This window comes from Burkholderia sp. E168m22 (assembly GCF_001319805.1).
GTDB classification, from domain to species: Bacteria; Pseudomonadota; Gammaproteobacteria; order Burkholderiales; family Burkholderiaceae; genus Burkholderia; species Burkholderia orbicola.
In genome coordinates this window covers 1-56488 of sequence record NZ_BBSK01000032.1, presented here as the reverse complement: position 1 = coordinate 56488, position 56488 = coordinate 1, and the positions used below count along the sequence as shown (strand labels likewise).

Here is a 56488-nt window from a genome sequence, read left to right as displayed (position 1 = left end):
CACGCGAAGCACGTGACGTTCTCGGTGGGCTGGAGCTGCGGGTTCAGCGCGGTGCGGTAGTCGAACACGAAGCAGTCGCCGTGATAGTGCGCGCCGCCGACTTCCTCGAAGTACTTCAGAATGCCGCCTTCGAGCTGGTACACGTTGTCGATGCCGATTTCCTTCATGTGGATCGCGGCCTTTTCGCAGCGGATACCGCCGGTGCAGAACGACACGACCGTCTTGCCTTCGAGATCGGCGCGGTTTGCGTCGATCACTTCCGGGAATTCGCTGAACTTGTCGATCCGGTAGTCGAGCGCGTTGTCGAACGTGCCGACGTCGACTTCGAACGCGTTGCGCGTGTCGAGCATCACGACCGGGCGGCCCGCATCGTCGTGGCCGCGGTCGAGCCACGCCTTCAGCGTGCGCGCATCGACGAACGGCGCGCGGCCGAGCTCCGGCTTGATCGCGGGCTTCTTCATCGTGATGATCTCGCGCTTCAGGCGCACGAGCATGCGGCGGAACGGCTGCGAGTCGGACAGGCTTTCCTTGAACTGCAGCGTCGCGAACTTGCCCTCGAACAGCGGATCGTGGCGGATGTACGCGATGAACGCGTCGGTGGCTTCGCGCGTGCCGGCGATGAACAGGTTGATGCCTTCCGGCGCGAGCAGGATCGTGCCGCGCAGGCCGAGTTCGTTGCAGCGGGCGGTGACGAGCGGGCGCCATTGCTCGTTCGCGTCGAGCGATACGAAGTGGTAGGCGGCGAGGTTGACGATGGTCATGATGGTCCGACGGGAAAACGGCCGCACGGCGGCCCGCAAAAAAGGGTGCGAAGCCGGGGCGTTGATTCGAAAAACCGTATTATCCCGCAAACGGCGCGGGCATCGGTACCTGGCCGATCGGCCAACCGCGCGACGCGTCGCCGCGTGCATCGGCCGAACGGCCAAAGCGGGCATTTTTTGGGCAGCTTGCGCGGCGGGGCGGCTACAATAGCGCCCATGTCAGATCCTCGCTTCGTCCATCTTCGCGTCCACTCCGAATTCTCGATTGCCGACGGCATCGTGCGCATTGACGACATCGTCAAGGCGGCGGCCGCGGACGGTCAGGGCGCGCTCGCGCTCACCGATCTCGGCAACGCGTTCGGCCTCGTTCGTTTCTACCAGGAAGCCCGCGGCAAGGGCATCAAGCCGATCGCCGGCTGCGACGTCTGGATTGCCAATCCGGACGACCGCGACAAGCCGTCGCGGTTGCTGCTGCTGGTCAAGGACAAGGTCGGTTACCTGAATCTCTGCGAGCTGCTGTCGAAGGCGTGGCTCACGAACCAGTACCGCGGCCGCGCGGAACTCGACGCGAGCTGGCTCGACGGCGAGCTCGCGCAGGGGCTGCTCGCGCTGTCGGGCGCGCAACAAGGCGATATCGGCCTTGCGCTGGCTGCGGGCAACGAAGAAGCCGCGCGCCGTCACGCCGAGCGCTGGGCGCGGGTGTTTCCGGGCGGCTTCTACATCGAGCTGCAGCGTTACGGCCAGCCGGGCGCCGAGGCGTACATCCAGCAGGCGGCGGCGCTCGCCGCGTCGCTGAAGCTGCCGGTCGTCGCGACGCACCCGACGCAGTTCATGACCGACGACGATTTCACCGCGCACGAGGCGCGTGTGTGCATCTCGGAAGGCGACATCCTCGCGAACCCGCGGCGCCAGAAGCGTTTCACGACCGACCAGTATTTCCGCACGCAGGACGAGATGGCCGCGCTGTTCGCCGACCTGCCGTCGGCGATCGCGAACACGGTCGAGATCGCGAAGCGCTGCAACCTGAAGCTCGAGCTCGGCAAGCCGAAACTGCCGCTGTTCCCGACGCCGGACGGCATGTCGCTCGACGACTACCTGGTCCAGTTGTCGAAGGAAGGGCTCGAGGCCCGTCTCGCGCAGTTGTATCCGGTCGAGGCCGAGCGCGACGCGCAGCGCGACACGTACTACAAGCGCCTCGAGTTCGAGTGCGGGACCATCACGAAGATGGGCTTCCCCGGCTACTTCCTGATCGTCGCGGACTTCATCAACTGGGCGAAGAACAACGGCGTGCCGGTCGGCCCGGGCCGCGGCTCGGGCGCCGGCTCGCTGGTCGCGTACGCGCTCGGCATTACCGATCTCGATCCGCTGCGCTACAACCTGCTGTTCGAGCGCTTCCTGAACCCGGAACGCGTATCGATGCCCGACTTCGACATCGATTTCTGCCAGCACGGCCGCGATCGCGTGATCCAGTACGTGAAGGAGAAGTACGGCGCGGACGCCGTCTCGCAGATCGCCACGTTCGGCACGATGGCCGCGAAGGCGGCCGTGCGCGACATCGGCCGCGTGCTCGACCTCGGCTACATGTTCACCGACGGCATCGCGAAGCTGATTCCGTTCAAGCCCGGCAAGCATGTGACGATTGCCGACGCGATGAAGGAAGAGCCGCAGTTGCAGGAGCGCTACGACCACGAGGACGAGGTTCACCAGCTGCTCGACCTCGCGCAGCGCGTCGAGGGTCTCACGCGTAACGTCGGGATGCACGCCGGCGGCGTGCTGATCGCGCCCGGCAAGCTGACCGATTTCTGCCCGCTGTACACGCAGGGCGACGAGGGCGGCGTGGTCAGCCAGTACGACAAGGACGACGTCGAAGCCGTCGGCCTCGTGAAGTTCGACTTTCTGGGCCTCACGACGCTGACGATCCTCGACTGGGCCGAGCGCTACATCCGCCGCCTCGACCCGTCGAAGGCCGACTGGTCGCTCGCGCAGGTGCCGCTCGACGATCCGGCCTCGTTCCAGATCCTGAAGAAGGCGAACACGGTCGCGGTGTTCCAGCTGGAAAGCCGCGGGATGCAGGGCATGCTGAAGGATGCGCAGCCCGACCGCTTCGAGGACATCATCGCGCTCGTGTCGTTGTACCGTCCGGGCCCGATGGACCTGATTCCGAGCTTCTGCGCGCGCAAGCACGGGCGCGAGAAGGTCGACTATCCGGACCCGCGCGTCGAACCCGTCCTGAAAGAGACCTACGGCATCATGGTCTATCAGGAGCAGGTGATGCAGATGGCGCAGATCATCGGCGGCTACTCGCTCGGCGGCGCCGATTTGCTGCGTCGCGCGATGGGCAAGAAGAAGCCCGAGGAGATGGCCAAGCACCGCGAGATCTTCGCCGAGGGTGCGGCGAAGAACGGCCTCACGCGCGAGAAGTCCGACGAGATCTTCGACTTGATGGAGAAGTTCGCGGGCTACGGCTTCAACAAGTCGCACGCGGCCGCGTATGCGCTGCTCGCGTATTACACCGCGTGGCTGAAGGCGCACCATCCGGCCGAATTCATGGCGGCCAACATGACGCTCGCGATGGACGACACCGACAAGGTGAAGATCCTGTTCGACGACTGCGTCGTGAACAACCTTGCCGTGCTGCCGCCGGACATCAACCAGTCGCATTACCGGTTCGAGCCGGTCGCGGAAGCCGACGGCAAGCGCTCGCGCACGATCCGCTACGGCCTCGGTGCGGTGAAGGGCAGCGGCCAGAACGCGATCGAGGAAATCCTGCGTGCGCGCGAGGAAAAGGCGTTCACCGACCTGTTCGACTTCTGCGAACGGATCGACCGGCGCGTCGTCAACCGCCGCACGGTCGAGGCGCTGATCCGCGCCGGCGCGTTCGATTCGCTGAACCCGAACCGTGCGCAGCTGATCGCGTCGGTGCCGCTCGCGATGGAGGCGGCCGACCAGGCCGAAGCGAACGCAATGCAGGCCGGCCTGTTCGACATGGGCGCCGAGTCGCCGCATGCGCATGCGCTCGTCGACGAGCCCGCGTGGGACGACAAGCGCCGCCTTCAGGAAGAAAAGGCCGCGCTCGGCTTCTACCTGTCCGGCCACCTGTTCGATGCGTATCGCGACGAAGTGCGCCGCTTCGTGCGGCAGAAGGTCGGTGATCTGAAGGAAGGGCGCGACAAGCTCGTCGCCGGCATCATCGCGTCGCTGCGCACGCAGATGACCCAGCGCGGCAAGATGCTGATCGCGCTGCTCGACGACGGCACGGGCCAGTGCGAGATCACGATCTTCAACGAACAGTTCGAGGCAAACAAGGCGCTGTTCAAGGAAGACGAGCTGCTGATCGTGCAGGGGCAGGCGCGCAACGACGCATTCACCGGCGGCATTCGCTTCACGGCCGATACCGTGATGGATCTCGAACGCGCGCGCAGCCGCTACGCGCAGGCCGTGCGGTTGACGATGAACGGCAACGCCGACGCGCTCGCGCTGCGCCGCGTGCTCGAGCCGCACGTGTCGAAGGACGATCCGGCCGCCGCGAACGTAGTCGACGCGCCCGCGCCGCGCGGCGGCGGCCGCGATGGCGGTCGGCGCCCGCCGCCGCCGCTGCCGAACGGGCTTGCGGTCCAGATCCACTACAGCAACGCGCGCGCGCAAGGCGAAATGCGTCTGGGCGACGCGTGGCGCGTGAAACCGAGCGACGTGCTGCTGGCGGAGCTGCGTGCGGCGTTCGACGGCAGCGTCGTCGAAATCACGTACTGACCGCGCGCTGTTTCGACGGCTGTCGCGCATAGGCGGCCCGTCGCATCGCCATCGTGCGGTGCGGCGGGCCGTTTTGACGTCGTCCAAGGGTAATCGGGCGCTTGGGCTTGCCCTCCGGACGCTATACAATCCCGCGCTAACCGTCCGAACGCGGCGCCTGCCGCGGGTTCGCACGGCGAGCGGCGCCGGCAGTGCGCGCGTAAACAGGGGCGGATCGATGCGGCGTGCGGCGACCTGCGGCAGGGCAGGCCCGCGGATCAGGATGCCGTGGAACGGCCCGCCGCGACGATAAAAACGGATTGTCACCACATGACCATGGCCAATGGGAACCCGACGCAGCGGATCCTCGTGATCCGGATTGATTTTCTGGGCGACATGCTGTGCACGACGGCGTTTCTCCGCGCGCTGAAGGCGCGCTGGCCGGGCGCGGAGCTACATGTGGTCGCGAACCGCTACAACGCGGCCGCGCTGGCCGGAAACCCGGACGTGCACACGATCCACACCTACGTGTACAGCCGCCAGTGCGAGCGCAACGACCGTCCCGGGCGGATGCGCGCATTCTTCGACCGGCTGCGACTCGTGCGCCGCCTGCGCCGCTTGCGGTTCGACCTCGTGATCGTGCCGAACGGCGGCATGCATCGCAGCAGCATGCAGTTCGCGCGCCAGCTTCGCGCGAAGGATTGCCGCTGGCACGATGCCGAGACCGAATTCGACGATCGCAAGCCCGAGCATGTCGCGCAGCGGCCGATGTGCCACGAGGCGTTGTCGGGTTTCCGCTTGGTGCCCGAACTCGGCTGCGCCGATCTCGATGGTCTCGAACTGTCGGTCCATCCCGATCGTGCGCGGCAGGAAGCGTGGCATCGCCTGCTCGGCGCGCGCACGAAGCCGCGCGTCGGGCTGTTCGTGTCGAACAAGGCGGTCGAGCGCCGCTGGCCCGCCGACCGCTGGCGCGACCTCGGCGAGCGGCTTGCCCCCGTCGCGGATGTGATCGTGTTTCGCGATCCGGCCATCGGTCAGGCCATCGAGGGCGAGGGATGGCGCGACGTGAATGCGCGGCATGTCGCGCCGTCGTCGGTCGCCGATCTCGTGGCGGCCGCGAGCCTGCTCGATGCAATCGTCTCGGCCGACAGCGCGCCCGTCCATCTTGCGTCGGCGCTCGGCGTACCGGTGGCTGCCCTGTTCGAGGACCGTCCCGAGAAATACCTGCGCTGGCATCCGATAGGCGTGCCGCACGTGATCCTGCGCGCGGGTCGGACCGTCGATGCGATCGGTGTCGATGCGGTCGAGCGTGCGGTGCGCCACCTGCTGTCGCAGGCCGGCCAACGCGACGAAGCGCCGGCCGCCGCGGCGCGCGTGCAGCCGGCCGCCGCCACGGCGCCCACGATCGCGACGATCGCTTCGTAGCGCGGCACGAACGGCCCGCTCGCGTACCGCGCGACACGTCACGATCGGGCCGCATCGTGGCCGCTTCCATCGCCGGCGCGCGACGCCGCGCCGGCTGCTGCAAAATCCTGTACATTGCCAGCCTTGTTCAGCCAGCCAGACGATCGCCGTGGCCCTGTTTTCTTCCGCCCGTCCGCCCAGAACCATTCTCGTTGCCGCGCCGCGCCGTATCGGCGACGTACTGTTGACGACCCCGCTCGTACGGTCGCTGAAGGCCCGCTGGCCGGACGCGCAGATCGACATGCTGGTGTTTCGCGGCACCGAGGGCGTGCTCGAGCACAATCCGGACGTGCGGCGCGTGATCGTGGTCGCGCAGCGCGCGGGATTTGGCGAGCGGCTACGCGATGCGCTGTCGATGTGGCGCCGCTACGATCTCGCATGCGCGGCGCTGAGTTCCGACCGGCCGCGTTTCTATAGCTGGTTCGCCGGCCGCAAACGGGTCGGCCTCGTCGACCCGAATCGCGTCACGTGGCTGACGCGGATGATGCTGAACGGGATCGCGATCAATCACCACGAATCTGCCCATACGGTCGTCAGTACGCTGGCACTCGCGCCGGTGCTCGGCATCGAGCCGGTGTCCGAGGTCGTCGCGCCCGGCATCGGCGATGATCCGGCGCGGCGCGCGCGTTTCGACGCGTGGCTCGCCGAGTCGCCGGCGATCCGCGCCGGCAAGCCGCTGGTCGTGCTGCATCCGTATCCGATGTTCCGTTACAAGCAATGGCGGCTCGACGGCTGGGTCGAAATGATCGGCTGGCTGCGCGAGCAGGGCTTCGCGATCGCGCTGTCGGGCGGCCCGGCCGACCGCGAGCGCGAGTATGCGGAGCAGGTCGCGACCGAGGCGGGTGGCGACGTGTTGAACCTGGTCGGCCGCCTGACGTTCGGCGAGAGCGCGGAGCTCGTGCGGCGCGCGCGGCTGTTCATCGGGCCCGACACCGGCGCGACGCACGTCGCGGCCGCGACGGGCACCGACACGATTGCACTGTTCGGGCCGTCCGACCCCGTGCGCTGGGGGCCGTGGCCGCAGCACTGGCCTGCGACCGAGAATCCGTGGGCGCTGCGCGGCTCGGGGCGGCACGCAAACGTGTGGCTGCTGCAGGGGGACGGAGATTGCGTGCCGTGCCGCCACGAAGGCTGCGAGCGTCACGTCGACAGTCGCAGCGACTGCCTCGTCCATCTGGATGCGCAGCGCGTGAAGGCCGCGGCAGCCGAGATGTTGGGGCTGAATCCGCCGGGTCCGGCCGACGTCATCGTCGACACGTCGCGGCTGCGCCGTGCCGGGGCCGACTGACCCGCGCCTTTCTTCGTCAGCAGGAGTTTGTTTCGCGGAGCGCCGCGCGGCTCTCAGGCATCGACGGGGCGGATGTCCGCCGCCGCCGAACCGGGTGGGCGGGCCGCGGAACGTAGGCAGGCGTGCGTTACACGCTGCGCCGGATCGCCGACGTTTCGCGCGGCAGTGCTTCGCTGCGTTCGCCGCAACCGAGCAGGATGCCGGCCAGCAGCACGATCAGGTGCCCTTCGGCGAAATCCAGCAGCAGCGAATTCGCGAGACTGCCGATCGCGAAGATCGCGAGCCACGCGAGCAGCAGGTGTCGCGAGCGCGGATCGAGTGCGCGGCTGCCGCGCGCGATCTGCACGATCAGGTTGACGAACAGCAGCAGGCCGACCGTGCCGAGCTGCACGGCCATCAGCAGATATTCGTTGTGCGGGTTCGACGTGAGCTGGCCTTCGGCGGCCGTCTTGCCGGCCGTGAGCTTCTCGAATTCGGATTCGAGGCCGCCCGCGCCGTAACCGATCACGGGGCGCTGGCGATATAGTTCGCCCCCCTTCTTGTACCACTCGAGGCGCAGGCCGGTTGACGTGGCCGCATCGCTCTGCCGGTATTGCTGCACTTCCGTCACGACCTTCGTCAGCCGGCCGTTGTGAACCGTGCATGCAGCCACCACGAGCGCGACGCCCGCCAGTACGAGCGTGCCGGCGGCGAGCCCTGCACGCAGTGCGGACTGCCGGCGCAGCAACAGCACGAAACGTATCGCGACGACGAGGATCAGCAACAGCGCGATGACCTGTCCCGTGCGTCCCTGCAGCATCACGAACACGTTGACGAGCGACCACACGGCGATGCCCGCATAGGCGACACGGGACAGCCGCGTGCGGGTCGCCAGCGCGAGATCAGCCGCCTGGTAGAAGAGCAGCGCGCCGAACATGCCGGCCGCAATGTGGTTCTTGAACACCCAGGCGCGCGACAGCGGCAACTGGGTCGCATGCGCCGGCCCGATCGCGGTGAGCCCGAGGTAGTTGGTGGTCGACAGCAGCAGAATCACGCACAGCGTACCGAACCAGCAGCGCCGCACGATCGGCGCCCAGTTCGAATGACGGAACGCGAGCACGGCGAACGGCAGCAGCAACAGCTTGTCGTACTTCGCGACCCAGTTCCACGCCTTGTCATGCGGCGCGACCGTATAGGTGACGCTCACGGCCAGCGCGGCCAGAATCAGCAGTGCCGCGAGCGAAGCCGGGTCGGTGACGAACGAGCGCAGGTCGCGCCAGAATTCGGGAGAGATCACGAGCGCCACGGCGAACAGCCCGCAGAACACGTTGGTCAGCGCCGTCGAGACGGGCACCATGCAGAGCGCGGCGACGGCGAAGGCGCGGGCGGCGGTCAGGCGCCGCGTGGCGGGAGCGGAAAACGAAAGCATCGGAACCTGTCGTATGGACGAATGCGGCTCGCGGACATCGTGCACCGTGCCGCGTCGCGCATCCCGGCGAGAGAGCCGGGACGAACGGCGCAGTATACGCGAAGCAGGACGGCTTTCCGTGCGGTTTTCGGGGCCGGATCAGCTGAATGCGCGCTTGATCCGCGAGCGCAACAGCGCGCGTTTGAGGCGGCCTTCCACAGCCGGCGTATCGAGCGCGATCTGCGTGCCGACCGGCTCGCCGCGATGCAGGTAGTAGCGGTCGAACGTCGCCTGGGTCATGCCCCATTTGTTCAGGAACTGGCGGCGGCCGTCGTTCTTGACGATCTTGCCGGTGCTCTTCTGCTGGAAGTGGTACACGAGGCTGTCGCCGACGCCGACGAAGATCCGGCACCCGGCGTCCCAGAATTTCATCGAGAAGTCGTTGTCGCTGCTCATGCCCGGCGACAGCTCGCTGCTGTAGCCGCCGATGCGGTTCCACCAGTCGCGGTGCACGAGCGTCGGCGGCCAGGTCGAGCCGAGCCAGTCCGGGCGTGCCAGCTTCGGGGTCGCGGCGACCAGGCCGGCCGCGTCGAATTGCTCGGCGTCGCGGCCGAAATTGCTGACAACCACGCACGGATTGCGCGTGTCGACCGGCTCGATCATCGTGCCCGACAGCATGAACAGGTCGGTCGGCATCTGTTCGATGTGGCGCACGAGCGCCGTGTCCCAGCCCGGGCAGCAGAACATGTCGTCGTTCATGTAGACGACGTAGTCGCGCGTGGCCCGCGCGGCGGCCAGGTTGACCGCATGGCAGATGCCGATGTTGGCCGGCGACGCGGTGTGCTCGATCCCTTCGTGGCGCACCCAGTCGAGCGTGCCGTCCGAGCCGTCGTTCACGTGCACGATGATCTGGTGGTCGTACGCGGAGTGCCGGCGCAGGCTGTCGACGACGAGCTTGAGGTACGGCAGGTTGTTCCAGGTCGGAATGATGATGGAGAACATGGTGGTCGGAATCGGTGGTCGTCGTGGCGCGCGGCGCAGCCGCTCGGGCGGGTACGCGCGGTGCGCGCAACCCGGCATTGTAACGCCGGGCGGCCGTGCGCCGGGCGCTCGCCCAGGGCACGTTCGCAAGCCCGTTATTGGCGTGAACAGGCCCTAGCGTACCGGTTCGTGACCGAGCTTCAGGAAGCGGTAGTACACGGTTTCCGCGTTGAACACCGCGATCATGAAGCCCGCGCGACCGTCGAGGAACCCGCGCCGCAGCACGTAAGTGCGCACGAACGCCCACGCGCCGCGGCCGAGCGCCTTGCCGAAGCCGCCGCGCTGACCGGCCGCGCGGCGCTGGCGCGCGCCGGCCGTCGAATACGCGTCGAGCTTGCGCACGACCGTTTCGAAATCCTCGTACGAGTAGTGCATCAGCTTGCCGGCCAGGCGCTGCGCGGCCGTATCGAACACGAGGCGCTCGTGCACGAGGTCGTCCGAGAACCGCGCGGTGCCGCGCCGGAACAGCCGCGGCACCCAGTCCGGATACCAGCCGCTGTGATGGATCCACTGGCCGCAGAAGCTCGACAGCCGGTCGAGCGCATAGACCTGCGCGGCCGGCGCGCGGATCGCGTCGCGGATCGAGCGCGCGAGTTCCGGCGTGACGATTTCGTCGGTATCGAGCGACAGGATCCAGTCGGTGCCGAGCGCGTCGAGCGCGCGGTTCTTCTGCGGGCCGAAGCCCGGCCAGTCGCGCTCGACGATCACGCGTGCGCCGTGCGCCTGCGCGATCGCGACGGTATCGTCGGTGCTGCCGCCGTCGACGACGACGACATCGTCGGCGAACGACAGCGCATCGAGACACTGCGCGAGTCGCGCGGATGCGTTGAGGGCGATGAGGGCGACGCCGAGGGTGGGTTCAGCCATGAAATCGTCGGAAAGGCGGAGAAAACGGTGAGCGGCAGTATACCTGCGGCCCGGCCGGCGGCCGTCTCGACAACGGCCGTGCCGGCGAGGGCGGTACAGCTATAATGTTGAGCCCTTTTCGGCACCCGCCCGACAGGGGCGCACACCCGGGCGGCCACGTGCCGGGCGCCGCATCGCGGCTCAAGAAGGATTGCCTTGGAAACCCAGAACACTCTTCGCAAACCGATGGACGGCACCGGCACCTCGCCGATGACGGTCCTCAAGCGCCTGTGGCCGTACATCCGGCCGCTCATCGGCATCGTGGTGCTCGCCGTGGTGACGATGGGCGTCGTCGCGGCCACCGAGGCCGGTATCCCGGCCCTGCTCAAGCCGCTGCTCGACCACGGCTTCGGCTCGCACGGCAGCGACAGCGCGAAATGGTACGTGCCGATCGCGGTGATCGGGCTCGCGCTGGTGCGCGGCGTGTCGCAGTACACATCGAATTACCTGCTCAACTACGTATCGAACCGCATCCTGCTGCAGCTGCGGCTCGAGATGTTCCAGCGGATGATCCATACCGGCGCGTCGTTCTTCCAGCGCGAAACCGCGAGCACGGTGATCAACGCGATCGTGTTCGAGGTCAACCAGATCCTGTCGGTGCTGACGGGCGTGATGGTCACGCTCGTGCGCGATTCGCTGACGGTGATTTTCCTGCTCGGCTACCTGTTCTATCTGAACTGGCGGCTCACGCTGATCGTCGCGGTGATCCTGCCGGGCATCGGCTGGCTCGTCAGCAAGATCAACCGCCGGCTGCGCCGCCTGAACCGCGAGCACCAGACGCTGACCAACGAGCTGTCGTACATCGTCGAGGAGACGGTCGGCGGCTACAAGGTCGTCAAGGTGCACAACGGCGAAGCGTACGAGATGGACCGCTTCACGACGATGAGCAAGCGCCTGCGCGGCTACGCGATGCGCATGACGATCTCGGGCGGCCTCGCGCAGCCGCTCACGCAGTTCCTCGCGTCGATCGCGCTCGCGGTCGTGATCACGATCGCGGTCGTGCAGTCGTCGAACGACCAGACGACGGTCGGCGGTTTCGTCGCGTTCGTCACGTCGATGCTGCTGGTGATCTCGCCGCTCAAGCACCTGATCGACGTCAACCAGCCGCTGCAGCGCGGGATGACGGCCGCCGAGCTGATCTTCGGGCTGATCGACGAGCCGGCCGAGCCGCAGGGCGGCGGGCGGCCGCTGTCGCAGGCGCGCGGCGAGATCGAGTTCCGCGCCGTGTCGTTCGACTACGGCGCGGCCGAACGGCCGACGCTCGACCGTATCTCGTTCAAGGTCGCGCCCGGCGAAATGATCGCGCTGGCCGGCCCGTCCGGGAGCGGCAAGACGACGCTCGTGAACCTGCTGCCGCGCTTCTTCGACCCGACGGACGGCACGATCCTGGTCGACGGCGTGCCGGTGTCCGACTACGATCTCCACGCGCTGCGCAGCCAGATGGCGATGGTCAGCCAGGACGTCGTGCTGTTCAACGACACGATCGCCGCGAACGTCGCCTACGGGCAGACACCCGACCGCGCACGCGTGCAGGCCGCGCTCGAGGCCGCGAACCTCGCCGATGCGGTCGCCGCGATGCCCGACGGGCTCGATACGCTGGTCGGCGGCAACGGGATGCGGTTGTCCGGCGGCCAGCGCCAGCGACTCGCGATTGCGCGCGCGATCTACAAGGACGCGCCGATCCTGATCCTCGACGAAGCGACGTCGGCGCTCGATTCGGAGTCGGAGCGCCACGTGCAGGCTGCGCTCGAGCGGTTGATGGAAGGCCGCACGACGCTGGTGATCGCCCACCGGCTGTCGACGATCGAGCGCGCGGACCGCATCCTCGTGCTCGAGGCCGGCAAGATCGTCGAGGAGGGCAGCCACGACGAACTGCTGCGCCACGGCGGCCTCTACGCGCACCTGCACCGGATCCAGTACCAGCAGCAGGCGGCGTGACGCGCGCTCATGCGGCCGCGATGCCGTGTGCTAGTCTTCATCGGGCAGTCCCGGTCGTTTCTTGTTCGACGTGATACCACGGAGGGAAGGACAATGAAGAGGATGCACGGCATGATGCTGGCCGCATGGATCGCGGCCGGCTGCGCCGCCACCGCGGCGATGGCGCAGGATCACGGCAACCACGACAATCGCGATGACCGCGGCGGCCACGGCATGCAGCGCGGCCATGGCCCGAAACACGTGCCGCCCGGGCAGGCGAAGCATCGCGACGACGACGTACCGCCGCGCTGGGCCGACGGGCCGCGCCGCGACTGGCATAAGGGCGACCGGCTGCCGGACGAATTCCGCGATCGTCAGTACGTGGTCGACGACTGGCGCGGCTACCGCCTGAGTCCGCCGCCGCGCGGCTATCACTGGGTCGGTGTCGGCGGCGACTACCTGCTCGTGCAGATCGGCTCGGGCATCGTGCTGCGGGTCGGTCCGTAACCGGGGCCGTCGCGCGGTCCGTCACCCGGTCCATCACCGTGACGCCGCTTTCCGAACGTTCATCCGGCTGCCGGGCGCGTCGCCCGGCGCCGCGTCACTTTGCCGCCGCGCGGCGGAACCAGCGCCGCTCGATTCTCGACATCACCCAGCACACACCCAGCGCGCACACCGTGCCGAGCGTCACTTCGCCGAACCGGATCAGCGGAACGTCCCACAGCGGGCCGTTGCCCGGAAACAGCAGCACGATCGTCGCGGTCACGCCGCCGAGCCGCGCGGCGCTGCCGATGTTCAGGCACCAGCAGCAGACGATCACGACCGCGACCGTGATCGCATACGCGACGAGGCGATCGCCGCCCAGCGCCGCGCCGGCGAAGCCGAGGAGGCCGCCGACCATCGCGCCGATGAACTGGTCGCGCGACAGCGACATCGTGTCCGAGTAGTTGTGCTGCGTGACGGCGATCGCGGTGATCGCCGCCCACACGGCCTGCTCGCTATGCATCGCGCGGCCGATCGCATACGCGAGGCACGCGCCGCAGACGGCCTGCAGCGCCATCAGGCCGCCTTGCGCGAGCCGTTCGCTGAATGACAACCCCTTGAACAGATCGAAGATCGACTGCTGGATCTGCTGGCGGGCTTCGTTGAGAGTCCTGATCGTATCCATCGTGCATCGGCCAAGAAGCGGGTAGCGGGCGGCGCGCCGCCGTCAATGCGCCTGTTCGGGCGACGCGGCCGCCGGTTCGTCGGCCGTCGCATCGCCGTTCTCGACGCGCGTTTCGGGCATCACGAGCCAGACCAGCAGCACCGCGAGCGCGCCGGCGGCCGCGAGCCCGAAGAAACTGACCGCGTTGCCGAAGTGGTCGGCGACGTAGCCGGCCACGGCCGTGCTGAGCGTCGCGCCGATCCCGGCCGCGAGCCCGAACAGCCCGATACACAGGTTGTAGCGGCCCTTGCCGCCCGCGACGTCGGCCGCGATCAGCGGCAGCATCACGCCGAACACGGCCGCGCTGATGCCGTCGAGCATCTGCACCGGCACGAGCAGGTACGGGCTGCTGACGCCGGCGAACAGCAGCGCGCGCACCGGCAGCGCGGAGAAGCCGAGCAGCAGGATCGGCCGGCGCCCCCAGCGCTGCGCGGAGCGGCCGACCCACGGCGACAGCATCGCGACGATCGCCTGCGGCACGATGATGCACGCGGCGATCACGAGCTGCACGTTCTCGCCCATCCCGGCCGTGACTTCGCCGGCCGCGAGGTTCAGCATCGCGGCGTTCGACAGGTGGAACAGCACGACGCAGGCCGCGAAGATCAGCATCCGGCGGTCGCGCAGCAGTTCGAGCAGCGTTTCGCGCTCGCCGGCTTCGTCGAGCTCGTCAGGCTTCGACGACTGCGGAATCACCTGGTGCGTCGGCTGGATCATCGCGAGCGCGAACAGCGCGGGCAGCGCCAGCACGGCGGTCAGCCAGAACACCGCGCGCGCGGAGAAGTATTCGCCGGTGAGCCCCATCAGGCCCGCCGCGACCGCACTGCCGATCGACGCCCAGCGCGCGTTGCGGCCGAGCCGGTCGCCGAGGTCGGCGCGACCGACGAGCGAGAACGAGATCGCGGCCATCGCCGGCACCAGCATGCAGCTTGCAAAGCCGTGGAACACCTCGGCGGCGATCACCGGCACGATCGTCGGGCTGGACGCGAGCAGAACCGCGGACAGGATGATGGCCGCGATCGCCCACGCGGCCGCGCCTTTCTTGTTCTTCAGCGCATCGACGGCCGCGCCGCCCGGCACCTGGCTGACCATCGCGCTGATCGTGCCGATCGACAGCACCATGCCGATCTCGCCCTGCGTCCACTTGTGCGACGCGAGGTAGGACGCGATGAACGGACCGAACCCGGTTTGAACGTTTGCAACGAAAAAGTTGAGCCAGTCGAGGGCCCGGAGACTGCGCACGCTGACGGAATGCTTGATCGTCATCGGGTAGCACTCGCAGACGAGGCCGGTGCGGCCGGGGCAACGGGCGGGAAGACCGCGACGATCGGCTTGTCGGCCGCGTACGGCGGCGAGGCCTTGATCTGGGCGTCGTTCAGGTCGAGCTGCGGGTGCAGCGCCTTGTCGCGCGTGACGAAGCGCAGCGCGCCCCAGCTCGCGGCGATCGAGCGGCGGTCGGTATTGACGAGCCCGCCGAGGTCGAGCACGACGGCCTGCGGCTGGGCGCCGCGGTCGATCAGCACGTCGACGATGCGGCCGATCTTCGTGCCGTTCGGGCGCTCGACGTCGCTGTCGAGCATCGGCAGTCGCGTCGCCGGCGACGCCGCGGCCGAGCCCGACAGCGGCACGGCCTTCGGCCGCGCGGACGGCGGCAGGTCGCCCGACGGCACGTCGAGCACGATCGGCTCCTGTTTGCCGCCCGGCGTGAAGCGGAACACGTTCCACGGGAAGATGACCTTGCGGTCGCCGATGCCCATGAAGCCTTGCAGGTTGACGATCATCTCGCGCGGCTTGCCGCTCGCGTCGACCACCATGTCGACCGCGCGGCCGACGACCTTGCCGTTGCGGCGCGCGACCTCGCTGTCGAGCAGCGCGTGGATCTGGGTGCGGTCGAGCGAGCGCGTCGCGACGATCGGCGGGGGCGGAGGCGGCGGCGGGGTCGGCGATTCGGGACGCTGCACGGGCTTCGGCCGCGTCACCTCGCGGTGCGGCTTCTTCGGCGCTTCCGGTTCCTCCGGTTGCGTCGGCGCGGGCACCGGCGGCATCGTCAGCGGCTCGCCGGCGGTCTCCTCGACAGGCTCGACGAGCGCCTCGCTGATCGGCGCGGGCGGGTTCTGGACAGGCAGTAGCCCGCAGCCGGACAGCAGCGCGGCGACGGCGAGAATCAGGAAGACCGTCGACGACGGCAACGACTTGCGGGATGCGGGAAACGGGAGTCCGCCGCTCATTGACACTCACTCCATGGGTCGGGGGCGGCCCGAGGGCACGCGGCTGGCGATGGATGGCGGGTGCGGGCGGCGCACCACGCGAGGTGAGAGTTTAACGTGTCTTGCTTTCAGGACCGACTTCGATGGCCTGTTGCAGGCCGACCGTCGGGAAAAGGAAGGGATCGGACGCGGGTTGGAGGCCCGGCTGCGGTGCCTGATCGACGACGATGCGGGCGCCGGCGCCGCTGCCGCGGGGCCCCTGGCTCAACGAGCCGAGGCCCGCGGACCGCGGCAACCGCGCCGCAACGCCTGCCGCAATCATGGCCATTCGGCGGACGCGGCGCAGGCGCGGCTGCTGTCTGAAACAGCGTGAAACCGGAAAATTAGGCGTCCGGATACCACGCGTCGGCGAATTCGCTGACCTGGACGTCCTTCAGTTCCGGACGGGCGGCCAGCCACCCGCGCACGAGTTCGCGGTCGGCGTCGGTCGTCGTGCCGCGCGGCGCGCCGGAGATCACGTACGCGCCGATGCCTTCGTCCGCGGACGCGACGGTCAGCAGCCCGTTCGCTTCGACGAAGTCGATGAACGCATCGATCAACTGGCCGCGCTCGAGGTCGGTCATTTCATTGCGGTAATGCGCGGTGGCGTTGAACGAGAGTTCCTGGAATTCGCCGATGTGGAGTTTCTTGCGCTGGCGGCGGTTGTGGCCTTGGCTCATGGTGTGTGGTGAATGCGAAAAGGGTCAATGAAAGGGCGGCGGCCGGCGCCGGCGCGGCATGCGCGAACGGCCCGGACGCCGCATCGGGGCGCCGCGCGGCGATGCCGGCGGCGGATGGGCGGAAGGTTACATCAGCACGATATCGTACTGCTCCTGGCTCAGATTCGACTCCACCTGCAGCGACACCGGCTTGCCGATGAAGTCGATCAGCATCGCCAGATGCTGCGACTCCTCGTCGAGGAAAAGGTCGATCACCTGCTGCGCGGCGATCACGCGAAACTCACGTGGATTGAACTGCCGCGACTCGCGCAGGATTTCGCGCAGGATGTCGTAGCACACGGTGCGCGACGTCTTCACCTGGCCCTTGCCCTGGCAGGTCGGGCACGGTTCGCACAGCACGTGCGCGAGCGATTCGCGCGTGCGTTTGCGGGTCATCTCGACGAGCCCGAGCTGCGAGAAACCGTTGACCGTCACGCGCGTGCGGTCGCGCGACAGCGCCTTCTTCAGCTCGGACAGCACCGCGTCGCGATGCTCGGCGTTCTCCATGTCGATGAAGTCGATGATGATGATCCCGCCGAGGTTGCGCAGCCGCAGTTGCCGCGCGATCGTATGCGCGGCCTCGAGGTTGGTCTTGAAGATCGTGTCGTCGAAGTTGCGCGCGCCGACATAGCCGCCCGTGTTCACGTCGATCGTCGTCATCGCCTCGGTCTGGTCGATCATCAGGTAACCGCCCGACTTCAGGTCGACGCGGCGCGACAGCGCGCGCTGGATCTCCGTCTCGATGTTGTACAGGTCGAACAGCGGCCGCTCGCCCGTGTAGTGATGCAGCTTCGGGCTCACGGCCGGCGTGAATTCGCCCGCGAATTCCGACAGGCGCTGGTACGTCTCGCGCGAGTCGACCTGGATGCGCGTCGTGTCGTCGTTCGCGAAATCGCGCAGCACGCGCTGCGCGAGATCGAGATCCTGATACAGCAGACTCGTCGCCGGTAGACGCTGCGCTTGTGCGACGATCGTCGCCCAGGTCTTGCGCAGGTACGTGACGTCGCCGGCCAGTTCGTCGGAGGTCGCATCCTCGGCGATCGTGCGCACGATGTAGCCGCCTTTCTCGTCCGGCGGGATCACGGCCGTCAGGCGCGCGCGCACGGCCTCGCGCTCGGCCTCGCTCTCGATTTTCTGCGAGATGCCGATATGCGGCTCCTGCGGCAGGTAGACGAGCGTGCGCCCCGCGATACTGACCTGCGTCGACAGCCGCGCGCCCTTCGTGCCGATCGGGTCCTTGATCACCTGGACCATCAGCGTCTGGCCCTCGAACACGATCTTCTCGATCGGCTGGTGCGGCGCGCCCGACTGCGGCTCGCCCGCGAGGCGCGGATGCCAGATGTCGGCGACGTGCAGGAACGCCGCGCGTTCGAGGCCGATGTCGATGAACGCCGACTGCATGCCGGGCAGCACGCGCACGACCTTGCCGAGATAGATGTTGCCGACCCGCCCGCGCGACAGCGTGCGCTCGACGTGAAGCTCCTGCACCGCACCTTGCTGGACGAGTGCGACGCGCGTTTCCTGCGGCGTGAGGTTGATCAGGATTTCTTCGTTCATGGTGCGGTTCAGAAGGCGACGCGTGCGGTACGCAGCAGCGCGGCAGTCTCAAAAAGGGGCAGACCCATGATACCTGAATGGGACCCGTCGATTCGCTCGATGAATTCGGCCGCGCGGCCCTGGATCGCGTACGCGCCGGCCTTGCCGAACGGCTCGCCGGTTTCGACGTAGCGCACGTATGCGTCGCGCGGTGCGTTCGAAAAGCGTACCGACGAGCGCGACAGCGCGGGCGGCAGCAGTTCGCCGTCGGCACCGATCACGGCGACGGCGGTCAGGACTTCGTGTTCGCGGCCCGCGAGGCGGGTGAGCATCGCGAGCGCATCGTCGGCGTCGGCCGGCTTGCCGAGGATCGCGCCGTCGATCGTCACCGTGGTGTCCGCAACGAGCACCGGCGCGGCCGGTTTGCCGCTCGCGACGAGACGCGCACGCGCGGCCTCGGCCTTCGCGACGGTCACGCGCCGCACGTACGCGTCGGCGGCTTCGCCGGGCAGTTCGGCTTCGAGCGCCTCGGCGTCCTCGTCGGGGCGCGGCAGCAGCAGCTCGAAGCGTACGCCGATCTGCAGCAGCAGCTCCTGGCGGCGGGGGCTTTGCGAAGCGAGGTAAAGGATCGGGAAAAGCGCGGGGGACGTGCTGGACGGCATGGTGTCGTTATCTCGTTGAGCGCGCCCGGCGCGCGTCTCGAGGACGACACGTCATGCGCGGTGGTAGGGGTGATTCTGCGTGATGCTCCACGCCCGGTAAAGCTGTTCGGCGAGCAGCACGCGCACCATGCCGTGCGGCAGCGTCATGCTCGAGATGCGCAGCAGCACGTCGGCGCGTGCTTTCAGGTCCGGATCGAGCCCGTCGGCGCCGCCGATCACGAACGCGACGTCGCGGCCGTCCTGCTGCCAGCCGGGCAGCGCCTGCGCGAGCTGCATCGTGGTCCAGTCGCGGCCGCGCTCGTCGAGCGCGACGAGGCGCGCGCCCTTCGGCAGCGCGGCCTCGATCTTCTGCCGCTCGGCGGCCATCACGCTTTCGGCGCTGCGGCCGCCCGAACGCAGTTCAGGCTTGATTTCGCGCAACTCGATGCGCAGTTCGGGCGGCATCCGCTTCGTGTATTCGTCGAAGCCGGATGCGATCCAGCCGGGCATCTTGTGACCGACCGCGAGGATGAAAAGCTTCATCGACAGACGCGTGACGGCTCAACGGCGGCGGGCGGCCGTCTTGCGCGCCGGGCGTGCGGGCGCTTCTTCCTCTTCCTCGTCGTCTTCGCTCGCCGTGGCGAAGCCATTGCCCTTGCCGCCGCCCAGCTTCATCCGCACGGGCTTGTCGCCCCAGATTTCCTCGAGGTTGTAGTACTGGCGCAGCGCCGGTTGCAGGATGTGCACGACCGCGTCGCCGCAGTCGACCAGCACCCATTCGCCGGTGTCCTCGCCTTCGGAGCTGACGACGTCGCCGCCGGCTTCCTTGACCTTGTCGCGCACGTTCGACGCGAGCGCCTTGGTCTGGCGGTTGGAGGTGCCCGAGGCGACGACCACGCGGTCGAACAGTTCGGTCAGGTGGCTGGTGTTGAACACCTTGATGTCTTGCGCCTTGACGTCTTCGAGGGCGTCGACGATCACGCGCTGCAGTTTGCGAATATCCATGGATTCAGGAATGGTAGAGGCGATGTTGAAGAATATAGGCCCATACGGCGGCCGGCACATGTTCGGCCGATGCGTGGGGCATTTGCGCATGGCGTGCGATGCATTCGCGCAGGTGCGCGCGGATGTCGGTCGCGGCGATGTCGAACGAAAGGGTCGTATCGATCAGCAGGCGGCCTGCCGGCGTGGCCTTGAGCACGTCGGCGCCGGCCTGCCGCGCGGCGATTTCCCGCGCGACGTCCGGCGGCGCCGCGCCGAGCTCGAAGCCCGGGCGCGTCGACACGCCGATGTGCGCGTAGTCGAACAGCGTGCGCCAGTCGCGCCACGTATCGAGGCGCACGAGCTGGTCGGCGCCGATCAGCAGCGACAGCGATGCATCCGGGCCGATCCGCTCGCGCCAGCGCGCGAGCGTCTCGACCGTGTAGGTCGGGCCGGTGTGCTCGATCTCGTCGGTGGCGACGGTCACGGTCACGCCCGGCAGCACAAGCGAATCCGCCGCCGCGCGCGTCATCGCGAGCCGGTGCTCGGCGGCCGACACGTCGCGCTTCTGGTACGGCTGCCCGGCGGGCAGCAGCACGAGTTCGGTCAGGTCGAGCAGTTCGGCGAACCGGCGCGCGAGCGCGAGATGGCCGTCGTGGATCGGGTCGAAGGTACCGCCCAGCAAGCCGATACGACGCGGCAGCGGGGCGGGGCGGGCGGTGGTGTCCAGAAACGCGTCCTTTCGTTGGGGCAGCGGCACGCGCGGGCTCAGACCCAGTCGCGCGGCACGAGGAAGTCGCTATAGAGGCGCGCTTCCGGCGAACCCGGCTCGGGTTGCCAGTTGTAGCGCCAGTTCGCGACCGGCGGCATCGACATCAGGATCGACTCGGTCCGGCCGCCGCTTTGCAGGCCGAACAGCGTGCCGCGGTCGAACACGAGGTTGAATTCGACGTAGCGGCCGCGGCGGTAGGCCTGGAAGTCGCGCTCGCGCTCGCCGTACGGCAGCTCGGTGCGGCGCTCGACGATCGGCAGGTAAGCGTTCAGGAACGCATCGCCGACGCTTTGCATCAGGTCAAACGAGCGTTCGAAACCGGGCTCCGAGAAGTCGTCGAAGAAGATCCCGCCGATGCCGCGCGTCTCGTTGCGGTGCTTCAGGAAGAAATATTCGTCGCACCATTGCTTGAAGCGCGGGTAGAGCTCGGCGCCGAACGGGTCGAGCGCGTCCTTGCAGGTCTGGTGGAAATGCCGCGCGTCGTCCTCGAAGCCGTAAACCGGTGTCAGATCCATGCCGCCGCCGAACCAGAACACGGGCGCCTCGCCCGGTTTCGTCGCGATCAGCATCCGCACGTTCATGTGGACGGTCGGGCAGTACGGATTGCGCGGGTGCAGCACCAGCGACACGCCGAGCGCCTCGAAGCCGCGGCCCGCGAGCTGCGGGCGCGCCGCGCTCGCCGACGGCGGCAGCGCGTCGCCCGCGACGTCGGAAAAGCCGATTCCCGCGCGTTCGAACACGCGGCCGCCTTCGAGAATCCGCGTGCAGCCGCCGCCGCGCAGGCGTTCGGCCGGCCCGCGCTGCCACGTGTCGGTCGCGAGCGGCGTGCCGTCGAGCGCGCCGAGCGCGTCGGCGATCCGGGTCTGCAGGCTCTGGAGGTACGTGCGCACACGCGCCACGTCGTAGGTCGAATCGGTCATGTCTGGACTGGCGGCCCCCGCCTGACGCGGGGGCCGTAAAAAAAGCATCTGCCGGGCATTCTATCGAACCCCGGCAGAGGGGCCGCCGCCGCGCGGGCGCGGGGCGGCGATTGCGACGTCACGTGCTCTTGCGGTTGAGCGCGCGAAAGCCGATGTCGCGGCGGTACTGCATGCCTTCGAAATTGATCTGGTTGATCGTGTCGTACGCATGCTGCTGCGCTTCGCGCACCGAATCGGCGAGGCCGACCACGCACAGCACGCGACCGCCCGACGTCACGAGCTTGTCGCCGTCGGCGAGCGTCGTGCCCGCATGGAACGTCACGGCCTGTTCGGTTTCGGCCGGGATGCCGTTGATGCGGTCGCCCTTGCGCGGCGCGTCCGGGTAGCCGTGCGCGGCGAGCACGACGCCCAGCGCGGTGCGGCGATCCCAGTCGAGCTCGACCGTGTCGAGCGTGCCTGCGATCGCCTGCTCGACGACCTTCGAGAAATCGCTCTTCAGGCGCGCCATGATCGGCTGCGTTTCCGGGTCGCCCATCCGGCAGTTGAACTCGAGCGTGCGCGGATTGCCGTCCTTGTCGATCATCAGGCCCGCGTACAGGAAGCCCGTGAAGCGGATGCCGTCCTTCTCCATCCCGCGCACGGTTGGCATGATGATCTCGCGCATCACGCGTGCATGCATCTGCGGCGTGACGATCGGCGCGGGCGAATACGCGCCCATGCCGCCGGTGTTCGGGCCGCGATCCTCGTCGAGCAGGCGCTTGTGGTCCTGGCTGGAAGCCAGCGCCAGCGCGTGCTTGCCGTCGACCATCACGATGAAGCTGGCTTCCTCGCCATCGAGGAATTCCTCGATCACGACGCGCGCGCCGGCATCGCCGAGCTTGTTGCCCGACAGCATCATGTCGACGGCCGCATGCGCTTCTTCGAGCGTCATCGCGACGACGACGCCCTTGCCGGCCGCGAGGCCGTCGGCCTTCACGACGATCGGCGCGCCCTTCGCGTCGATGTACGCGTGGGCGGCGGCCGCATCGGAGAAGGTTTCGTAGTCGGCGGTCGGAATGTTGTGGCGCTTCATGAACGCCTTCGCGAAATCCTTCGAGCTTTCGAGCTGCGCGGCTTCGCGGGTCGGGCCGAATACCTTCAGGCCGCGTGCGCGGAACAGGTTGACGATGCCGGCCGCGAGCGGCGCTTCCGGCCCGACGAGCGTGAACGCGACGCCTTCGCGCTCCGCGAAATCGGCGAGTTCGTCGAGCGCCGTGATGTCGACGTTCTTCAGACGCTCGTCCTGCGCCGTGCCGCCATTGCCGGGCGCGACGTAGACCATCTGGACGCGCGGCGATTGCGCGAGCTTCCACGCCAGCGCATGTTCGCGGCCGCCGGAACCGACGACGAGTAGTTTCATGGGATTCCCCGCAGACTAGAAAACAGGGCGGCCGGCACGCTCAGGCGCGCCGGCCGCGAAATCGGTCGGGCCGCCGTCGCAACGCTGCGCGCGGCGGCCGGCATCTCATTCCTCGACGATGACGGCGTTTGTATACACGTCCTGCACGTCGTCGAGGTTCTCGAGCGCGTCCAGGAGCTTCTGCATCTTCGCCGCGTCGTCGCCGGTGAATTCGACTTCGTTCTGCGGCTTCATCGTCACTTCGGCGAGTTCGGCCTTGAAGCCGGCGGCTTCGAGCGCGTCCTTCACCGCGGAAAACGCCTGCCAGTCGCACAGCACCTCGATCGAGCCGTCGTCGTTCGTGTTCACGTCGTTCGCGCCGGCTTCGAGCGCGGCTTCCATCAGCGCGTCTTCCGACGTGCCGGGCGCGAACAGGAACTGGCCGACGTGATCGAACATGAACGCGACGGAGCCGTCGGTGCCCATGTTCCCGCCGAACTTCGAGAATGCGTGGCGCACTTCCGCGACCGTGCGGGTGCGATTGTCGGTCAGCGTGTCGACGATGATCGCCGCGCCGCTGATGCCGTAGCCTTCGTAACGGATTTCTTCGTAGTTCGCGCCGTCCGCGCCGCCGACGCCGCGATCGATCGCACGCTTGACGTTGTCCTTCGGCATGTTCGCGTCGGCTGCCTTGTCGACCGCGAGACGCAGGCGCGGGTTCGAGTTGACGTCGCCGCCGCCGAGGCGCGCCGCGACCTGGATTTCCTTGATCAGGCGGGTCCAGATCTTGCCGCGCTTCGCGTCGGCCGCAGCCTTCTTATGCTTGATGTTGGCCCATTTCGAATGACCAGCCATACCTTTCTCCGTGCCCGGGCGCGCAGCGCGGGCGATTGTTTCAGTGTGTCGTTGAATCGGCGGCCGTTTCGGCGGGCATGAAGCCGCGGGGCCGCGCGTGTCGAGTGGATCGTGATTTTATCACGCGGCGACCGCCGCTTCGGGGCCGCCGCGCATGGCCGAACGGCCGGGGCGGCCGTCGCGGCGCGCCGGGACGCGCGGCATGGCGGCGCCCGACGCCCGGTGCGCTCAGTTCTTGGTGCCGAACAGGCGGTCGCCGGCGTCGCCCAGGCCCGGCACGATGTACGCGTGTTCGTTCAGATGCGAGTCGAGCGACGCGACGAACAGCTTCACGTCGGGGTGCGCGTCCTGGAACACCTGCACGCCCTCGGGCGCGGCGACCAGCGCGACGAACATGATGTTCGCGGCCGGCACGTTGCGGCGCTTGAGCACGTCGACCGCATGCACGGCCGAATAGCCGGTCGCGACCATCGGGTCGCACAGGATGAAGATGCGGTCTTCCAGGTCCGGCAGGCGCACCAGGTATTCGACCGGACGGTGGTCCTCGGCGCGGTACACGCCGATGTGGCCGACGCGCGCGGACGGCACCAGGTCGAGCAGGCCGTCCGACATCCCGATGCCCGCGCGCAGCACGGGCACGATCGCGAGCTTCTTGCCGGCGATCACCGGCGCGTCGACCGCCACCAGCGGGGTTTCGACCCGCTTGGTCGTGATCGGCAGGTTGCGGGTGATCTCATAGCCCATCAGCAGCGTGATCTCGCGCAGCAGTTCGCGGAACGTGCGCGTGGACGTGTCCTTGTCGCGCATGTGCGTGAGCTTGTGCTGGATCAGCGGGTGATCGGTGATGAAGAGGTTCGGGAAACGGCTGTCCTGTTTCATGACGGGGTGCCTTGGCGGCAAAAGGGGATCGGGGGCGGCGGCGGCCATGAGCCGGCCGCCGCTCATGGCCGCAATTTTACCAAGGCGCGCCGCGCGATCCGGATATTATCGACGTCTCACGACAATCCGCGTGCCGCGCACGCCCGTTTGCCCGCCGCCGGCGGCCACGCGGGCCCGTGCCGGCACGCGCGCCACCAGGGAAACGACGATGGATCTCGGCATCGAAGGAAAGACCGCGCTCGTGTGCGCGGCCAGCAAGGGCCTCGGGCGCGGCTGCGCGGAAGCGCTGGCCGCCGAGGGCGTGAACCTCGTGATCGTCGCGCGCACGCGCGACACACTGGAGGAAACCGCGGAAGAGATCCGCGCCGGCGCGAACGTGTCGGTCACGGCGGTCGCGTGCGACATCACGACGCCGGACGGCCGCGCGGCCGCGCTCGCCGCGTGCCCGCAGCCGGACATTCTCGTGACGAATGCCGGCGGCCCGCCGCCCGGCGACTTCCGCGACTTCTCGCACGGCGACTGGATCCGTGCGCTCGAGTCGAACATGCTGACGCCGATCGAGCTGATCCGCGCGACCCTCGACGGGATGATCGGCCGCGGCTTCGGCCGGATCGTCAACATCACGAGTTCGGCCGTGAAGGCGCCGATCGACGTGCTCGCGCTGTCGAACGGCGCCCGCTCGGGGCTGACCGGCTTCGTCGCGGGGCTGTCGCGCAAGGTCGCGGGGCAGGGCGTGACGATCAACAACCTGCTGCCGGGGCTGTTCGACACCGACCGGATCGCGACCACGCTCGCCGCGTCGGCGCAGGCGCAGGGCGTGACGGTCGACGAGATGCGCGCGCGGCGCACCAGGGACATCCCGGCCGGGCGCCTCGGCACGCGCGCCGAGTTCGGCGCGGCCTGCGCGTTCCTGTGCAGCGTGCACGCCGGCTACATTACCGGGCAGAACTGGTTGCTCGACGGCGGCGCGTATCCGGGTACGTTCTGACCCGCGCTTTTCGCTTCACGACGACAACAACCGAACGACGAAGGAACTGGAGATGAGCAAACCCCGCATCGCACTGATTGCGCACGACGCGAAGAAGGACGAGATCGTCGCGCTCGCGGGCCAGTATCGCGAGACGCTCGCGCAATGCCGGCTGGTCGCGACCGGCACGACGGGCGGCCGTATCGCCGCCGCGCACGGGCTCGAGGTCGAGCGCAAGCTGTCGGGGCCGCTCGGCGGCGACCTGCAGATCGGTGCGGAACTCGCCGACGGCCGCGTCGACATCGTCGTGTTCCTGCGCGACCCGATGACCGCACAGCCGCACGACCCCGACATCACGGCGTTGGTGCGCGCATGCGACGTGCACGACGTGCCGGTCGCGACCAACGTCGCGACCGCGCGGATGCTGCTCGACGATCTGGCGCGGAACATGCAGGACGTTTGCTAGGCGCGGGCATCGGCCGATTGTCCCTGCCGGCGGCAGGGCCATGCACGAACGGTGCCGACGCGCGAGAATCGTGCGTCGCCACGCGCGCCTGCCGGCACTCGCACGAATCGGTGCGGCGCGCGCATCGGCGCCCCGGATTTCCCTGACTGACAGACAGAAGAGGAGCAAAACGATGCCGAAAGCAATCCGTTACGACCAGCCGGGCGGCCCGGACGTGATGAAGTGGGTCGATGTCGAGGTCGGCGCGCCGAAGGCGGGCGAAGTCCGCATCCGGCAGCACGCGGTCGGGCTCAACTACATCGACGTGTATTTCCGCACGGGCCTGTATCCGCAACAGCTGCCGGCCGGCCTCGGGATGGAGGCGGCGGGCGAGGTGACGGCCGTCGGCGACGGCGTGACCGCGTTCAAGGCCGGCGACCGTGTCGCCTACGTCGGCCAGCCGCCCGGCGCGTATGCGCAGGAGCGCGTGATGCCGGCCGAGCGCGTCGTGAAGCTGCCGGACGGCATCAGCTACGACGACGCGGCATCGGTGATGCTGCAGGGCCTGACCGCGCACTATCTGCTGCGCCGCACGTACCCGGTGAAGGCCGGCGACACGATCCTGATCCATGCGGCGGCCGGCGGCGTGGGCTTGCTCGTGTGCCAGTGGGCAAAGGCGCTCGGCGCGACCGTGATCGGTACGGTCGGCTCCGACGAGAAGGCCGAGCTCGCGAAGGCGCACGGCTGCGATCATCCGATCGTCTACACGCGCGAGAACTTCACGCAGCGCGTGAAAGAGATCACGAACGGCGCGGGCGTGCCGGTCGTCTACGATTCGATCGGCAAGGACACCTATATCGGCTCGCTCGACAGCCTCGCGCCGCTCGGCTACTTCGTCAGCTTCGGCAATGCGTCGGGGCCGCTGCCGCCGATCGACTCGAAGGAATTCTCGTCGCGCGGCTCGCTGTTCTTCACGCGACCGACGCTGTTCTCGTACATCGCGAAGCGCGCCGATCTCGAAGCCGCGGCCGCCGAGCTGTTCGACGTGATCCTGTCGGGCAAGGTGAAGACGAGCATCAACCAGCGCTATCCGCTTGCCGAAGTCGGCCGCGCGCATGCCGATCTCGAAGCACGCAAGACCACCGGCTCGACGATCCTGGTTCCCTGACGCATCCTTTCTCGTGCCGGCGTCACGCCGGCACATCCCGGGCGGCGCCGGCGGGCCGCCCGTCCTGCCTCCTGTCTTCCGGCCTGTCCGACGTCCCGTCCACTGTTCCCGCTGTACGCGTTTACGCGTTTTTTACACCCGCCCCGATACCTTTGACCCGCCCTTTACGCGCGTTCCCATAAGGTTCTAGTCGTCCGATTTCGACGACGGAGAACAAAAAATGGATGGGGTTTTCATCGGCGCACTGGTGCTCTTCACCGCGCTGATCCTCGGTTTGCTTGCCGGTTGCGACAAGCTCGTGCAATACGGTCGCGGGGGGCGGGCATGACCTGGATGCTTTGGCTGGCGGGCGCCTCGACGGCCCTGCTGTTCGCGTATCTCGTCTTTGCGCTGCTGCGCGCGGAGGACATCGAATGAACGCGAACAACCTGTTGCAGATGGGGCTGTTCATCGTCGTGCTGCTGGCGGCGGCCGTACCGGTCGCGCGCTACCTGAGCGCGGTGATGGACGGCAGCTCGCGCGTCGTGCGCGTGTTCGGGCCGCTCGAACGCGCGCTGTACCGCATCGCCGGCGTCGACGCGGGCACCGAAATGAACTGGAAGCAGTACACGGTCGCGACGATTGCATTCAACGCGCTCGGCGTGCTGTTCCTTTATGCGCTGCTGCGCCTGCAGGGCTTCCTGCCCGGCAACCCGCAGCAGTTCGGCGCGATGACGCCCGACGGCGCGTTCAACACGGCCGTCAGTTTCGTCGCCAACACGAACTGGCAGGACTACACGCCCGAGCAGACCGTCAGCTATCTGTCGCAGATGCTCGGCCTGACGGTGCAGAACTTCCTGTCGGCGGCGACCGGCATCGTCGTCGTGATCGCGCTGATCCGCGGCTTCGCGCGCCACACCGCGCAGACGATCGGCAACTTCTGGGTCGATCTCACGCGCGTGACGCTGTACGTGCTCGTGCCGATGGCGGCGCTCGTCGCCGCGCTGCTGATGAGCCAGGGCGTGCTGCAGAACATGAAGGCGTACCAGGACGTGCCGGTGTTGCAGGCGAGCACGTATGCGGCGCCGAAGCTCGACGCGCAGGGCAACCCGGTGAAGGACGACAAGGGTAACGCCGTCACGGTGCCGACCCCGCTCACGAAGCAGACGCTCGCGATGGGGCCGGTAGCTTCCCAGGAAGCGATCAAGATGCTCGGCACCAACGGCGGCGGCTTCTTCAACGCGAACTCCGCGCACCCGTACGAGAACCCGACGCCGTTCGCGAACTTCATCGAGATCTTCGCGATCCTGATCATCCCGGCCGCGCTGTGCCTGGTATTCGGCCGCATGATCGGCGACCGCCGGCAGGGCATCGCGGTGCTCGCGGCGATGACGGTCGCGTTCGCGGTCGCGACCGGCGTCGAGGTGAGCGCCGAGCAGGCCGGCAACCCGACGCTCGCCGCGCTGCACGTCGACCAGTCGGCCGGCGCGCTGCAGCCGGGCGGCAACATGGAGGGCAAAGAAACCCGCTTCGGGATCGCGCAGACCGGCATCTTCACGGTCGCGACGACGGCCGCGTCGTGCGGTGCGGTCGACGCGATGCACGATTCGCTGACGCCGGTCGGCGGCCTCGTGCCGATGCTGCTGATGCAGCTCGGCGAGGTGGTCTTCGGCGGGGTCGGCTCGGGCCTCTACGGGATGCTCGTGTTCGCGCTGCTCGCGGTGTTCGTCGCCGGCCTGATGATCGGCCGCACGCCGGAATACGTCGGCAAGAAGATCGAATCGTACGAGATGAAGATGGTGTCGATCGTCGTGCTGCTCACGCCGCTGCTCGTGCTGGTCGGCACGTCGATCGCGGTGCTGGCGGACGCGGGCAAGGCCGGCATCGCGAACCCGGGCCCGCACGGCTTCTCGGAAATCCTCTATGCGTTCAGCTCGGCCGCGAACAACAACGGCAGCGCGTTCGCGGGCCTGACGGTCGGCACGCCGTTCTACAACTGGATGACCGCGATCGCGATGTGGTTCGGCCGCTTCGGCACGATCGTGCCGGTGCTGGCGATCGCAGGCTCGCTCGCCGCGAAGAAGCGCATCGCGGTGACGAGCGGCACGCTGCCGACCCACGGCCCGCTGTTCGTCGTGCTGCTGCTCGGCACCGTGCTGCTGGTGGGCGCGCTGACCTACGTGCCGGCGCTCGCGCTCGGCCCGGGTGTCGAGCACCTGATGATGTGGCTGGGCGCGTGACGCGCGCCCGCATGGCGACACATTGAAAAGACTGAAGAGCTTGAAGAGATCGCAATGACTCAACATTCCGCAACACGGTCCATGTTCGATCCGGCGCTGCTGCGCCCGGCGATCGTGGATTCGTTCAAGAAACTCACGCCGCGCACGCAGTTCCGCAACCCGGTGATGTTCTGCGTGTACGTCGGCAGCATCCTCACCACGATCCTGTGGATCGCCGCGCTCGCCGGCCAGGCCGAGGCGCCCGCGGGCTTCATCCTCGCGGTCACGCTGTGGCTGTGGTTCACCGTGCTGTTCGCGAACTTCGCCGAAGCGCTCGCCGAAGGGCGCTCGAAGGCGCAGGCCGCGTCGCTGCGCAGCGCGAAGAAGGACGTGATGGCGAAGAAGCTGAACGAGCCGCATCCGAAGTCGCCGATCCGCATCACGACCGCGTCCGACCTGCGCAAGGGCGACGTGGTGCTGGTCGAGACCGGCGACGTGATCCCGGCCGACGGCGAGGTCGTCGACGGCGTCGCGTCGGTCGACGAGTCGGCGATCACCGGCGAATCCGCGCCGGTGATCCGCGAATCGGGCGGCGATTTCTCGTCGGTGACGGGCGGCACGCGCGTGCTGTCCGACTGGATCGTCGTCAAGGTCACCGCGAACCCCGGCGAGGCGTTTCTCGACCGGATGATCGCGATGGTCGAAGGCGCGAAGCGCAAGAAGACGCCGAACGAGGTCGCGCTGACGATCCTGCTCGTCGCGCTGACGATCGTGATGCTGCTCGCGACCGCGACGCTGCTGCCGTTCTCGATGTTCTCGGTCGACGCGATGAAGGCCGGCCACGTGGTGACGATCACCGCGCTCGTCGCGCTGCTCGTGTGCCTGATCCCGACGACGATCGGCGGGTTGCTGTCCGCGATCGGCGTGGCCGGGATGAGCCGGATGATGCAGGCGAACGTGATCGCGACGTCGGGCCGCGCGGTGGAAGCGGCCGGCGACGTCGACGTGCTGCTGCTCGACAAGACCGGCACGATCACGCTCGGCAACCGCCAGGCGTCGACGTTCGTGCCGGCGCCGGGCGTGACCGAGGAAGCACTGGCCGATGCCGCGCAACTGTCGTCGCTCGCGGACGAAACGCCGGAAGGGCGCAGCATTGTCGTGCTCGCGAAGGAGCGCTTCAACATCCGCCAGCGCGACATGGCGCAACTGCACGCGACGTTCCTCGGTTTTTCCGCGCAGACGCGGATGAGCGGCGTCGACCTGCCCGGCCGCGAGATCCGCAAGGGCGCGGCCGACGCGATCCGCCGCTACGTCGAAACCCACGGCAGCCGCTTCCCCGAAGAAGTGCGCCGCGCGGTGGACGACGTCGCGCGCCGCGGCAGCACGCCGCTCGTCGTGGCCGACCTGCAGGACGGGGCGGCGCGCGTGCTCGGCGTGATCGAGCTGAAGGACATCGTGAAGGGCGGCATCAAGGAGCGCTTCGCGGAACTGCGCAAGATGGGCATCAAGACCGTGATGGTGACGGGCGACAACCGGCTGACGGCCGCGGCGATCGCGGCGGAAGCGGGCGTCGACGATTTCCTCGCGGAAGCGACGCCGGAAACCAAGCTCGCGACGATTCGCGAGCATCAGGCGGCTGGGCGCCTCGTCGCGATGACGGGCGACGGCACCAACGACGCGCCGGCGCTCGCGCAGGCCGACGTCGCGGTCGCGATGAACACCGGCACGCAGGCGGCGAAGGAAGCCGGCAACATGGTCGACCTCGACTCGAACCCGACCAAGCTGATCGAGATCGTCGAGATCGGCAAGCAGATGCTGATGACGCGCGGGTCGCTCACCACGTTCTCGATCGCGAACGACATCGCGAAGTACTTCGCGATCATCCCGGCCGCGTTCGTGACGACCTATCCGCAACTGCGCGTGCTCGACATCATGCATCTGACGTCGCCGGCGTCCGCGATCCTGTCGGCGGTGATCTTCAATGCGTTGATCATCGTCGCGCTGATTCCGCTCGCGCTGAAGGGCGTGACCTACCGGCCGCTCGGCGCGGCGTCGCTGCTGCGCCGCAACCTGCTGGTGTACGGCCTCGGCGGTGTGCTGCTGCCGTTCCCGTTCATCAAGCTGATCGACATGACGCTCGCCGCGCTCGGCTGGGCCTGAGCCGGCCGCACTTGAAGGAACCATCATGAAAACGTTGATTCGCCCGCTCGTCGTGCTTTTTGTCGTGCTGACCGCCGTGACCGGCCTCGCTTATCCGGCCGTGATGACCGTGTTCGGTCAGGCCGTGTTCCCGTCGCAGGCCAACGGCAGCCTGATCGAGCAGAACGGCAAGGTCGTCGGCTCCGCGCTGATCGGCCAGCCGTTCGACGCGCCGAAGTACTTCTGGGGCAGGCTGTCGGCCACCGCGCCGATGCCGTACAACGCGGCAGGCTCCGGTGGCTCGAACCTCGGCCCGTTGAACCCGTCGCTCGCCGACCAGGTGAAGGCGCGCATCGCCGCGCTGCGAGACGCGGGCACCGACCTGTCGAAGCCGGTGCCGGTCGACCTCGTGACGGCGTCGGCGAGCGGCCTCGATCCGGAGATCACGCCGGCCGCGGCTGCATATCAGGTCGAGCGCGTTGCGAAGGCGCGCAACCTGGCGCCGGACGCGGTCGCGCAACTCGTCGCCGCGAACACGGCGGGCCGCCAGTTCGGCGTGCTCGGCGAGCCGCGCGTGAACGTGCTGAAGCTGAATCTCGCGCTCGACGCGGCGCAGGCCGCGCACTGAGCGAGCGTGCATGCGGGCTCCCCGGCGCGGCTGGCTGCGCCGCCGGGCCCGACTTCGTTTCGACGGCGCTCGCGCCGTCTTTGCCTTTTGCGGCGATTTGGAACCACAATGGCTGTATCTCGCGCGCCATCCGGCGTGTCGCCCTCCTGACGCATGAACCGCCCCGATCCCGACCAACTCCTCGACAAGCTGCAGCGCGATGAAGAAAAGCAGCGGCGCGGCCAGCTCAAGATCTTCTTCGGCGCGTCCGCCGGCGTCGGCAAGACCTACGCGATGCTGCAGGCCGCGCGCCAGCGCGTGCAGGAAGGCGTCGACGTCGTCGTCGGCATCGTCGAGACCCACGGCCGTGCCGAAACCGCCGCGCTGCTCGACGGCCTCGACGTGTTGCCGCCCGCCCGCATCGACTATCGCGGCCGCCCGCTCGCCGAATTCGATCTCGACGGCGCGCTCGCGCGAGCGCCGCAACTGATCCTCGTCGACGAGCTCGCGCATTCGAACGTGCAGGGCGCACGGCACCTGAAGCGCTGGCAGGACGTCTACGAGCTGCTCGACGCGGGCATCGACGTGTATACGACCGTCAACGTCCAGCACCTCGAAAGCCTGAACGACGTGGTCGGCGCGATCACCGGCATCCGCGTGTGGGAGACCGTGCCCGATCGCGTGTTCGACGCGGCCGACGAAGTCACGCTCGTCGACCTGCCGGCCGAGGAACTGCTCGAGCGGATGCGCGACGGCAAGGTCTATCTCGTGCAGCAGGCCGAGCGCGCGGTGCGCAACTTCTTCCGCAAGGGCAACCTGATCGCGCTGCGCGAACTCGCGCTGCGGCGCACGGCCGATCGCGTCGACGCGCAGATGCGCGAGTACCGCGCCGACCGTTCGATCCAGCGCATCTGGCAGGCGCGCGAGCGGCTGCTGGTGTGCGTCGGGCCCGGCCCCGAAGCGCCGACGCTCGTGCGCGCGGCGGCGCGGCTCGCGGCGAGCCTGAAGGCCGACTGGATCGCCGTGTACGTCGAGACGCCGCGCCTGCAACGGTTGCCCGACGCGCGGCGGCAGCGCACGCTCGACGCGCTGAAGCTCGCGGCCGAACTCGGCGCGGAGACGGCCACGCTCGCCGGTGCGGATGCGGTCGCCGCGCTGATCGGCTATGCGAAGGTGCGCAACGTGTCGAAGCTCGTCGCGGGCGGCTCGCCGAAGGTCGGGCTCGTGCGCCGCTTCGCGCGGCCGTTCGGCGAGCAGCTGGCGGAGCGCGCGGGCGACGTCGACCTGATGCTGATTCGCGCGTCCGCGAGCGACGAGACGCGCGCCGTACCGCTCGACGCACGGGCGCGCGACTGGCGCGATGCGTTCGCGCAGTTCGGCACGCACCGCTCGCCGCCGCGCCATTACGCGTATGCGGCCGCGATCTGCGCGGCGATCACCGTCGTCGCGAGCGTCGTGTCCGGGCGGCTCGACCTCACGAACCTCGTGATGCTGTACCTGCTCGGCGTGGTGTTCTCGGCCGTGCGGCTCGGGCGCGGCCCGGGCGTGCTGCAGTCGTTCCTGTCGGTGGCCGCGTTCGATTTCTTCTTCGTGCCGCCGCGCATGTCGTTCTCGGTCAGCGACACGCAATACCTGCTGACCTTCTTCGGGATGCTGCTGACGTCGCTCGTGATCAGCCACCTGACGTCGACGCTGACGCGCCAGGCGAGCGTCGCGCAGCGCCGCGAGCGCCGCACCGGTGCGATCTACGCGATGGCGCGCGAGCTCGGCGCGGCGCTGACGACCGAGCAGATCGTCGAGATCGGCAGCCGCCACGTGGGCGAGGTGTTCCGCGCGCGTGTCGCGTTCCTGCTGCCCGACAGCGCGGACCAGGTGCGGCAGAAGATCGAGGAGCCCGACGCGGCCGTCACGCTGACCGGTGCCGAGCTCGACAGCGACGTCGGCCAGTGGGTGTACGACCAGCAGAAGCCGGCCGGGCGCGGCACCGATACCTTGCCGGCGACGGCCGCGCTGTACCTGCCGCTGAAGGCGCCGATGCGCACGCGCGGCGTGCTGGCGGTCGCGTCGCGCGAGCCGCGCGAACTCGAGGTGCCCGAGCAGCAGCGGATGCTCGACGCATTCGCCGCGCAGATCGCGCTCGCGCTGGAGCGTGTGCACTACGTCGAGATCGCGCGCGACGCGCTCGTCAACATGGAGTCCGAGCGGCTGCGCAACTCGCTGCTGTCGGCGATCTCGCACGACTTGCGCACGCCGCTCACGACGATCGTCGGCTTTTCGTCGATGCTCGCGAACGGGCGCGCGGCCGCGCAGGCGGGCGACGCCGCGGCGGCCGCGCGGCTCGCGCAGCGCGAGGGCGAACTCGTCGACGCGATTCACGACGAGGCGCTGCGGATGACGGGCATCGTCACGAACCTGCTCGACATGGCGCGGCTGCAGGCCGGCAGCCTGCAGCTCAAGCGCCAGTGGTCGCTGCTCGAGGAAACGGTCGGCGCTGCGCTCGCCGCCTGCCGGCGCGTGCTCGCGCGCCATCCCGCGCGCGTCGCGCTGCCGGCCGACCTGCCGCTGCTGCAGATGGACGCGGTGCTGATGGAGCGCCTGTTCACCAACCTGTTCGAGAACGCGGCGAAGTACACGCCGCCCGATACGTCGCTCGACATCGGTGCCGAGCGCGTGACCGAGGACGGGCAACCATTCGTGCGCGTGCACGTCGACGATCATGGCCCGGGCCTGCCGGCCGGGATGGAAACGCGGATCTTCGACAAGTTCACGCGTGGCGAGAAGGAATCGGCGACGCCTGGCATCGGGCTCGGCCTCGCGATCTGCCGCGCGATCGTCGAGGCGCACGGCGGTAAAATCGGCGCGCTCAACCGCACCGCGCCCGACGGCCACGTGACGGGCGCGCGCTTCTGGTTCACGCTGCCGGTCGACACGCCGCCGGCCGCGCCGGCCGTGCCCGACGACGAATCCGACCTGCCGGGCGCATCGCCCCCATCCGAGTCATTGCCAGACCATGAGTGAACCCAGCCTGACCGTCGTCCTGATCGAGGACGAAAAGCAGATCCGCCGCTTCGTGCGCGCCGCGCTCGAAGAGGAGGACATCGCGGTGTTCGAGGCCGAGACGGGCAAGCAGGGGCTGATCGACGCGGCGACGCGCAAGCCCGATCTCGTGATCGTCGACCTCGGCCTGCCCGATACCGACGGCCTCGACGTGATCCGCGAGCTGCGCGGCTGGTCCGAGGTGCCGGTGATCGTGCTGTCCGCCCGCACGCAGGAAGAGGAGAAGGTCGCGGCGCTCGACGCGGGCGCCGACGACTACCTGACCAAGCCGTTCGGCGTGTCCGAACTGCGTGCGCGGATGCGCGCGCAACTGCGCCGGCGCAACCAGGGCGGCGCGAACGAGTCGCCGAAGGTGAGCTTCGGCACCGTGACCGTCGATCTCGCGCTGCGCCAGGTGTGGCGCGACGACGCGATCGTCCACCTGACGCCGCTCGAATACCGGCTGCTCGCGACGCTCGTGCGTCACGCGGGGCGCGTGCTCACGCACCGCCAGCTGCTGCGCGACGTGTGGGGGCCGTCGCACGTCGAGAGCCATCACTATCTGCGCATCTACATGGCGCACCTGCGCCAGAAGCTCGAGGCCGATCCCGCGCAGCCCGAGCACATCGTCACCGAGACGGGCGTCGGCTACCGGCTCGTCGGCGCCGTGTGACGGGCGGTGCGCGGCGGCGCATGCGGCCGTGACGCCGCGCATCGGCACGGTTGCGCCGGCGCGACAGTCTCTCGACCGGCGCCGGCCTTGCACACCCGTTGCGCAATCCCCGCTATCCTGACCGTTCCGCGAACGAAAACGAGGAGCGTGCAATGTCCGTCCGTCTGGTCGTCATCCGTGCGCTGGCGCTGGTCGCGCCCGGCGCGTTCGCCCAGCCGTTGCCGCCCGGGCAGCAGCCGCCCGCGCAGGTGGCGCTGGCCAATCCCGCGTCAGTCAACTGCGAGAAGCTCGGCGGTCGCCACGTGATCCGCAACCTGTCGAGCGGGCAGGTCGGGATGTGCGTGTTCGAGGATGGCCGCGTGTGCGAGGAGTGGGCGCTGTACCGCGACGATCGCTGCGTCGGCGGCGGTGCGCCGAAGCGCGTGGCGAACTGAGCGCGGCCGGCCGATCGCGCCCCGCATCGGCCACCGACGTGGCCGGCAGCCGGCAGGTCCGTAAGCCTCTTGTTATACTCGGCGCCGCCCGGGGACGACCCCGGGCCATTCGCTTCAACGGGGACGGCCCCATCCGATCTGGAGTACGTCGAGATGGCGTGGGTATGGTTGTTGATCGCCGGTTTGCTGGAAGTGGCCTGGGCGGCCGGCTTGAAATCGTCGGACGGCTTCACGAAGCTCGGTCCGTCGGTGTTTACGATCGTGACGGCGCTGGCCAGCTTCGGGCTGCTCGCGGTCGCGATGCGCCAGTTGCCGCTCGGCACCGCATACGCGGTGTGGACGGGCATCGGCGCGGTCGGCGCGTTCGTGTTCGGTATCGTGATGATGGGCGAGGCGCTGACCGTCGCGCGCGTCGCGAGCGCGGCGCTGATCGTCGCGGGGCTGGTCGGCCTGAAGCTGTCGTCGGCCGCCTGACGACGGGATGCCGGGCGCGCATGCGCCCGGGCGCCATCCCGCACTGCGGAATTGCGCCGGCCGCCCGCCCAGCCTGTCTATAATGGAACGCATTCGGGCCTGAATCCCGTCGTGCTTCGCGCGGCACGCGGTGCCGGTCGCCACGCGCCGCGCGGCCAGTCTGTCCGACCCGATCCGGTCAATCGGCAAAACGCACGGAAAGTGCAAGGAGAGGGCCATGATCGAAGCCATTTCGCTCGGCGCGGGGCTCGCGTGGGCGAGCGGCCTGCGCCTGTACCTGACGGTCCTGATCGCCGGCGTGCTGGCGCGGTTCGGCTGGCTCCATCTGCCCGACACGCTGGCCGTGCTGATGTCGCCGTGGGTCATCGGCGCCGCGGCCGTGCTCACCGTAACCGAATTCCTTGCCGACAAGATCCCCGCGTTCGACTCGCTGTGGGATGCCGTGCATACCTTCATCCGCATTCCGGCCGGCGCCGTGCTCGCGGCCGGCGCGCTCGGCCATGCCGACCCGACCATGCTGGCGGTCGCGGGGCTCGCCGGCGGCTCGCTCGCCGGCGCCGCGCACGTGGCGAAGGCCGGCACGCGCGCGCTGATCAACCTGTCTCCCGAACCGATTTCGAACTGGGTCGCGTCGTCGACCGAGGACGGTCTCGTGGTCGGCGGGCTCGTCCTCGCGTTCTTCGTTCCGCTCGCGTTCCTCGTGCTGCTCGCTGCGTTCATCGCGGCGTCGGCGTGGGCGCTGCCGCGGCTGTGGCGCGGCGTGTCGGGTGGTTTTCGCGGAATGGCGAACCACATGGTGTCGCGGCTCAACTCGATCGGAGGGAAACGCGATTGAAGGGGCCGCAACACGCGGCGCAGCCGCCGGCCGGCCAACCCGGCCATGACGGGCGCGCGCATGCCGGCCGCTTCGGCCTGCGCGACCTGATCCACCAGGCCGCCCGGATGACCGCGCGCGACTGGCGCGCGGGCGAACTGACGCTGCTGGTCCTCGCGCTGGTGCTCGCGGTCGCGGCGCTGACGAGCGTCGGCTTTCTCGCCGACCGCCTGCGCCAGGGGCTCGAGCGCGACGCGCGCCAGATGCTCGGCGCCGATTTCGTCGTGCGTGCCGATCGCCCCGTCGATCCGTCGTTCGACCGGCAGGCCCGCGCGCTGGGCCTGCGTACCGCCACGACCGCCATCTTCCCGAGCATGATCGCGGCCGCCGCGGGCGGGCAGGCGGCCGACGCCGCGCCGTCGCGCCTCGCCGCCGTGAAGGCCGTGTCGCCCGGCTATCCGTTGCGCGGCGCGGTCGAGATTCTGCCGGTTGGTGCGACCGTCGCGCAGAAGGCGGCCGCGATTCCCGCGCCCGGCACCGTATGGGCCGACCCGGCGCTGCTCGACGCGCTGCACCTGAAGGCGGGCGATACGGTGCGCGTCGGGCTGCGCACGTTCACGGTCGCCGCGGCGATCACCCGCGAACTCGATCGCGGCTTTTCGTTCGTCAATTTTTCGCCGCGGCTGATGATGCGCGCGGACGAGCTCGCCGCGACGGGGCTCACGGGCTACGGCAGCCGCGTCACGTACCGGCTGCTGGTCGCCGGCGACGCACCGGCCATTGCGCGCTTCGAAACGTATGCGCACCAGCGCGTCGACGGCGGGAAGCTGCGCGGTGTCGGGCTCGAGTCGTTGCAGGAAGGGCAGCCGCAGGTGCGGCAGACGCTGGATCGCGCGCGTCATTTCCTGACGCTCGTCGCGTTGCTGACCGCGCTGCTCGCGGCGGTCGCGATCGCGATGGCCGCGCAGCGCTACATGCGGCGTCATCTCGACGGCTGCGCAACGATGCGCTGCCTCGGCGTGAGCCGCCGCACGCTCGGCGCGCTGTTCGCGCTCGAATTCGTCGGCGTCGGCGTCGTGTCGGGCGCCGCGGGCGCGGTGCTGGGCTACGGCGGCCACTGGGCGCTGCTGGCCGCGCTCGGCAGCCTGATCGACGTCGTGCTGCCGCCGCCGACGTTGTGGCCGGCGCTGATCGGCATGGGCGCCGCGCTCGTGCTGCTGCTCGGTTTCGCGCTGCCGCCGCTCGTCCCGCTCACGCGCGTGCCGCCGGTACGCGTGCTGCGGCGCGATTGGGGCGACGCGTCGCGCACCGCGTGGGCCGCGTATGCGATCGGCGTCGTGCTGTTCGCGGGGCTGCTGATCGTGGCCGCCGGCAACCTGAAGCTCGGCCTGATCGTCGCGGGCGGCTTCGCCGGCGCGCTGGTCGGGTTCGCGCTGATCGCCCGGCTCGTGCTGTTCGCCGCCGCGCGCGCGGTGCGCAATGCGCGCGTGGCCGCGGGCGTCGGCTGGCGTTACGCGCTGGCGTCGCTGCACCGGCGCGGCACGGCCAGCGCGCTGCAGATCACCGCGCTCGCGCTCGGCCTGATGTGCCTGCTGCTGATCGCGATCACACGCAACGACCTCGTGGCGGGCTGGCGGCAGTCGACGCCGCCCGATGCGCCGAACCAGTTCCTGATCGACATCCAGCCCGACCAGCGCGCCGATGTGGCCGCCTATCTGGCCGCGCACGGCGTGCGCGACGCGGTGCCCGCGCCGATGGTGCGCGGCCGCCTGGTCGCGATCAACGGCAAGCCGGTGAATCCGGACGCATATCCTTCCGAAGAGGCGCGCCGGCTCGTCGATCGCGAGTTCAACCTGTCGTATACGACCGAACTGCCGTCCGACAACCGGATCGTCGAAGGCGACTGGTTCGGCAACGCGGCCACGCCGCAGATCTCGATCGAAGCCGGCCTCGCGAAGACGCTGAACGTGAAACCGGGCGATACGCTGCGCTTCGACGTGACGGGGCTGACGGTCGATGCGCCGATCACCAGCGTGCGCAAGCTCGACTGGGGCTCGTTCCGCGTCAACTTCTTCGTGTTGATGCCGCCGCCGGTGCTGAAGGATTTCCCCGCCGTCTACCTGACCAGTTTCCATCTGCCGGCCTCGAACGCCGCGCTGCTCGATCCGCTGATCGCGCGCTACCCGAACCTGACCGCGATCGACGTCGCGCCGATCCTCGCGCAGTTGCAGCGGATGATGCTGCAGGTGGTCGGTGCGGTGCAGTTCCTGTTCGCGTTCACGCTCGCGGCCGGCGTGCTCGTGCTGTACACGGCGCTCGCCGGCTCGCGCGACGAGCGCGTGCGCGAGGCCGCGCTGCTGCGTGCGCTCGGCGCGTCGCGCGCGCAGGTCAACGCAGTGCAGCGCGCGGAATTCGTCGTGGTCGGCGCGCTGGCCGGCGTGCTGGCATCGGCGGGCGCGATCGCGGTCGGCTGGGTGCTCGCGTCGCGCGTGTTCGACTTCCAGCTCGCCGTCGATCCGTGGCTCGTGCCGGCGGGCATCGCGGCCGGTGTCGTCTGCGCCGGTGCGGCCGGCTGGTTGAGCCTGCATAATGTGTTGCGGCGCCCCGCGCTGCAGTCGCTGCGCGACGCCTGAGCGTCGCCCGCGGCCCCGAAGATCCCGTTTTCCGACTATCCGTAATGACCGATGTGAATGACGATGCGCCGGCGCAGCCGACGGCGTTCGAGCTCGTGGGCGGCGAAGCCCGCGTGCGCGAAATGGTGGACCGTTTCTACGACCTGATGGACCTCGAACCCGAGTTCGCGCAGATTCGCGCGCTGCATCCGCCGTCGCTCGACGGTTCGCGCGACAAGCTGTTCTGGTTCCTGTGCGGCTGGCTCGGCGGCCCCGACCACTACATCAGCCGGTTCGGCCATCCCCGGCTGCGCGCGCGACACCTGCCGTTCCCGATCGCGTCGGTCGAGCGTGACCAGTGGCTGCGCTGCATGGCGTGGGCGATGGAGGACGTCGGGTTGCCGGAGCCGCTGCGCGAGCGGCTCATGCATTCGTTCTACGACACGGCCGACTGGATGCGCAACCGGCCCGGTTGATCGACCGGTACGCCGCTGTCCGCGCGCGGGACGATCTGCGCTGGGCGCATGAGCGGCCCGGCGCGACACTGGCCGTTTCTCCATCGATACGAGGCTTGCCCGATGACGACCCAAGCGCTGTTTCGCGAAGACGCGTACCTCACGCAATGCGAGGCGATCGTCCAGGCCGTCGGCGACGGCGGCATCCGGCTCGACCGCACCGTGTTCTATCCGCTCGGCGGCGGCCAGGCCGGCGACACCGGCACGCTGACGCTGCCCGACGGCAGCACGATCGCGATCGCCGACACGCGCAAGGCGAAGTTCGACGGCGCGACGCCCGACGACGCCGTCCACGTGCCCGCGCCGGGCCAGGAGGCGAGCGTCGCGACGCTCGCCCCCGGCACGCGCGTGGTTGCTGAGATCGATTGGCTGCGCCGCTACCGGCACATGCGTCTGCACACGGCCGCGCACCTGATGTGCGCGGTGCTGCCGTACGCGGTCGACGGCTGCAGCGTGACGGCCGACTACGTGCGGCTCGATTTCGCGACTTCCGACGCGATCGACCGCGACGACGTCGAGCGGCGCCTCGCGGGCTTCGTCGTCGGCGCGCATCCGGTCACGACCGAATGGATCACCGACGACGAGATGGCCGAGCGTCCCGAACTCGTGCGCACGATGAGCGTGAAGCCGCCGATGGGCCTCGGCCGCGTGCGGCTGCTGCGCATCGAAAACGTCGACCTGCAGCCGTGCGGCGGCACGCATGTGCGCAACACGTCCGAAATCGGCGGGTTGCGGGTCGCGAAACTGGAAAAGAAGAGTGCGCGCACACGGCGCCTCGTACTGGAGTTTGCATGACGGTCGATACCGGGAAAGCAGGCGCGGCGGCGCTCGATCCGCAGGCACGGGAGATTCTCGATTTCTGGTTCGGCGAGCCGGACTCGGCCGAATTCGGGCAGAACCGCAAGGTCTGGTTCAACGGCGGCGCCGCGTTCGACGACGTGCTGCGCACGCGTTACGGCGCGCTGCTCGACGCCGCGTGCGACGGCGCCTGCGATCACTGGGCCGATTCGCCGTCGGGCGCGCTGGCGTTGATCGTCGTGCTCGACCAGTTCTCGCGCAACATCCATCGCGGCACGCCGCGCGCGTTCGCCGCCGATCCGAAAGCGCTCGCGCTCGCCCGCCGCGTCGTCGCGGCCGGCTGGGACGCCCGGTTGCCGAGCGGCCATCACCGTGCGTTCGCGTATCTGCCGTTCGAGCACGACGAGTCGGTCGAGAGCCAGCGCGAGGCCGTGCGCCTGTGCGCGGGCATCCGCGACGAGGCCGGATGCGAGAGCTATCACCGCTACGCGTTGCTGCATGCGGCGATCGTCGAGCGCTTCGGCCGCTTTCCGCACCGGAACGCGATTCTCGGTCGCGCGTCGACCGACGAGGAAACGGCGTTTCTGCGAGAGCCCGGCTCGTCGTTCTGACGATCCGTACGTTGGCGTGATGAGGGAACGGGGCGGCTAACGCCCGGACGCTTGCGGGTTCGTGCAGGCACGGGTACGGCAGCACGGGCTGCGCACCGGTCGGGCGGATTGCCGCGACCTATGCCGAAGAGGAAAGTGAAGGCGGGCAGGACGGCGCATCGCGCCGTCCTGTATCACTGCAGGTGCTGTTCGGGCGTGCGCACGTAGACGCGCAGCAATTCCTCGTTGTCGCCCGGGCGGGCGCCCGTCCAGAACAGCTTCCATTCGCTGCCCGGCGCCGGATCGACGGCCCGCACGCCCTGCACGATCATCCACGTGCAGCGCGTCGTCTTCGCGTCGTCGATCGGCGTGTGCTCGATGCCGGAGAAGTAGTACAGCATCGGCGCTTCCGATTCGCCGAGCCCGTGCAGGCTCGCCATGCAGTCGCCGTCGTTCCATTCGAGCGCGAGATGCGCGTTCAGGTCGTCGAACACCGAGCGGTAGCTCTTCGCGACGTCGAGCCACGGCAGCAGCAGCGTATAGATGAGTCCCCACGCAACGAGCGCGCCGGCGCCCCACGACAGCGCGCCGCGCCACAGCCCCGTCGTGCGCAGCTTCGGCAGCAGCGTCAGCCAGCCGACCGTCAGCGCGAGCGCGCCGGTCACGAGCGCGGGCTGGATCGGCATCGTCCAGTCGAGCGGCAGCCAGCGGCCGAGCAGCGCGAGATCCGCGCGCGACGCGGCCGGATCGGCCATCACCGCCCAGATCGCCCATGCGAGCACGACGACCGTGCCGAACAGGATGCGGCTGAGGTAATCCCACGCGAGATGCAGCCGGCGCGGCAGGCGCTCGATCGCCTGCGCGGCGACCAGCGCGAGCGGCGCGAAGAACGGCAGGATGTAGAGCTGGCGCGACGTCGCGGACACCTGCAGCACCACGAGCCCGATGCCGGCGAACAGCACGGGTAGCGCGATGCGCGGCGCACGCCAGTCGCGCCATGCGCCGCGGGCGAGCGCGACGATCGCGAGCGGCGCGACCGGGAAGCCGACGGTAAGGAACGCGCGCAGGATGAAGAACGGCTTGTCGTTTTCCGCGCCCAGTTCGGGCACGGAGAAACCGAAGAAGCGACCGACGTTGTTGTCCCAGAACCACGTCATGAACAGCGTTTCGGAGCGCAGGAACAGCGCGGTCGGCCAGATCAGCGCGAACGGCGCGAACACGAGTGCGGCGACGCCCAGCGCGCGGGCGAACGAGCGGGTGCGGCAGGCCGGGTAGAGCGCCAGCGTGCACACGAGCGTGGCCGCGAACACGAGCGGCACGAACAGCCCTTTCGCCATCAGCGCGATGCCGACGCCCGCGCCGAAGACCGGCGCGGCCCAGCGGCTCGCCGGATGCACCGGCAGCCCGTGCCGCATCTGCTGCGCCCGCGCGACATGCTGCATCACGAGTTCGAGCAGCCCGCAGAACCCGATTGCCGTCCCGGCAAACAACGCGACGTCCGTCATCATGTCGTGCACGTGCTTGATGACGACGAGCGTGCCGGCGCTGAGTACCACCGGGCCGAGCACGCGCAGGTCGAACCAGGTGTCCGCGCGACTGGCCACGCGGGCCGCGCGGGCGATGAAGCCGAACGCGAGCGCGGCGAACAGGGCACTCGCCAGGCGCGCCGCGTCGTGCAGCGGCATCACGCGCTGCAGCAGCCACGCGAGGCTGGTCGCGACCCATGCGTAAAGCGGCGGCTTTTCCATGAACGGCAGGCCGGCATTGGTCGGCACGACGAAGTCGCCGGTCTCGAGCATGTGCTGGATGATGCCGAACGTGTAGGTTTCGTCCTGTTTCCACGGATCGTGGCCGAGCACACCGGGCAGCGTGTACGCGCACACCAGTGCGGCGATGAACAGCCAGGCGCGCCAGCCGAGCAGCAGCGAGCGGTCGCGCGGGGCGCTGATCGTGGCGGTCGAGGCGGCGACGGGCGTACCGGCGACGTCGAGCGTCGCGAGGACGTCGGTATCGGCGGTCGAGCGGGTGTGCGCGGCCGGGGCGGGCACGGACGTGCGTCGTCGGCTGGGCGCTGCGGTTCCAGGCATGGAAAAGATCTCGGGTCGAGTCGAGCCGGTCCGGCGACATGGGCGGGACCGATAAGGGATTACATCCGGCTAACGGACAGGATGTTTAAGACACCTGTCTGAATGACCGCTAGTAGAGCACGGAATTGTTACGGATGTTTACTGAAACTGTCACGGAATTGTGGAGATTTGTGGCACCGTGACCACGGGGCGTTTTCGTCAGCCGTATTGTTGCGCCGCGTGTCAGCTTAGCGGCCGCCGCCGACGTCGAGCAGGGCGCCCGTCGTGTAGGACGCCGCATCGCCGAGCAGCCAGACGATCGCCTCGGCGATCTCCTGTGCCTCGCCCGCGCGGCCGAGCGGCGTTTGTGCGCCGAGGCGGGCGGCGCGGCCCGGCTGGCCGCCGCTTGCATGAATTTCGGTCTCGATCAGGCCGGGGCGCACCGCGTTGACGCGCACGCCGTGCGGGCCGAGTTCCTTTGCCAGGCCGATCGTCAGCGAATCGACCGCGCCTTTCGAGCCCGCGTAGTCGACGTACTCGTTCGGCGAGCCGAGCCGCGACGCGATCGACGACACGTTGACGATCGCGCCGCCGCGGCCGCCACGGTCGGTCGACAGCCGGCGCGCCGCTTCCCGCGCGCACAGATAGGCGCCGAGCACGTTGGTATCGAACATCCGCCGCAGCCGGTCGACCGGCATGTCGGCGAGCGGCATCGACGGCGCGACGATGCCTGCATTGTTCACGAGCGCGTCGAGGCGCCCGAACTCGGTCGCAACCGTATCGAACATCGCGACGACGTCGGCCTCGTTCGCGACATCGCCCGCGACGATGCACGCGCGGCCGCCCGCGTCGCGCACGGCCTGCGCGGTCAGTTCGGCCGCTGCCGCGTCGCGCGCGTAGTTGATGCCGACGTCCCAGCCGCGTTCGGCCGCGAGCACGGCGGTCGCGCGGCCGATGCCGCGGCTCGCGCCGGTGATGAGGACTGCCTTGCGGTCGGACGGTGCGGTCATCGCGTGCGGTTTCCGGTGAGGATCACTTCGCTGCGTCTGGCGCCCACTTGTCGCGGGCGGGCGGCAGGTAGTGGCGCAGCCGCTCGATCAGCGCGACGGGTTCCGATTCGACGCACAGCGCGTCGAAATAGGCGGGCCGCATGAAGCCTTCGTCGACCGTATGGCGCAGTAGCGCGATCAGCGGATCGTAGAACGAATCGATGTTGTAGAGCGCGACGGGCTTGCGGTGATAGCCGAGCTGCGCCCACGTGTAGACCTCGAAGAGCTCCTCGAGCGTGCCGGCGCCGCCGGGCATCGCGACGAACGCGTCGGAGAGGTCGGCCATCATTTTCTTGCGATGGTGCATGTCGGGCACGACGTGCAGTTCCGACAGCCCCGTATGGCCGACTTCCTTGTCGACGAGCAGCTCGGGGATCACGCCGACCGCACGGCCGCCGGCCGCCATCACTTCGTCGGCGATCACGCCCATCAGGCCGACGCGGCCGCCGCCGTACACGAGCGTGAGGCCCGCATCGACGAGCGCGCGGCCGAACGCGCGCGCGGCGTCGGCATAGACGGGCCGCACGCCGGACGACGAGCCGCAGTAAACGCAGACTGCCTTCATTGCTTGGAATCCTTGGCGGACGCCTGCCCGGTGACGACGGGGCTGTCGGCGGGGCGCGGGGAGCCGTCGCGCGGCGGCAGGTAGTCGGTGAACTGGCGCTTGGGCAGCTTGCCGGAGACGAGGTCGTCGAACAGCTGGCGCGAACGGCCGCGCAGGTACGGGGCCATGATCGAGATCACGTGCATGCTCACCTGGTGCAGCTCTTCGCGGATCGCGTCCTGGTCGTTGTATTTGCGCGGATGCATCACGTACTGGTACGACAGCCAGTAGGTCGAGATCACCGCCATGTTGGTGGCGATGACTTCGATCTCGGCGGGCGTCGCGACCATTTCGGCATCGGAGACGAGCAGCTCGCACATGTCGTGCGCGAAGCGCACCTTGTGGCTGATGATCTGCTTGAAGTGCGTCTCGAGCGTGCGGTTGCGCGCGAGCAGGTCGTTGAGGTCGCGATACAGGAACCGGTAGGTCCACATGAAATCGGCCATGTACTGCAGGTACGACCAGGTTTCGTCGATCGTCGGACGGTGATCTTCGGGGAAGCGCAGCCGCCGTTCGATCTGCTGCTCGAACTGCGCGAAGATGCTGTTGATGATGTCGTCCTTGTTGCGGAAATGGTAGTACAGGTTGCCTGGACTGATTTCCATTTCCTCGGCGATCGTCGTGGTGGTGACGTTCGGCTCGCCGATCTCGTTGAAGAGTTTCAACGACAACTCGAGAATCCGTTCGCGGGTGCGGCGGGGAGGTTTCGCTTCCATGTCGTCCGGCCCTGTGTGTGCCGGACTGGCGGGCGCTGCAATCGATGCTGCGTGATTCGTCCGGCGCGGGTTGCTGTTCTATGTCTAGCGGACGATTATAAACCGGGGTTCCGCCACATCGGGGCATTTCATGATCGCGGCCCCGCGCGGCGCATGGTGCAGCGCCGCATGCGGGCGACGGGAAGGACGCCGGGCGGTTGCCTAGAAGCCGAGCCAGCGTGCGACGACCGGCCCGAGCACGAAGCCCCACGTCGTCACGCACGCGAACAGCGCGACCGTCACAGCCGCGCTGCCGAGGTCCTTCGCGCGCTTCGAGAGTTCGTGGCGCTCGAGCGAGATGCGGTCGATCGCGGCTTCGACGCTCGAGTTGAGCAGCTCGACGATCAGCACCAGCAGCACCGAGCCGATCAGCAGCGCGCGCGATGCGGCCGGCACCGGCGCGAACGCGCCGATCGGCAGCATCAGCGCGGCGAGCGTGAGCTCCTGGCGAAACGCGCTTTCCTCGCGGATCGCGACGCGAAAGCCGTTCAGCGAATGCTTGAGCGCGAACCACGCACGCGTGATGCCGCGGTGGCGCTTGTACGGGTTCGGCGGCAACGGCGCGAGCCGGTCGTCGGGGCCGAGCGGCTCGTGCGGGTGCACGTCCGCATCGGCGTGCGGTTCTTCCTCGTCGAACGGGCGGTGCCGTGACGGCGTCGCGGCGGGGGGCGGGATCTTGTCGTTCAGGTCTCGTTTCAAACGGCGGCACCTTCGGCTGGCGAGTACGCGGTCTTCGGCAGCGGCTTCAGATGCGACGCGAACTGCTCGGATGCCGCGCGCCACGAGAAGCGTTCCGCCCACGCGCGCGCAGTCGTGCGTTCGATCTTCAGCGCCTCGAGGCAGGCTTCCTGCAGGTCCTCGTGCATCGCGCCCGCGTCGCCGCCGCTGAGCACGTCGATCGGGCCCGTGACGGGATACGCGGCCACCGGCGTGCCGCAGGCGAGGGCTTCGAGCAGCACGAGGCCGAACGTGTCGGTGCGACTCGGGAATACGAACACGTCGGCCGCAGCATACACCTTCGCGAGCTCGGTCTGTGACAGCACGCCGAGATAGTTCGCCTCCGGGTAGCGCGACTTCAGCTCCGCGAGCGCGGGGCCTTCGCCCGCGACCCACTTCGAGCCGGGCAGGTCGAGGCGCAGGAACGCCTCGACGTTCTTCTCGATCGCGACGCGGCCCACGTACAGGAAGATCGGCCGCGCGGTGTTGAGCACCTTCGACTCCATCGGCCGGAAGATGTCGAGATCGACGCCGCGGGTCCACAGCACGACGTTCGTGAAGCCGAATTTCTCGAGGTCCTGCTTGACGACCGGCGTCGGCGCCATCACCGCGAGCGACGGGCCGTGGAACCAGTGCAGGAAGCGGTAGGTGGCGGCGAGCGGAATACCGAAGCGCGCCTGCACGTATTCCGGAAAGCGCGTGTGGTACGCGGTGGTGTACGGCAGCTTGCGGGCGCGCGCATAGCGCCGCGCGGCCAGGCCGAGCGGGCCTTCGGTCGCGATGTGCAGCGCATCGGGTGCGAACGCATCGATCCGCGCGCGCAGCTTGCGGTACGGCAGGATCGACAGGCGGATCTCGGGGTAGGTCGGGCAGGGCACCGTGCGGAATTCCAGCGGCGTCAGCAGTTCGACGCGGTGGCCGAGCGCCGTGAGTTCGCGCGCCGTGCTCTTCAGCGTGCGCACGACGCCGTTGACCTGCGGTTCCCACGCGTCGGTGACGATCATGATCTTCATCGCGGCATGTCCTGTAAGTAGGGTTGTGTCAGGCAGCGGCCTTGGCCTTGCGCGACGTGGTCTCCGACGGCGCGGTGCGCATCACCGTCCAGTAGACGATCTTCAGTTCGCCTTCCATCGTTTCGACGAGCGCGGACAGGCTTTCGACCCAGTCGCCGTCGTTGCAGTACAGCACGCCGTCGATGTCGCGGATCTCGGCCTTGTGGATGTGGCCGCACACGACGCCGTCGCAGCCGCGGCGGCGCGCCTCGTCGGTCATCACGGTCTCGAACTGCGAGATGAAGTTGACCGCGTTCTTGACCTGGTGCTTCAGGTACTGCGACAGCGACCAGTACTGGAAGCCGAGCCGGCTGCGGATCCGGTTGAACCAGCGGTTCAGCACGAGGATCAGCGTGTAGAGCGTGTCGCCGAGGTACGCGAGCCATTTCGCGTGCTGGATCACGCCGTCGAACAGGTCGCCGTGCACGATCCACAAACGTTTGCCTGCGAGCGTCGTGTGGAATGCCTCGCCGCGCACCTGGATGTCGCCGAACGCGAGATCGCAGAACTGCCGCGCGCCTTCGTCGTGGTTGCCGGGGATGTAGACGACCTGCGTGCCCTTGCGCGCCTTGCGCAGGATCTTCTGCACGACGTCGTTGTGCGCCTGCGGCCAGTACCAGCCCTTTTTCAGCTGCCAGCCGTCGATGATGTCGCCGACGAGGTACAGGTATTCCGAGTCGTTGTGACGCAGGAAATCCAGCAGGTAGGGCGCCTGGCAGCCGCTCGAGCCGAGGTGGATGTCGGACAGCCAGATGGTGCGGTAGCGATGGGCGGACGGCTCGGGGTCCTCGTGCTGCGTGGTGTGCGCGACGGGCGGCTTGTGCGACACCACGCCGTCGGTTGCCCCCGAGCCGGACAGGAACGCAGTGGCGGCGCGGGCGCCGATGGGGTGACGAAACAGTGAGGTCGCGGACGTTTTCTGGCCCATGCATGACTCGCGCCGGTTGACATTACCGGCATTCCGCCATGCGGGCGTGACTGTGCCATGACAGTCACGAGACGTTCTTATTACGACCGTTGAAGGGTGTTTAGCAGTGAACGAGCGGGCGTTGCGTCATCTGCCGTACTGAACCGCCGACGCTTGTCAGGCAAGGCCGTCTGGCTGGAGGGAAGGGCACCGAGCGAGCGGCTTTCGTCTGGCGAATGCGGCGCGTCAGCGCGGTATCGCGACGACGCGGGTGCGCGCGATCCGGTCGTGCGGGAACTGACGGCCGGCGTGCAATCGGGCGGCGCCGGCCCATACGACGATCCACGCGGCGGCGAGCGCGAGCGTGACGGGTACCGACAGGCCGAGGAGCGGGTGCAGCGCGAGCGGCGGCAGGAACCACAGCCAGCCGAGCACGTAGCGGACGAGCGCGTGGCTGGCGCTCAGCGGTCGGCCGCTGGACGATTCGAGCCGCAGCCGCCAGGTTTTCATCGGCAGCGTCTGGCCGCCGTGCGTCCAGAACCACACGAAATACGCGCCGACGACGAGCGCGATCCACGTGGCAAGCAGGTTGTGATGGACGAGGCCGTTGCGTTGCTGCGTCGCGAGGCTGAACGCGAGCCCGGCGAAGAACACGACGCCGAACAGCAGCACGCCTTCGTAGAGCAGCGCGGCGAGGCGCCGCCGCACGGACGGCGCGGCGGCCGGGGTGTCGGGCGCGCGGACGTTCGCCACGGCCGTTCAGGAGCCCTTGAACAGCGAAGGCGCGTCGGCGGGCGACACCGGCGCCACGGCGGCCGGTGCGGACGCGGTGCCGGACGTCGACGACGCGGGCACCGGCTGCGCGGCGACGCCGGCCGACGCGGGCGCCGGGGCGGCGGCCGCACCGCTGGCCGGGTGTTCGTGCGAATTGACGAGGCGGCGGACGTCACGGTCGGCGACGGTCGGCGGCGCGCTGACGACGCTCGGCTTGCGGCGGCGTTCGGCGGCGGCAAGCCGTTCCTTCTGCTCCTCGGGGAGTTGCTGGTAGGCCTTCCACGCGCGCTCGCGCGCCTGCGCGGACAGCTCCTTCGCGCTCTGGTAGTTCTCGCGTGCGACGCGGCGCTGCTCGGGCGTCATTTTCGCCCATTCGGTCATCCGCTCCTGCAGGCGCTTCTGGTCATCCGGCGACAACTTCGCGAAACGCGATGCGATCTTCAGCCATTTACGCTTGCGGGCATCGCTGAAGCCGTCCCACTGGTCGGCGAACGGGGCGAGGGCCGCATGCTGCGCCGGCGTGAGGCGCGCCCACGACAGCGGGCCGGCGGCGGCCGGCAGCGGCAGGGGAAGCGGCAGCGGGGGAAGTTCGGTGGTCAGCCCGGCCGCGGCCGACGCCGGTGCGGCGGAACTGGTGGTCGCGACGGGCGTCGTCGCGGGGGCCGGGTGGAATCGGGGATACGTGGCGACGTAGGAAACGGCGATCGCGATCACGCATCCGAAAAATACGGCCAGGCCGCGCTTCTGACTCACCCGTACGATCCCCTCGTTATTGTCTGTTAGTGAGCGCGCGAAAGATACGCGTTGAACCCGTGGTCGAGATACGCGTTGAGCGGCAGGTCGTCGCTGAGCATCGCCGCGTCGATGTCGGCGAGTTCGGCGGTGCGCTGCATGTCTTCCCAGTACGCGATGCCGACGAGCCCCGCGAGCAGCAACGCGAGCGGCCATGCGCGCAGCAGGCGGCGGCCGAACGACGTCGGCGGGCGGTTCGCGGGCGTCGGGCCGTAGGCGCCGGCCGCGCCGGCGAAGGCCGGCACGAACACCGGCGCGGTCGCGGCTTCGGGCTTCTTGCGCGCGAGCGCGGCCCGGCGGGCGACGGCCAGCCGATCGGTGGTCGCGGCAGGCAGCGCGGCCGCGCGCTCGTCCAGCGCGCGGCGCACCTTCAGCGCGAATTCGTGTTCTCGGTTTGCGGAGCTCATAGCGTGATTCCTTTGGCCTTGAGCGCTTGCGCCAGGGTATGAGTGGCTCGTGAGCAGTGCGTCTTGACGCTGCCCTCGGAGCACCCCATTGCGGCGGCAGTCTCGGCGACATCCATATCTTCCCAATAACGCATCAGGAACGCTTCCCGTTGACGCGCCGGAAGTTTCTGGATTTCTTCGTCGATCAGGGCCAGAACCTGCTCTCGTTCGAGGCGGTGCTCGCTGCTCTCGACGCCCGCGTTGTCGTCCGCGGATTCGAGTGTTTCGAGCGGGTCGAAGTCGTCGTCGTCGGTGTTGTTCAGCGACGAGAAGAGCGTCACCCACGTATTGCGGACCTTCTGCCGGCGGAACCAGTCGTGGATCGCGTTCTGCAGGATCCGCTGAAAAAGCAGCGGCAGCTCGGCCGACGGCCGGTCGCCGTACTTTTCCGCGAGCTTGATCATCGCGTCCTGCACGATGTCGAGCGACGCATCGTCGTCACGCACGGCGTACGCAGCCTGCTTGAACGCGCGCCTTTCGACGCCCGCCAGAAAGTCGGCGAGTTCCTTGTCTGATGCCATTCCGTGAAGGTATGCGCTGCGGCCCGCTGCGTGGTGTAAAAGGTCGAAAAATTTCGTAAAACCCGCGGATGCTATCAAATTTTCGCGCGGCTTGGCACCGGGTCGGGCGCCGCACGTTGCGCGCGAGCCGCGCCGGCGGGGCGCCCGGCGGCGTGCATGATGCGCTGCGGGATATTTTGCTTGACGGCCCCAGCGCGACCCGCTATCGTCAACGATTCGCAACATGAAGTGATGGTCTCATTTGAGGCTGGCCCAAGAAGCCCGCCCTTCAAACTGGACGCGCCGCTTGAACCCGAGCCACAAGCCCGGCAGAGAGCACCCGATCAATTTTTTGCCGAAAATTCGAAAGGTCAAAATGAACATGCCCAGCGCGGAATTCTCCACGTCGGAACCCCTTTCCCCTCCCGATAGCGACTCCATCGGCGGTACCGTGCTCATGAAGGCACTGGCCGACGAAAACGTCGAATTCATCTGGGGCTACCCCGGCGGCTCGGTTCTCTACATCTACGACGAGCTGTACAAGCAGGACAAGATTCAGCACGTGCTGGTGCGCCATGAACAGGCGGCCGTGCACGCAGCCGATGCGTATGCGCGCTCCACCGGCAATGTCGGCGTCTGCCTCGTGACGTCGGGCCCCGGTGTCACCAACGCGGTGACCGGCATCGCAACGGCTTACATGGATTCGATCCCGATGGTCGTGATCAGCGGCCAGGTGCCGACTGCCGCGATCGGCCAGGATGCGTTCCAGGAATGCGACACCGTCGGCATCACGCGTCCGTGCGTGAAGCACAACTTCCTCGTGAAGGACGTGCGCGACCTCGCGGCAACCGTCAAGAAGGCGTTCTATATCGCCCGCACCGGCCGTCCGGGCCCGGTGCTGATCGACATCCCGAAGGATATCTCGAAGACGCCGTGCCAGTACGAGCCGATCAAGAGCGTGTCGCTGCGTTCGTACAACCCCGTCACGAAAGGCCATTCGGGCCAGATCCGCAAGGCCGTGTCGCTGCTGCTGACCGCGAAGCGTCCGTACATCTACACGGGTGGCGGCATCATCCTCGCCGACGCGTCGCGTGAACTGAACCAGTTCGCGGACCTGCTCGGCTACCCGGTCACGAACACGCTGATGGGCCTCGGCGGCTATCGCGCGTCGGACAAGAAATTCCTCGGCATGCTCGGCATGCACGGCACCTACGAAGCGAACATGGCGATGCAGCACTGCGACGTGCTGATCGCGATCGGCGCCCGCTTCGACGACCGCGTGATCGGCGACCCGGCGCACTTCGCGTCACGCCCGCGCAAGATCATTCACATCGACATCGACCCGTCGTCGATTTCGAAGCGCGTGAAGGTCGACATCCCGATCGTCGGCGACGTGAAGGAAGTGCTGAAGGAGCTGATCGAGCAACTGCAGACGGCCGAGCATGGCCCCGACACCGAGGCGCTCGCGCAATGGTGGAAGGACATCGAAGGCTGGCGCGCGAAGGACTGCCTGAAGTTCGACCGCGAAAGCGAGATCATCAAGCCGCAGTACGTGGTCGAAAAGGCGTGGGAGCTGACGGACGGCAATGCGTTCGTGTGCTCGGACGTCGGCCAGCACCAGATGTGGGCCGCGCAGTTCTACCGTTTCAACAAGCCGCGTCGCTGGATCAACTCCGGCGGCCTCGGCACGATGGGCTTCGGCCTGCCGGCGGCGATGGGCGTGAAGATGGCCCATCCGGACGACGACGTGCTGTGCATCACGGGCGAAGGCTCGATCCAGATGTGCATCCAGGAACTGTCGACCTGCCTGCAGTACGACACGCCCGTGAAGATCATTTCGCTGAACAACCGCTACCTCGGCATGGTCCGCCAGTGGCAGCAGATCGAATACAGCAAGCGCTATTCGCATTCGTACATGGATGCGCTGCCCGATTTCGTGAAGCTCGCCGAAGCGTACGGCCATGTCGGCATGCGGATCGAAAAGACTTCGGATGTGGAGCCGGCGCTGAAGGAAGCGTTGCGCCTGAAGGACCGCACCGTGTTTCTCGACTTCCAGACCGATCCGACCGAAAACGTCTGGCCGATGGTACAGGCCGGCAAGGGCATCACCGAGATGCTGCTCGGATCGGAAGATCTGTAACGGCGCGACGCGCGTCTGGCCCGATGCGGCCGCCTTCACGAAGGGCGGTGCGGCACGCGGCGGCGCGCGGCGCGAGTGAATCGACACGGACACATTCTGGAAGAAGCGAACATGAGACACATCATTTCCGTCCTGCTGGAGAACGAACCGGGCGCGCTGTCGCGCGTGGTCGGCCTGTTTTCCGCACGCGGCTACAACATCGAAACCTTGACGGTGGCGCCGACCGAAGACCAATCGCTGTCGCGGCTCACCATCGTTTCCATTGGCTCCGACGACGTGATCGAACAGATCACGAAGCATCTGAACCGCCTTATCGAGGTGGTGAAAGTGGTGGACCTGACCGACGGTGCACACATCGAACGCGAGCTGATGCTGATCAAGGTACGTGCAGTGGGCAAGGAGCGCGAAGAAATGAAGCGGATGTCGGACATTTTCCGCGGCCGCATCATCGACGTGACCGAGAAGACCTACACGATCGAATTGACGGGCGCGAGCGACAAGCTCGACGCATTCATCCAGGGGCTGGACGCGGGCGCGATCCTCGAGACCGTGCGCACCGGCAGCTCCGGCATCGGACGCGGCGAGCGCATCCTGAAGGTGTGATGCCGACATAGCCAAAGAGGCACGCCGGGTGCGCCGTCATGTCCCGGCCCGCAGTACTCCATCCGAACGAATTATTGAATTTTTTGAATTAGCGAAGGAACCATCATGAACGTTTTCTACGACAAAGACGCTGACCTCTCCCTCATCAAGGGCAAGCAAGTCACGATCATCGGCTACGGCTCGCAAGGCCATGCACACGCGCTGAACCTGAAGGACAGCGGCGTGAACGTGACGGTCGGCCTGCGCAAGGGCGGCGCGTCGTGGAGCAAGGCCGAAAACGCCGGCCTGTCGGTCAAGGAAGTCGCGGAAGCGGTGAAGGGCGCGGACGTCGTCATGATGCTGCTGCCGGACGAGCAGATCGCCGACGTGTACGCGAAGGAAGTCCACGCGAACATCAAGCAGGGCGCGGCGCTCGCATTCGCGCACGGCTTCAACGTGCACTACGGCCAGGTGATCCCGCGCGCCGACCTCGACGTGATCATGATCGCGCCGAAGGCGCCGGGCCACACCGTGCGCGGCACGTACTCGCAAGGTGGCGGCGTGCCGCACCTGATCGCGGTGGCGCAGAACAAGTCGGGCGCGGCACGCGACATCGCGCTGTCGTACGCGGCGGCAAACGGCGGCGGCCGTGCAGGCATCATCGAGACGAACTTCCGTGAAGAAACCGAAACCGACCTGTTCGGCGAACAGGCCGTGCTGTGCGGCGGTACCGTCGAGCTGATCAAGGCGGGTTTCGAGACGCTGGTCGAAGCCGGCTACGCGCCGGAAATGGCGTACTTCGAGTGCCTGCACGAGCTGAAGCTGATCGTCGACCTGATCTACGAAGGCGGCATCGCGAACATGAACTACTCGATCTCGAACAACGCCGAGTACGGCGAGTACGTGACCGGCCCGCGCGTCGTCACGGAAGAGACGAAGAAGGCGATGAAGCAGTGCCTGACCGACATCCAGACGGGCGAGTACGCGAAGAGCTTCATTCTCGAGAACAAGGCAGGCGCCCCGACGCTGCAGTCGCGCCGCCGCCTGACGGCCGAGCACCAGATCGAGCAGGTCGGCGCGAAGCTGCGTGCGATGATGCCGTGGATCGCGAAGAACAAGCTCGTCGACCAGACGAAGAACTAAGCACCTCGTGCTGTTCCGGCCCTTCGAGTGGAGGGTCGGCATCAAAAAGCCGTCCGAAGGCAGCAGTGCCCCGGGCGGCTTTTGTTATGCTACGTGCTTTGCAATTCACCGAACACAGAACGAATCCATGAACTATCCTCATCCGATCATCGCGCGCGAAGGCTGGCCGTTCATCGCGATTGCAGCCGTCGTCGCGCTGTTGATCCATGCCGTCGGGGGCTTCGGCTTCGCGTGGCCGTTCTGGCTGCTGCTCGTCTTCGTCGTCCAGTTCTTCCGCGATCCGCAGCGCCCGATCCCGGCGCAGCCGAACGCGGTGCTGTGCCCGGCAGACGGCCGCATCGTCGCGGTCGAGACCGCGCAGGATCCGTACGCGAACCGCGAAGCGCTGAAGATCAGCGTGTTCATGAATGTCTTCAATGTCCATTCGCAGCGTTCGCCGGTCGATGGCGCGATCAGCAAGGTCGAGTATTTCCCGGGTGCGTTCCTGAACGCGGCGATCGACAAGGCGTCGACCGAGAACGAGCGCAATGCGGTCGTGATCCAGACGGCGAGCGGCAAGACCGTCACGTCCGTGCAGATCGCCGGCCTGATCGCCCGCCGGATCCTCTGCTACGTGCGCGCCGGCGAGCCGCTGTCGCGCGGCCAGCGTTACGGGTTCATCCGCTTCGGTTCGCGCGTCGACGTGTACCTGCCGCTCGGCAGCCGCGCGAAGGTGTCGATCGGCGAGAAGGTCTACGCGTCGTCGACGATCCTCGCCGAGCTCGAACAGTAAGCGGCGGGGCGCACGATGGCCGCATTCAAACCGCGTCGGCCGCGTAACGGCTCCGGCCAGACGCCACGCCCGTTCCGCCGCAACAAGGTGATGGC

The 56488-nt window shown here is 68.3% G+C and carries 54 protein-coding genes (1 of these 54 cut by a window edge); 25 read left to right on the top strand and 29 right to left on the bottom strand.

Translation table 11 applies throughout. The annotated features are described in order from the left end of the window. Positions 1-761: the 5' portion of a sulfurtransferase gene (locus AP428_RS09205; protein ID WP_012328939.1), read on the bottom strand. The gene continues 94 nt to the left of window position 1, outside the view; only the first 761 of its 855 coding nucleotides appear in the window; it begins with the start codon at positions 759-761; its stop codon lies beyond the left edge, outside the window. Positions 762-977: 216 nt separating this feature from the next. Between AP428_RS09205 and dnaE the strand changes: the two genes are divergently transcribed. From dnaE to AP428_RS09190, 3 genes are all read left to right on the top strand, one after another. Beyond that, a complete protein-coding gene (gene dnaE / locus AP428_RS09200; protein ID WP_054928034.1) occupies positions 978-4511 on the top strand; it encodes a DNA polymerase III subunit alpha in 3534 nt (1177 codons plus the stop codon). 315 nt (positions 4512-4826) lie between these two features. Continuing rightward, complete coding sequence (locus tag AP428_RS09195) at positions 4827-5915, top strand: glycosyltransferase family 9 protein (RefSeq protein ID WP_054928033.1); 1089 nt, start codon at positions 4827-4829, stop codon at positions 5913-5915. A gap of 148 nt (positions 5916-6063) precedes the next feature. Further along, entirely contained in the window at positions 6064-7242 is a 1179-nt protein-coding gene (locus tag AP428_RS09190) for a glycosyltransferase family 9 protein (RefSeq protein WP_054928032.1), read from the top strand. Positions 7243-7369: 127 nt separating this feature from the next. On the opposite strand, the gene AP428_RS09185 is transcribed toward AP428_RS09190, so the two are convergent. The 3 genes from AP428_RS09185 to AP428_RS09175 all read right to left on the bottom strand — a co-directional run bounded on the left by AP428_RS09185 (position 7370) and on the right by AP428_RS09175 (position 10537). Beyond that, a complete protein-coding gene (locus AP428_RS09185) occupies positions 7370-8650 on the bottom strand; it encodes an O-antigen ligase (RefSeq protein WP_054928031.1) in 1281 nt (426 codons plus the stop codon). A gap of 138 nt (positions 8651-8788) precedes the next feature. Next, positions 8789-9631, bottom strand: a complete 843-nt coding sequence (locus AP428_RS09180; RefSeq protein ID WP_054928030.1) for a glycosyltransferase family 2 protein — start codon at positions 9629-9631, stop codon at positions 8789-8791. A gap of 153 nt (positions 9632-9784) precedes the next feature. Beyond that, positions 9785-10537 (bottom strand): glycosyltransferase family 2 protein, encoded by a 753-nt coding sequence (locus tag AP428_RS09175; protein WP_012328934.1) that lies wholly within the window; start codon positions 10535-10537, stop codon positions 9785-9787. A 225-nt stretch (positions 10538-10762) separates the two neighbouring features. Between AP428_RS09175 and msbA the strand changes: the two genes are divergently transcribed. Together msbA and AP428_RS09165 are read left to right on the top strand one after the other, a co-directional pair. Beyond that, positions 10763-12514: a lipid A export permease/ATP-binding protein MsbA gene (msbA, locus tag AP428_RS09170; RefSeq protein WP_011694340.1), complete on the top strand. Its 1752-nt coding sequence runs from the start codon at positions 10763-10765 to the stop codon at positions 12512-12514. Between the two features lie 93 nt (positions 12515-12607). Next, positions 12608-13000 (top strand): RcnB family protein, encoded by a 393-nt coding sequence (locus AP428_RS09165; protein ID WP_012328932.1) that lies wholly within the window; start codon positions 12608-12610, stop codon positions 12998-13000. Positions 13001-13094: 94 nt separating this feature from the next. Here AP428_RS09165 and AP428_RS09160 read toward each other — a convergent pair whose 3' ends face one another. The 14 genes from AP428_RS09160 to upp form a co-directional block, all read right to left on the bottom strand. Beyond that, a complete protein-coding gene (locus AP428_RS09160; protein WP_027806451.1) occupies positions 13095-13661 on the bottom strand; it encodes an aromatic acid exporter family protein in 567 nt (188 codons plus the stop codon). 42 nt (positions 13662-13703) lie between these two features. After that, on the bottom strand, positions 13704-14963 hold the full coding sequence (locus AP428_RS09155; RefSeq protein ID WP_011545849.1) for an MFS transporter: 1260 nt from the start codon (positions 14961-14963) through the stop codon (positions 13704-13706). Continuing rightward, complete coding sequence (locus AP428_RS09150; RefSeq protein ID WP_054928029.1) at positions 14960-15925, bottom strand: PRC-barrel domain-containing protein; 966 nt, start codon at positions 15923-15925, stop codon at positions 14960-14962. Before AP428_RS09150 ends, AP428_RS09155 begins: the two co-directional genes overlap by 4 nt. 91 nt (positions 15926-16016) lie before the next feature. Continuing rightward, positions 16017-16232, bottom strand: coding sequence for a hypothetical protein (locus AP428_RS09145; protein ID WP_027806452.1), 216 nt, complete (start codon positions 16230-16232; stop codon positions 16017-16019). Between the two features lie 55 nt (positions 16233-16287). Beyond that, on the bottom strand, positions 16288-16623 hold the full coding sequence (locus AP428_RS09140) for a YggL family protein (RefSeq protein ID WP_006478219.1): 336 nt from the start codon (positions 16621-16623) through the stop codon (positions 16288-16290). A gap of 126 nt (positions 16624-16749) precedes the next feature. After that, positions 16750-18219, bottom strand: coding sequence for a ribonuclease G (gene rng / locus AP428_RS09135; RefSeq protein WP_011545847.1), 1470 nt, complete (start codon positions 18217-18219; stop codon positions 16750-16752). Positions 18220-18227: 8 nt separating this feature from the next. Further along, positions 18228-18860: a nucleoside triphosphate pyrophosphatase gene (locus AP428_RS09130; protein WP_006478221.1), complete on the bottom strand. Its 633-nt coding sequence runs from the start codon at positions 18858-18860 to the stop codon at positions 18228-18230. A 51-nt stretch (positions 18861-18911) separates the two neighbouring features. Continuing rightward, positions 18912-19382 carry a 23S rRNA (pseudouridine(1915)-N(3))-methyltransferase RlmH gene (gene rlmH, locus AP428_RS09125; RefSeq protein WP_006478222.1) on the bottom strand — a complete coding sequence of 157 codons (471 nt, stop codon included), beginning with the start codon at positions 19380-19382 and terminating at the stop codon, positions 18912-18914. Between the two features lie 18 nt (positions 19383-19400). Next, positions 19401-19844: a ribosome silencing factor gene (rsfS, locus tag AP428_RS09120; RefSeq protein ID WP_006484266.1), complete on the bottom strand. Its 444-nt coding sequence runs from the start codon at positions 19842-19844 to the stop codon at positions 19401-19403. Between the two features lie 4 nt (positions 19845-19848). After that, positions 19849-20580 carry a nicotinate-nucleotide adenylyltransferase gene (locus AP428_RS09115; RefSeq protein ID WP_054928028.1) on the bottom strand — a complete coding sequence of 244 codons (732 nt, stop codon included), beginning with the start codon at positions 20578-20580 and terminating at the stop codon, positions 19849-19851. Positions 20581-20588: 8 nt separating this feature from the next. Beyond that, on the bottom strand, positions 20589-21512 hold the full coding sequence (gene hemF, locus AP428_RS09110) for an oxygen-dependent coproporphyrinogen oxidase (protein WP_054928027.1): 924 nt from the start codon (positions 21510-21512) through the stop codon (positions 20589-20591). Between the two features lie 118 nt (positions 21513-21630). Then, positions 21631-22911, bottom strand: coding sequence for a phosphoribosylamine--glycine ligase (purD, locus tag AP428_RS09105; RefSeq protein WP_011694339.1), 1281 nt, complete (start codon positions 22909-22911; stop codon positions 21631-21633). Between the two features lie 105 nt (positions 22912-23016). Next, the gene (locus AP428_RS09100) at positions 23017-23745 is read right to left on the bottom strand and encodes a YebC/PmpR family DNA-binding transcriptional regulator (RefSeq protein WP_006478227.1); all 729 of its coding nucleotides are present in this window, start codon (positions 23743-23745) and stop codon (positions 23017-23019) included. A gap of 228 nt (positions 23746-23973) precedes the next feature. Then, the gene (gene upp / locus AP428_RS09095; RefSeq protein ID WP_006478229.1) at positions 23974-24624 is read right to left on the bottom strand and encodes a uracil phosphoribosyltransferase; all 651 of its coding nucleotides are present in this window, start codon (positions 24622-24624) and stop codon (positions 23974-23976) included. Positions 24625-24832: 208 nt separating this feature from the next. Here upp and AP428_RS09090 point away from each other — a divergent pair, with 208 nt between their 5' ends. The 16 genes from AP428_RS09090 (at position 24833) to AP428_RS09010 (ending at position 42115) form a co-directional block, all read left to right on the top strand. Beyond that, positions 24833-25612: an SDR family oxidoreductase gene (locus AP428_RS09090; RefSeq protein WP_054928026.1), complete on the top strand. Its 780-nt coding sequence runs from the start codon at positions 24833-24835 to the stop codon at positions 25610-25612. Between the two features lie 52 nt (positions 25613-25664). Beyond that, positions 25665-26057 (top strand): methylglyoxal synthase, encoded by a 393-nt coding sequence (locus tag AP428_RS09085; RefSeq protein WP_006478230.1) that lies wholly within the window; start codon positions 25665-25667, stop codon positions 26055-26057. Positions 26058-26229: 172 nt separating this feature from the next. Next, complete coding sequence (locus tag AP428_RS09080; RefSeq protein WP_054928025.1) at positions 26230-27204, top strand: quinone oxidoreductase; 975 nt, start codon at positions 26230-26232, stop codon at positions 27202-27204. Positions 27205-27528: 324 nt separating this feature from the next. Beyond that, complete coding sequence (gene kdpF, locus AP428_RS09070; RefSeq protein ID WP_006752209.1) at positions 27529-27621, top strand: K(+)-transporting ATPase subunit F; 93 nt, start codon at positions 27529-27531, stop codon at positions 27619-27621. Further along, positions 27618-29423, top strand: coding sequence for a potassium-transporting ATPase subunit KdpA (gene kdpA / locus AP428_RS09065; RefSeq protein WP_054928024.1), 1806 nt, complete (start codon positions 27618-27620; stop codon positions 29421-29423). The genes kdpF and kdpA overlap by 4 nt, the downstream gene beginning before the upstream one ends. Before the next feature lie 54 nt (positions 29424-29477). Continuing rightward, positions 29478-31562, top strand: a complete 2085-nt coding sequence (gene kdpB, locus AP428_RS09060; protein WP_054928023.1) for a potassium-transporting ATPase subunit KdpB — start codon at positions 29478-29480, stop codon at positions 31560-31562. A gap of 25 nt (positions 31563-31587) precedes the next feature. Continuing rightward, complete coding sequence (kdpC, locus tag AP428_RS09055) at positions 31588-32169, top strand: potassium-transporting ATPase subunit KdpC (protein ID WP_054928022.1); 582 nt, start codon at positions 31588-31590, stop codon at positions 32167-32169. A gap of 153 nt (positions 32170-32322) precedes the next feature. Then, positions 32323-35166, top strand: a complete 2844-nt coding sequence (locus AP428_RS09050; RefSeq protein ID WP_054928021.1) for a sensor histidine kinase KdpD — start codon at positions 32323-32325, stop codon at positions 35164-35166. Then, a complete protein-coding gene (kdpE, locus tag AP428_RS09045; RefSeq protein WP_011545833.1) occupies positions 35159-35857 on the top strand; it encodes a two-component system response regulator KdpE in 699 nt (232 codons plus the stop codon). Before AP428_RS09050 ends, kdpE begins: the two co-directional genes overlap by 8 nt. Positions 35858-36009: 152 nt before the next feature. Continuing rightward, the gene (locus tag AP428_RS09040) at positions 36010-36291 is read left to right on the top strand and encodes a DUF333 domain-containing protein (RefSeq protein WP_054928020.1); all 282 of its coding nucleotides are present in this window, start codon (positions 36010-36012) and stop codon (positions 36289-36291) included. Positions 36292-36444: 153 nt separating this feature from the next. Next, the gene (gene sugE, locus AP428_RS09035) at positions 36445-36765 is read left to right on the top strand and encodes a quaternary ammonium compound efflux SMR transporter SugE (protein WP_006497024.1); all 321 of its coding nucleotides are present in this window, start codon (positions 36445-36447) and stop codon (positions 36763-36765) included. A 217-nt stretch (positions 36766-36982) separates the two neighbouring features. Further along, complete coding sequence (locus AP428_RS09030; protein WP_006483514.1) at positions 36983-37600, top strand: DUF4126 domain-containing protein; 618 nt, start codon at positions 36983-36985, stop codon at positions 37598-37600. Continuing rightward, positions 37597-40212: an ABC transporter permease gene (locus AP428_RS09025; protein ID WP_054928019.1), complete on the top strand. Its 2616-nt coding sequence runs from the start codon at positions 37597-37599 to the stop codon at positions 40210-40212. The genes AP428_RS09030 and AP428_RS09025 overlap by 4 nt, the downstream gene beginning before the upstream one ends. Before the next feature lie 44 nt (positions 40213-40256). After that, entirely contained in the window at positions 40257-40667 is a 411-nt protein-coding gene (locus AP428_RS09020) for a group II truncated hemoglobin (protein WP_006478237.1), read from the top strand. Between the two features lie 102 nt (positions 40668-40769). Further along, positions 40770-41501 carry an alanyl-tRNA editing protein gene (locus AP428_RS09015; RefSeq protein ID WP_054928018.1) on the top strand — a complete coding sequence of 244 codons (732 nt, stop codon included), beginning with the start codon at positions 40770-40772 and terminating at the stop codon, positions 41499-41501. Continuing rightward, positions 41498-42115, top strand: coding sequence for a DUF924 family protein (locus tag AP428_RS09010; RefSeq protein WP_054928017.1), 618 nt, complete (start codon positions 41498-41500; stop codon positions 42113-42115). The genes AP428_RS09015 and AP428_RS09010 overlap by 4 nt, the downstream gene beginning before the upstream one ends. Positions 42116-42288: 173 nt before the next feature. Here AP428_RS09010 and AP428_RS09005 read toward each other — a convergent pair whose 3' ends face one another. The 11 genes from AP428_RS09005 to AP428_RS08955 all read right to left on the bottom strand — a co-directional run bounded on the left by AP428_RS09005 (position 42289) and on the right by AP428_RS08955 (position 51777). Next, on the bottom strand, positions 42289-44181 hold the full coding sequence (locus AP428_RS09005; protein ID WP_054928016.1) for a glycosyltransferase family 39 protein: 1893 nt from the start codon (positions 44179-44181) through the stop codon (positions 42289-42291). Positions 44182-44408: 227 nt separating this feature from the next. Beyond that, entirely contained in the window at positions 44409-45170 is a 762-nt protein-coding gene (locus tag AP428_RS09000) for an SDR family oxidoreductase (protein WP_054928015.1), read from the bottom strand. 22 nt (positions 45171-45192) lie between these two features. Continuing rightward, entirely contained in the window at positions 45193-45774 is a 582-nt protein-coding gene (locus tag AP428_RS08995) for a TIGR00730 family Rossman fold protein (protein WP_054928014.1), read from the bottom strand. Beyond that, complete coding sequence (locus AP428_RS08990) at positions 45771-46529, bottom strand: TetR/AcrR family transcriptional regulator (RefSeq protein ID WP_006478243.1); 759 nt, start codon at positions 46527-46529, stop codon at positions 45771-45773. Before AP428_RS08990 ends, AP428_RS08995 begins: the two co-directional genes overlap by 4 nt. A gap of 201 nt (positions 46530-46730) precedes the next feature. Beyond that, a complete protein-coding gene (locus AP428_RS08985) occupies positions 46731-47267 on the bottom strand; it encodes a diacylglycerol kinase (protein WP_011694335.1) in 537 nt (178 codons plus the stop codon). Beyond that, on the bottom strand, positions 47264-48298 hold the full coding sequence (locus AP428_RS08980; protein WP_043888581.1) for a glycosyltransferase family 1 protein: 1035 nt from the start codon (positions 48296-48298) through the stop codon (positions 47264-47266). The genes AP428_RS08985 and AP428_RS08980 overlap by 4 nt, the downstream gene beginning before the upstream one ends. A 28-nt stretch (positions 48299-48326) precedes the next feature. Further along, positions 48327-49265, bottom strand: a complete 939-nt coding sequence (locus AP428_RS08975) for a UDP-2,3-diacylglucosamine diphosphatase (RefSeq protein WP_006478246.1) — start codon at positions 49263-49265, stop codon at positions 48327-48329. A 225-nt stretch (positions 49266-49490) separates the two neighbouring features. After that, positions 49491-49997, bottom strand: coding sequence for an RDD family protein (locus AP428_RS08970; protein WP_054928013.1), 507 nt, complete (start codon positions 49995-49997; stop codon positions 49491-49493). Positions 49998-50003: 6 nt separating this feature from the next. Beyond that, positions 50004-50771 carry a DUF3106 domain-containing protein gene (locus AP428_RS08965; protein ID WP_011545824.1) on the bottom strand — a complete coding sequence of 256 codons (768 nt, stop codon included), beginning with the start codon at positions 50769-50771 and terminating at the stop codon, positions 50004-50006. 26 nt (positions 50772-50797) lie between these two features. Further along, positions 50798-51217 carry a DUF3619 family protein gene (locus AP428_RS08960; RefSeq protein WP_011545823.1) on the bottom strand — a complete coding sequence of 140 codons (420 nt, stop codon included), beginning with the start codon at positions 51215-51217 and terminating at the stop codon, positions 50798-50800. Beyond that, complete coding sequence (locus AP428_RS08955; protein WP_006478250.1) at positions 51214-51777, bottom strand: RNA polymerase sigma factor; 564 nt, start codon at positions 51775-51777, stop codon at positions 51214-51216. The genes AP428_RS08960 and AP428_RS08955 overlap by 4 nt, the downstream gene beginning before the upstream one ends. A gap of 355 nt (positions 51778-52132) precedes the next feature. Between AP428_RS08955 and AP428_RS08950 the strand changes: the two genes are divergently transcribed. The 4 genes from AP428_RS08950 (at position 52133) to AP428_RS08935 (ending at position 56393) form a co-directional block, all read left to right on the top strand. Continuing rightward, positions 52133-53896 (top strand): acetolactate synthase 3 catalytic subunit, encoded by a 1764-nt coding sequence (locus AP428_RS08950; protein WP_006478251.1) that lies wholly within the window; start codon positions 52133-52135, stop codon positions 53894-53896. A gap of 111 nt (positions 53897-54007) precedes the next feature. Further along, positions 54008-54499 carry an acetolactate synthase small subunit gene (gene ilvN, locus AP428_RS08945; RefSeq protein ID WP_006398781.1) on the top strand — a complete coding sequence of 164 codons (492 nt, stop codon included), beginning with the start codon at positions 54008-54010 and terminating at the stop codon, positions 54497-54499. A gap of 105 nt (positions 54500-54604) precedes the next feature. Beyond that, complete coding sequence (ilvC, locus tag AP428_RS08940) at positions 54605-55621, top strand: ketol-acid reductoisomerase (protein WP_006478252.1); 1017 nt, start codon at positions 54605-54607, stop codon at positions 55619-55621. A 127-nt stretch (positions 55622-55748) separates the two neighbouring features. After that, on the top strand, positions 55749-56393 hold the full coding sequence (locus AP428_RS08935) for a phosphatidylserine decarboxylase (protein WP_006478253.1): 645 nt from the start codon (positions 55749-55751) through the stop codon (positions 56391-56393). Positions 56394-56488: the final 95 nt, after the last annotated feature.

Excerpts from the sequence above, each read along its gene's own strand:
- dnaE (WP_054928034.1), top strand. The coding sequence starts at position 978 with ATGTCAGATCCTCGCTTCGTCCATCTTCGCGTCCACTCCGAATTCTCG.
- AP428_RS09195 (WP_054928033.1), top strand. The coding sequence starts at position 4,827 with ATGGCCAATGGGAACCCGACGCAGCGGATCCTCGTGATCCGGATTGAT.
- AP428_RS09185 (WP_054928031.1), bottom strand. The coding sequence starts at position 8,650 with ATGCTTTCGTTTTCCGCTCCCGCCACGCGGCGCCTGACCGCCGCCCGC.
- AP428_RS09180 (WP_054928030.1), bottom strand. The coding sequence starts at position 9,631 with ATGTTCTCCATCATCATTCCGACCTGGAACAACCTGCCGTACCTCAAG.
- AP428_RS09175 (WP_012328934.1), bottom strand. The coding sequence starts at position 10,537 with ATGGCTGAACCCACCCTCGGCGTCGCCCTCATCGCCCTCAACGCATCC.
- msbA (WP_011694340.1), top strand. The coding sequence starts at position 10,763 with ATGGACGGCACCGGCACCTCGCCGATGACGGTCCTCAAGCGCCTGTGG.
- AP428_RS09165 (WP_012328932.1), top strand. The coding sequence starts at position 12,608 with ATGAAGAGGATGCACGGCATGATGCTGGCCGCATGGATCGCGGCCGGC.
- AP428_RS09160 (WP_027806451.1), bottom strand. The coding sequence starts at position 13,661 with ATGGATACGATCAGGACTCTCAACGAAGCCCGCCAGCAGATCCAGCAG.
- AP428_RS09155 (WP_011545849.1), bottom strand. The coding sequence starts at position 14,963 with ATGACGATCAAGCATTCCGTCAGCGTGCGCAGTCTCCGGGCCCTCGAC.
- AP428_RS09150 (WP_054928029.1), bottom strand. The coding sequence starts at position 15,925 with ATGAGCGGCGGACTCCCGTTTCCCGCATCCCGCAAGTCGTTGCCGTCG.
- AP428_RS09145 (WP_027806452.1), bottom strand. The coding sequence starts at position 16,232 with ATGGCCATGATTGCGGCAGGCGTTGCGGCGCGGTTGCCGCGGTCCGCG.
- AP428_RS09140 (WP_006478219.1), bottom strand. The coding sequence starts at position 16,623 with ATGAGCCAAGGCCACAACCGCCGCCAGCGCAAGAAACTCCACATCGGC.
- rng (WP_011545847.1), bottom strand. The coding sequence starts at position 18,219 with ATGAACGAAGAAATCCTGATCAACCTCACGCCGCAGGAAACGCGCGTC.
- AP428_RS09130 (WP_006478221.1), bottom strand. The coding sequence starts at position 18,860 with ATGCCGTCCAGCACGTCCCCCGCGCTTTTCCCGATCCTTTACCTCGCT.
- rlmH (WP_006478222.1), bottom strand. The coding sequence starts at position 19,382 with ATGAAGCTTTTCATCCTCGCGGTCGGTCACAAGATGCCCGGCTGGATC.
- rsfS (WP_006484266.1), bottom strand. The coding sequence starts at position 19,844 with ATGGATATTCGCAAACTGCAGCGCGTGATCGTCGACGCCCTCGAAGAC.
- hemF (WP_054928027.1), bottom strand. The coding sequence starts at position 21,512 with ATGACCGATTCGACCTACGACGTGGCGCGTGTGCGCACGTACCTCCAG.
- purD (WP_011694339.1), bottom strand. The coding sequence starts at position 22,911 with ATGAAACTACTCGTCGTCGGTTCCGGCGGCCGCGAACATGCGCTGGCG.
- AP428_RS09100 (WP_006478227.1), bottom strand. The coding sequence starts at position 23,745 with ATGGCTGGTCATTCGAAATGGGCCAACATCAAGCATAAGAAGGCTGCG.
- upp (WP_006478229.1), bottom strand. The coding sequence starts at position 24,624 with ATGAAACAGGACAGCCGTTTCCCGAACCTCTTCATCACCGATCACCCG.
- AP428_RS09090 (WP_054928026.1), top strand. The coding sequence starts at position 24,833 with ATGGATCTCGGCATCGAAGGAAAGACCGCGCTCGTGTGCGCGGCCAGC.
- AP428_RS09085 (WP_006478230.1), top strand. The coding sequence starts at position 25,665 with ATGAGCAAACCCCGCATCGCACTGATTGCGCACGACGCGAAGAAGGAC.
- AP428_RS09080 (WP_054928025.1), top strand. The coding sequence starts at position 26,230 with ATGCCGAAAGCAATCCGTTACGACCAGCCGGGCGGCCCGGACGTGATG.
- kdpF (WP_006752209.1), top strand. The coding sequence starts at position 27,529 with ATGACCTGGATGCTTTGGCTGGCGGGCGCCTCGACGGCCCTGCTGTTC.
- kdpA (WP_054928024.1), top strand. The coding sequence starts at position 27,618 with ATGAACGCGAACAACCTGTTGCAGATGGGGCTGTTCATCGTCGTGCTG.
- kdpB (WP_054928023.1), top strand. The coding sequence starts at position 29,478 with ATGACTCAACATTCCGCAACACGGTCCATGTTCGATCCGGCGCTGCTG.
- kdpC (WP_054928022.1), top strand. The coding sequence starts at position 31,588 with ATGAAAACGTTGATTCGCCCGCTCGTCGTGCTTTTTGTCGTGCTGACC.
- AP428_RS09050 (WP_054928021.1), top strand. The coding sequence starts at position 32,323 with ATGAACCGCCCCGATCCCGACCAACTCCTCGACAAGCTGCAGCGCGAT.
- kdpE (WP_011545833.1), top strand. The coding sequence starts at position 35,159 with ATGAGTGAACCCAGCCTGACCGTCGTCCTGATCGAGGACGAAAAGCAG.
- AP428_RS09040 (WP_054928020.1), top strand. The coding sequence starts at position 36,010 with ATGTCCGTCCGTCTGGTCGTCATCCGTGCGCTGGCGCTGGTCGCGCCC.
- sugE (WP_006497024.1), top strand. The coding sequence starts at position 36,445 with ATGGCGTGGGTATGGTTGTTGATCGCCGGTTTGCTGGAAGTGGCCTGG.
- AP428_RS09030 (WP_006483514.1), top strand. The coding sequence starts at position 36,983 with ATGATCGAAGCCATTTCGCTCGGCGCGGGGCTCGCGTGGGCGAGCGGC.
- AP428_RS09020 (WP_006478237.1), top strand. The coding sequence starts at position 40,257 with ATGACCGATGTGAATGACGATGCGCCGGCGCAGCCGACGGCGTTCGAG.
- AP428_RS09015 (WP_054928018.1), top strand. The coding sequence starts at position 40,770 with ATGACGACCCAAGCGCTGTTTCGCGAAGACGCGTACCTCACGCAATGC.
- AP428_RS09010 (WP_054928017.1), top strand. The coding sequence starts at position 41,498 with ATGACGGTCGATACCGGGAAAGCAGGCGCGGCGGCGCTCGATCCGCAG.
- AP428_RS09005 (WP_054928016.1), bottom strand. The coding sequence starts at position 44,181 with ATGCCTGGAACCGCAGCGCCCAGCCGACGACGCACGTCCGTGCCCGCC.
- AP428_RS09000 (WP_054928015.1), bottom strand. The coding sequence starts at position 45,170 with ATGACCGCACCGTCCGACCGCAAGGCAGTCCTCATCACCGGCGCGAGC.
- AP428_RS08995 (WP_054928014.1), bottom strand. The coding sequence starts at position 45,774 with ATGAAGGCAGTCTGCGTTTACTGCGGCTCGTCGTCCGGCGTGCGGCCC.
- AP428_RS08990 (WP_006478243.1), bottom strand. The coding sequence starts at position 46,529 with ATGGAAGCGAAACCTCCCCGCCGCACCCGCGAACGGATTCTCGAGTTG.
- AP428_RS08980 (WP_043888581.1), bottom strand. The coding sequence starts at position 48,298 with ATGAAGATCATGATCGTCACCGACGCGTGGGAACCGCAGGTCAACGGC.
- AP428_RS08975 (WP_006478246.1), bottom strand. The coding sequence starts at position 49,265 with ATGGGCCAGAAAACGTCCGCGACCTCACTGTTTCGTCACCCCATCGGC.
- AP428_RS08960 (WP_011545823.1), bottom strand. The coding sequence starts at position 51,217 with ATGAGCTCCGCAAACCGAGAACACGAATTCGCGCTGAAGGTGCGCCGC.
- AP428_RS08955 (WP_006478250.1), bottom strand. The coding sequence starts at position 51,777 with ATGGCATCAGACAAGGAACTCGCCGACTTTCTGGCGGGCGTCGAAAGG.
- AP428_RS08950 (WP_006478251.1), top strand. The coding sequence starts at position 52,133 with ATGAACATGCCCAGCGCGGAATTCTCCACGTCGGAACCCCTTTCCCCT.
- ilvN (WP_006398781.1), top strand. The coding sequence starts at position 54,008 with ATGAGACACATCATTTCCGTCCTGCTGGAGAACGAACCGGGCGCGCTG.
- ilvC (WP_006478252.1), top strand. The coding sequence starts at position 54,605 with ATGAACGTTTTCTACGACAAAGACGCTGACCTCTCCCTCATCAAGGGC.
- AP428_RS08935 (WP_006478253.1), top strand. The coding sequence starts at position 55,749 with ATGAACTATCCTCATCCGATCATCGCGCGCGAAGGCTGGCCGTTCATC.